This window comes from Shinella sp. CPCC 101442 (assembly GCF_024704725.1).
Taxonomy (GTDB): Bacteria; Pseudomonadota; Alphaproteobacteria; order Rhizobiales; family Rhizobiaceae; genus Shinella.
This window is the reverse complement of the sequence record NZ_JALIQS010000001.1, coordinates 857,284-914,329: the sequence shown is the minus strand read 5'-3', so window position 1 is coordinate 914,329 and position 57,046 is coordinate 857,284. Positions and strand designations below refer to the sequence as shown.

General features: G+C 62.0%; 53 protein-coding genes (2 of these 53 running past the window's edge). 29 read left to right on the top strand and 24 right to left on the bottom strand.

The annotated features are described in order from the left end of the window. Window positions 1-733: the 5' portion of a LacI family DNA-binding transcriptional regulator gene (locus tag MUO32_RS04165; RefSeq protein ID WP_257946959.1), read on the bottom strand. The gene continues 317 nt to the left of window position 1, outside the view; 733 of the gene's 1,050 nt are visible here — the first part of the coding sequence; it begins with the start codon at window positions 731-733; the stop codon falls past the left edge of the window. Between the two features lie 103 nt (window positions 734-836). Between MUO32_RS04165 and MUO32_RS04160 the strand changes: the two genes are divergently transcribed. Then, window positions 837-1,673: a phytanoyl-CoA dioxygenase family protein gene (locus MUO32_RS04160; protein WP_257946958.1), complete on the top strand. Its 837-nt coding sequence runs from the start codon at window positions 837-839 to the stop codon at window positions 1,671-1,673. Window positions 1,674-1,783: 110 nt separating this feature from the next. Here the strand turns inward: MUO32_RS04160 and MUO32_RS04155 are convergent, their stop codons facing one another. From MUO32_RS04155 to MUO32_RS04125, 7 genes are all read right to left on the bottom strand, one after another. Beyond that, the gene (locus MUO32_RS04155; protein WP_257946957.1) at window positions 1,784-2,587 is read right to left on the bottom strand and encodes an SDR family NAD(P)-dependent oxidoreductase; all 804 of its coding nucleotides are present in this window, start codon (window positions 2,585-2,587) and stop codon (window positions 1,784-1,786) included. Window positions 2,588-2,599: 12 nt separating this feature from the next. After that, window positions 2,600-3,460, bottom strand: a complete 861-nt coding sequence (locus MUO32_RS04150; protein ID WP_257946956.1) for an NAD(P)-dependent oxidoreductase — start codon at window positions 3,458-3,460, stop codon at window positions 2,600-2,602. Continuing rightward, window positions 3,457-4,554, bottom strand: a complete 1,098-nt coding sequence (locus MUO32_RS04145) for a Gfo/Idh/MocA family protein (protein ID WP_257946955.1) — start codon at window positions 4,552-4,554, stop codon at window positions 3,457-3,459. Before MUO32_RS04145 ends, MUO32_RS04150 begins: the two co-directional genes overlap by 4 nt. Before the next feature lie 22 nt (window positions 4,555-4,576). Then, complete coding sequence (locus MUO32_RS04140; RefSeq protein ID WP_257946954.1) at window positions 4,577-5,488, bottom strand: carbohydrate ABC transporter permease; 912 nt, start codon at window positions 5,486-5,488, stop codon at window positions 4,577-4,579. A gap of 2 nt (window positions 5,489-5,490) precedes the next feature. Beyond that, on the bottom strand, window positions 5,491-6,396 hold the full coding sequence (locus MUO32_RS04135) for a carbohydrate ABC transporter permease (protein WP_257946953.1): 906 nt from the start codon (window positions 6,394-6,396) through the stop codon (window positions 5,491-5,493). An 11-nt stretch (window positions 6,397-6,407) separates the two neighbouring features. After that, complete coding sequence (locus tag MUO32_RS04130; RefSeq protein ID WP_257946952.1) at window positions 6,408-7,331, bottom strand: sugar phosphate isomerase/epimerase; 924 nt, start codon at window positions 7,329-7,331, stop codon at window positions 6,408-6,410. A 110-nt stretch (window positions 7,332-7,441) separates the two neighbouring features. After that, window positions 7,442-8,806 carry an ABC transporter substrate-binding protein gene (locus tag MUO32_RS04125; RefSeq protein ID WP_257946951.1) on the bottom strand — a complete coding sequence of 455 codons (1,365 nt, stop codon included), beginning with the start codon at window positions 8,804-8,806 and terminating at the stop codon, window positions 7,442-7,444. A gap of 273 nt (window positions 8,807-9,079) precedes the next feature. Here MUO32_RS04125 and MUO32_RS04120 point away from each other — a divergent pair, with 273 nt between their 5' ends. The 3 genes from MUO32_RS04120 to MUO32_RS04110 all read left to right on the top strand — a co-directional run bounded on the left by MUO32_RS04120 (window position 9,080) and on the right by MUO32_RS04110 (window position 11,543). Continuing rightward, window positions 9,080-9,721, top strand: a complete 642-nt coding sequence (locus MUO32_RS04120) for a cysteine hydrolase family protein (protein WP_257946950.1) — start codon at window positions 9,080-9,082, stop codon at window positions 9,719-9,721. A gap of 16 nt (window positions 9,722-9,737) precedes the next feature. Next, window positions 9,738-10,280, top strand: a complete 543-nt coding sequence (locus tag MUO32_RS04115) for a MarR family winged helix-turn-helix transcriptional regulator (RefSeq protein ID WP_257946949.1) — start codon at window positions 9,738-9,740, stop codon at window positions 10,278-10,280. Between the two features lie 72 nt (window positions 10,281-10,352). Further along, window positions 10,353-11,543: an amidohydrolase family protein gene (locus MUO32_RS04110; protein WP_257946948.1), complete on the top strand. Its 1,191-nt coding sequence runs from the start codon at window positions 10,353-10,355 to the stop codon at window positions 11,541-11,543. An 80-nt stretch (window positions 11,544-11,623) separates the two neighbouring features. Here the strand turns inward: MUO32_RS04110 and MUO32_RS04105 are convergent, their stop codons facing one another. Together MUO32_RS04105 and MUO32_RS04100 are read right to left on the bottom strand one after the other, a co-directional pair. Then, the gene (locus MUO32_RS04105; protein WP_257946947.1) at window positions 11,624-12,220 is read right to left on the bottom strand and encodes an amino acid synthesis family protein; all 597 of its coding nucleotides are present in this window, start codon (window positions 12,218-12,220) and stop codon (window positions 11,624-11,626) included. Next, window positions 12,217-12,801, bottom strand: coding sequence for an amino acid synthesis family protein (locus MUO32_RS04100; protein WP_257946946.1), 585 nt, complete (start codon window positions 12,799-12,801; stop codon window positions 12,217-12,219). Before MUO32_RS04100 ends, MUO32_RS04105 begins: the two co-directional genes overlap by 4 nt. Window positions 12,802-13,075: 274 nt before the next feature. Here MUO32_RS04100 and MUO32_RS04095 point away from each other — a divergent pair, with 274 nt between their 5' ends. From MUO32_RS04095 to MUO32_RS04055, 9 genes are all read left to right on the top strand, one after another. Further along, the gene (locus tag MUO32_RS04095; RefSeq protein ID WP_257946945.1) at window positions 13,076-14,077 is read left to right on the top strand and encodes a BMP family protein; all 1,002 of its coding nucleotides are present in this window, start codon (window positions 13,076-13,078) and stop codon (window positions 14,075-14,077) included. A 134-nt stretch (window positions 14,078-14,211) separates the two neighbouring features. Next, window positions 14,212-15,741 (top strand): ABC transporter ATP-binding protein, encoded by a 1,530-nt coding sequence (locus MUO32_RS04090; RefSeq protein ID WP_257946944.1) that lies wholly within the window; start codon window positions 14,212-14,214, stop codon window positions 15,739-15,741. Next, a complete protein-coding gene (locus tag MUO32_RS04085) occupies window positions 15,738-16,793 on the top strand; it encodes an ABC transporter permease (protein ID WP_257946943.1) in 1,056 nt (351 codons plus the stop codon). Before MUO32_RS04090 ends, MUO32_RS04085 begins: the two co-directional genes overlap by 4 nt. Continuing rightward, a complete protein-coding gene (locus MUO32_RS04080) occupies window positions 16,781-17,776 on the top strand; it encodes an ABC transporter permease (RefSeq protein ID WP_257946942.1) in 996 nt (331 codons plus the stop codon). The genes MUO32_RS04085 and MUO32_RS04080 overlap by 13 nt, the downstream gene beginning before the upstream one ends. Window positions 17,777-17,802: 26 nt before the next feature. Further along, window positions 17,803-18,822, top strand: coding sequence for a nucleoside hydrolase (locus tag MUO32_RS04075; RefSeq protein WP_257946941.1), 1,020 nt, complete (start codon window positions 17,803-17,805; stop codon window positions 18,820-18,822). A 12-nt stretch (window positions 18,823-18,834) separates the two neighbouring features. Further along, complete coding sequence (locus MUO32_RS04070; protein WP_257946940.1) at window positions 18,835-19,758, top strand: nucleoside hydrolase; 924 nt, start codon at window positions 18,835-18,837, stop codon at window positions 19,756-19,758. A 33-nt stretch (window positions 19,759-19,791) separates the two neighbouring features. Further along, a complete protein-coding gene (locus MUO32_RS04065) occupies window positions 19,792-20,880 on the top strand; it encodes an ABC transporter ATP-binding protein (protein WP_257946939.1) in 1,089 nt (362 codons plus the stop codon). Between the two features lie 105 nt (window positions 20,881-20,985). Next, entirely contained in the window at window positions 20,986-22,173 is a 1,188-nt protein-coding gene (lhgO, locus tag MUO32_RS04060; protein ID WP_257947167.1) for an L-2-hydroxyglutarate oxidase, read from the top strand. Between the two features lie 184 nt (window positions 22,174-22,357). Next, the gene (locus tag MUO32_RS04055; protein ID WP_257946938.1) at window positions 22,358-23,026 is read left to right on the top strand and encodes an XRE family transcriptional regulator; all 669 of its coding nucleotides are present in this window, start codon (window positions 22,358-22,360) and stop codon (window positions 23,024-23,026) included. Between the two features lie 35 nt (window positions 23,027-23,061). On the opposite strand, the gene MUO32_RS04050 is transcribed toward MUO32_RS04055, so the two are convergent. Genes MUO32_RS04050 through MUO32_RS04035 form a run of 4 tightly spaced genes read right to left on the bottom strand, consistent with a single transcriptional unit; the run spans window position 23,062 to window position 28,113 of the window. Further along, window positions 23,062-23,634, bottom strand: a complete 573-nt coding sequence (locus MUO32_RS04050) for a sarcosine oxidase subunit gamma family protein (protein ID WP_257946937.1) — start codon at window positions 23,632-23,634, stop codon at window positions 23,062-23,064. Beyond that, window positions 23,627-26,584: a sarcosine oxidase subunit alpha family protein gene (locus MUO32_RS04045; RefSeq protein ID WP_257946936.1), complete on the bottom strand. Its 2,958-nt coding sequence runs from the start codon at window positions 26,582-26,584 to the stop codon at window positions 23,627-23,629. Before MUO32_RS04045 ends, MUO32_RS04050 begins: the two co-directional genes overlap by 8 nt. Further along, window positions 26,581-26,853 carry a sarcosine oxidase subunit delta gene (locus MUO32_RS04040; protein ID WP_257946935.1) on the bottom strand — a complete coding sequence of 91 codons (273 nt, stop codon included), beginning with the start codon at window positions 26,851-26,853 and terminating at the stop codon, window positions 26,581-26,583. The genes MUO32_RS04045 and MUO32_RS04040 overlap by 4 nt, the downstream gene beginning before the upstream one ends. 9 nt (window positions 26,854-26,862) lie before the next feature. Continuing rightward, window positions 26,863-28,113, bottom strand: coding sequence for a sarcosine oxidase subunit beta family protein (locus MUO32_RS04035; protein WP_257947166.1), 1,251 nt, complete (start codon window positions 28,111-28,113; stop codon window positions 26,863-26,865). Window positions 28,114-28,203: 90 nt separating this feature from the next. Here MUO32_RS04035 and MUO32_RS04030 point away from each other — a divergent pair, with 90 nt between their 5' ends. The 15 genes from MUO32_RS04030 to MUO32_RS03955 all read left to right on the top strand — a co-directional run bounded on the left by MUO32_RS04030 (window position 28,204) and on the right by MUO32_RS03955 (window position 42,144). After that, window positions 28,204-29,193 (top strand): GlxA family transcriptional regulator, encoded by a 990-nt coding sequence (locus MUO32_RS04030; RefSeq protein ID WP_257946934.1) that lies wholly within the window; start codon window positions 28,204-28,206, stop codon window positions 29,191-29,193. Between the two features lie 82 nt (window positions 29,194-29,275). Next, on the top strand, window positions 29,276-30,181 hold the full coding sequence (locus MUO32_RS04025) for a glutamine amidotransferase family protein (RefSeq protein WP_257946933.1): 906 nt from the start codon (window positions 29,276-29,278) through the stop codon (window positions 30,179-30,181). 38 nt (window positions 30,182-30,219) lie between these two features. Beyond that, window positions 30,220-30,906: a GXGXG domain-containing protein gene (locus MUO32_RS04020; RefSeq protein WP_069063795.1), complete on the top strand. Its 687-nt coding sequence runs from the start codon at window positions 30,220-30,222 to the stop codon at window positions 30,904-30,906. 15 nt (window positions 30,907-30,921) lie between these two features. Then, complete coding sequence (locus MUO32_RS04015) at window positions 30,922-32,250, top strand: FMN-binding glutamate synthase family protein (RefSeq protein WP_257946932.1); 1,329 nt, start codon at window positions 30,922-30,924, stop codon at window positions 32,248-32,250. Between the two features lie 92 nt (window positions 32,251-32,342). Beyond that, a complete protein-coding gene (glnT, locus tag MUO32_RS04010) occupies window positions 32,343-33,650 on the top strand; it encodes a type III glutamate--ammonia ligase (protein ID WP_257946931.1) in 1,308 nt (435 codons plus the stop codon). A gap of 59 nt (window positions 33,651-33,709) precedes the next feature. Beyond that, window positions 33,710-34,594 (top strand): formyltetrahydrofolate deformylase, encoded by an 885-nt coding sequence (gene purU / locus MUO32_RS04005; protein WP_257946930.1) that lies wholly within the window; start codon window positions 33,710-33,712, stop codon window positions 34,592-34,594. A gap of 3 nt (window positions 34,595-34,597) precedes the next feature. Next, window positions 34,598-35,503, top strand: a complete 906-nt coding sequence (gene folD, locus MUO32_RS04000; RefSeq protein WP_257946929.1) for a bifunctional methylenetetrahydrofolate dehydrogenase/methenyltetrahydrofolate cyclohydrolase FolD — start codon at window positions 34,598-34,600, stop codon at window positions 35,501-35,503. Window positions 35,504-35,613: 110 nt separating this feature from the next. Beyond that, the gene (locus tag MUO32_RS03995; protein ID WP_257946928.1) at window positions 35,614-36,747 is read left to right on the top strand and encodes an aminomethyltransferase family protein; all 1,134 of its coding nucleotides are present in this window, start codon (window positions 35,614-35,616) and stop codon (window positions 36,745-36,747) included. 10 nt (window positions 36,748-36,757) lie between these two features. Then, window positions 36,758-37,363 (top strand): dimethylamine monooxygenase subunit DmmA family protein, encoded by a 606-nt coding sequence (locus tag MUO32_RS03990; protein ID WP_257946927.1) that lies wholly within the window; start codon window positions 36,758-36,760, stop codon window positions 37,361-37,363. A gap of 14 nt (window positions 37,364-37,377) precedes the next feature. Then, complete coding sequence (locus MUO32_RS03985) at window positions 37,378-38,325, top strand: PDR/VanB family oxidoreductase (RefSeq protein ID WP_202402675.1); 948 nt, start codon at window positions 37,378-37,380, stop codon at window positions 38,323-38,325. Window positions 38,326-38,343: 18 nt separating this feature from the next. Beyond that, on the top strand, window positions 38,344-39,384 hold the full coding sequence (locus tag MUO32_RS03980; protein WP_257946926.1) for a DUF3445 domain-containing protein: 1,041 nt from the start codon (window positions 38,344-38,346) through the stop codon (window positions 39,382-39,384). A gap of 45 nt (window positions 39,385-39,429) precedes the next feature. After that, complete coding sequence (locus tag MUO32_RS03975) at window positions 39,430-40,767, top strand: NAD(P)-binding domain-containing protein (RefSeq protein WP_257946925.1); 1,338 nt, start codon at window positions 39,430-39,432, stop codon at window positions 40,765-40,767. 120 nt (window positions 40,768-40,887) lie between these two features. Continuing rightward, complete coding sequence (locus tag MUO32_RS29275) at window positions 40,888-41,487, top strand: PAS domain-containing protein (RefSeq protein WP_308311245.1); 600 nt, start codon at window positions 40,888-40,890, stop codon at window positions 41,485-41,487. Between the two features lie 107 nt (window positions 41,488-41,594). Continuing rightward, window positions 41,595-41,861, top strand: a complete 267-nt coding sequence (locus tag MUO32_RS03960) for a type II toxin-antitoxin system ParD family antitoxin (RefSeq protein WP_257946924.1) — start codon at window positions 41,595-41,597, stop codon at window positions 41,859-41,861. After that, a complete protein-coding gene (locus MUO32_RS03955) occupies window positions 41,854-42,144 on the top strand; it encodes a type II toxin-antitoxin system RelE/ParE family toxin (RefSeq protein WP_257946923.1) in 291 nt (96 codons plus the stop codon). The genes MUO32_RS03960 and MUO32_RS03955 overlap by 8 nt, the downstream gene beginning before the upstream one ends. A 3-nt stretch (window positions 42,145-42,147) precedes the next feature. On the opposite strand, the gene MUO32_RS03950 is transcribed toward MUO32_RS03955, so the two are convergent. Continuing rightward, window positions 42,148-44,517 (bottom strand): DUF1989 domain-containing protein, encoded by a 2,370-nt coding sequence (locus MUO32_RS03950; protein WP_374708585.1) that lies wholly within the window; start codon window positions 44,515-44,517, stop codon window positions 42,148-42,150. Between the two features lie 294 nt (window positions 44,518-44,811). On the opposite strand from MUO32_RS03950, the gene MUO32_RS03945 reads away from it, so the two are divergent. Continuing rightward, window positions 44,812-46,596: an APC family permease gene (locus MUO32_RS03945; RefSeq protein WP_257946922.1), complete on the top strand. Its 1,785-nt coding sequence runs from the start codon at window positions 44,812-44,814 to the stop codon at window positions 46,594-46,596. Window positions 46,597-46,734: 138 nt separating this feature from the next. Here the strand turns inward: MUO32_RS03945 and purU (MUO32_RS03940) are convergent, their stop codons facing one another. The 9 genes from purU (MUO32_RS03940) to MUO32_RS03900 all read right to left on the bottom strand — a co-directional run. Beyond that, window positions 46,735-47,619, bottom strand: coding sequence for a formyltetrahydrofolate deformylase (gene purU / locus MUO32_RS03940; RefSeq protein WP_257946921.1), 885 nt, complete (start codon window positions 47,617-47,619; stop codon window positions 46,735-46,737). Between the two features lie 208 nt (window positions 47,620-47,827). Continuing rightward, window positions 47,828-49,042 carry a PLP-dependent aspartate aminotransferase family protein gene (locus tag MUO32_RS03935; protein ID WP_257946920.1) on the bottom strand — a complete coding sequence of 405 codons (1,215 nt, stop codon included), beginning with the start codon at window positions 49,040-49,042 and terminating at the stop codon, window positions 47,828-47,830. Window positions 49,043-49,261: 219 nt separating this feature from the next. Then, on the bottom strand, window positions 49,262-49,729 hold the full coding sequence (locus tag MUO32_RS03930) for a hypothetical protein (RefSeq protein WP_257946919.1): 468 nt from the start codon (window positions 49,727-49,729) through the stop codon (window positions 49,262-49,264). After that, entirely contained in the window at window positions 49,722-52,664 is a 2,943-nt protein-coding gene (locus tag MUO32_RS03925) for a sarcosine oxidase subunit alpha family protein (RefSeq protein WP_257946918.1), read from the bottom strand. Before MUO32_RS03925 ends, MUO32_RS03930 begins: the two co-directional genes overlap by 8 nt. Continuing rightward, window positions 52,661-52,957: a sarcosine oxidase subunit delta gene (locus MUO32_RS03920; RefSeq protein WP_257946917.1), complete on the bottom strand. Its 297-nt coding sequence runs from the start codon at window positions 52,955-52,957 to the stop codon at window positions 52,661-52,663. Before MUO32_RS03920 ends, MUO32_RS03925 begins: the two co-directional genes overlap by 4 nt. Window positions 52,958-52,978: 21 nt before the next feature. After that, window positions 52,979-54,229 (bottom strand): sarcosine oxidase subunit beta family protein, encoded by a 1,251-nt coding sequence (locus MUO32_RS03915; protein WP_257946916.1) that lies wholly within the window; start codon window positions 54,227-54,229, stop codon window positions 52,979-52,981. A gap of 91 nt (window positions 54,230-54,320) precedes the next feature. Beyond that, a complete protein-coding gene (locus MUO32_RS03910) occupies window positions 54,321-55,199 on the bottom strand; it encodes an ABC transporter permease (RefSeq protein WP_257946915.1) in 879 nt (292 codons plus the stop codon). A gap of 12 nt (window positions 55,200-55,211) precedes the next feature. Further along, window positions 55,212-56,162: an ABC transporter permease gene (locus tag MUO32_RS03905; protein WP_257946914.1), complete on the bottom strand. Its 951-nt coding sequence runs from the start codon at window positions 56,160-56,162 to the stop codon at window positions 55,212-55,214. An 89-nt stretch (window positions 56,163-56,251) separates the two neighbouring features. Continuing rightward, on the bottom strand, window positions 56,252-57,046 hold the 3' portion of the coding sequence (locus tag MUO32_RS03900; protein WP_257946913.1) for a peptide ABC transporter substrate-binding protein. The gene runs 867 nt beyond the window's last position; 795 of the gene's 1,662 nt are visible here — the last part of the coding sequence; the start codon falls outside the window, past its right edge — the gene reads right to left on this strand; it ends in the stop codon at window positions 56,252-56,254.

Here is a 57,046-nt window from a genome sequence, read left to right as displayed (position 1 = left end):
GCTTTTGCGTTGCCTCGAAGCCGGATGTCGGCGTCCAGTTTCCTTCGACCACCAGGCTGTCGTCATAGGAGATGCCAGCCTCCGCCAGCGCCTGCCTGTATCCGGCCAACCGGTCCTGAGCCGCTTCCATGAAGCTCTCGCCAACGATCATGCCGATGCACCTGTGGCCTTTCCGGACAAGGGAAGCGGTCGCCGTGCGTCCGCCTGTCGTTTCATCCGGGACCGCCGAGGGAAATCGATTGTCGCTCGTATAGCAATTCAGCAGCACCAGGGGGACCGGAAGCTGATCCAGGACCGGATCGAGCGAGACGCGGCGGGTGAAGATCGACATGTAGACGATGCCCTGGGCACCGGCCTGGAGAAGCCGCGCGACCGCCTTTCGTTCATGCTCCGCCCTGCCCTGGGTTTGCGCGACAAGGATGGTCACGTCGTCTTCCCAGGATGCATGTCGGGCACCTTCGATCGCGTTGACCGCCTCCGGCGTCGTCGCAAGCTGGTCCACGATGAAACCGATGCAGCTTCCCCGCAGCTCCTCGAGCCCCGCACGGCGGACAGGGCTTGACAGGCCGTAAGCCAGCGACCGCGCGGCCTCCAGCACCCGTTCACGCAACTCCGCCGAGATTTTGATGTCGGTGACGTTGTTCAGAACGACGGAGACCGTCGCCTGCGAACAGCCGGCCGCCTTGGCGACATCCATCATCGTCACGCGTTTGGCGATTTTCCGGCTGTTCATGCATCCCCCTGTCGATCTCCTTTACCGCAACTAATAAACTTCGGCCATTGACTAATAATTATTAGTAGCGATAGGCTGATGTCATATCGGGAGGACCAAGCAGATGAACACGCGACCGACATTCGACTACGATATCGCTGCGCAGATGACGCAACTCGCCGAAGACGGCATCATCGGGCTGAAAGGTGCCTTCAGCCCTGAGTGGGCCGACGGGATGCGGGAGGACATGATGACGGCCTTCTGGTCGGCGATCCAAAGACCCGGCGGCGCCGTCGGGCGCGGCCCGCGCCGCTGGTATGTCGAAATCCACCCGCAAGCCTTTCGCGGTTTCGCCGATCTCGTCACCCATCCCTGGGTGGTGGATGTCTGCACCAACAGGCTCGGGCCAGACTACCAGATCGTGGAAATCGGTCTCGACGTGCCCTTCCAGGGCGCGAAGTACCAGCCCTGGCACCGCGACTTCCCCTCCCCCGTCGATACCTACCGCGACCGGAAAATCACCTCGCTTGCCTTCAACCTGACTGGCGTCGATGTCACCGAAGACATGGGGCCTTTCGAGGTGGCGCCCGGAACGCAATATGACGACGGCCGCAGCTGGAAGCACGAGATGTTTCCCGACAAGGCGCTCTGGGGCCGGTTCCAGGAGCGCGCCACACGCAAGTATCCGCAGCGCGGTGACATTTCCTGCCGGTCCGCGCTGACGGTACATCGTGGCACGGAGCATCAATCGCCCATCGCTCGGCCTGTCCTGGTGCTCGGCGTCGATGCGCCGGGTGCCGGACATGCCGAACTGCACGATATGATGGTGACCCGGGACTGGTATGATGCCTTGCCGGAGATCGGCAGGAAGCATCTCGTCTGCCGCGTGGTCGACGAGCTGGTGCCGATCACGCAGAAACACGACATCGAGGGATTGGTCATGGGTGCGGAGCCGACCTGAGCGCTGTCAGGCGCTGGAGATCATCGGCCCTTGGCAAAAAAGGAAGGACGCGGTCGCCTTGTCGTCGGCATCGCGCTTTCCTGCCCGAGGACGAGGATCGCAACAAGCCATCACACGAAGCGTGGGTAGCGGTCGCTGTCGGGTGCATTTGCCCAGCTCTGCAGCGTCTGGCCACCATCGATCAGCCAATCGACACCCGTCACATGCTTCGCGTCGTCGGATGCGAGAAAGGCGACAGCGGCTGCGACATCTTCCGGCTGGCCGATCCGGCGCAACGGAATTCGCTGGGCGAAGCGTTCGATGCCGGCCGAGTAGGCGGCCTCGTCTCCGGCCGGAACGCCAAGGCGTGTTTCGATGACACCCGGGCAGACGGCATTGATCCGGATGCCGTAGGGGGCAGCATCAAGCGCCGCTATGCGGGTAATACCAACGACCCCGTGTTTGGTCGCGGCATAGCCCACCCCGCCGGACAGGACGTCCCAACCTGCCATCGACGAGCCCATATTGACGATGGCGCCCTGCCGCTTCCCTTCGATCATGGCGGCGAGGGTCGCGCGAAGAACGTAAAAGATGCCGTTGAGGTTGATGCCGACGATCTTCTGCCACTCCGAAATCGGGAGCTCGTGGACCGGCGCCACGGTGCCGGAGATACCGGCATTGTTGAACAGGACGTCGATCCCGCCGAAATGACCGGCAACGGCCTTCACCATGGCTTCGACCGCGACCGGGTCGGCCACATCGACAGCGAACGCCTTTGCACGATCGCCGAATTCACGGGCAAGTTCCTCGGCCTTCGCCCCGTCGAGATCGGCGATCGCTACACGAGCGCCTTCCGAAACGAAACGTCGCACGGCGGCGGAGCCGATAACGCCGGCAGCCCCGGTCACCAGCACGATCTTGTTTTCGAAACGCATCTTCTGTCCTTCTCAATTTCCTGCCGGTGGCAGCGGATAGTCGCGCCAGGAATAACGCGGAACGAAACCGAGCGCATCTCGCGCCCTGCTCGTATCGATGAATGAAGCATGACCTTCAAGTGGCCGACCGAGGGGAGCGCCGGGATAGGCCGTCGCCGCGAGTTCGGCCGAGGGCCTTTCCATATAGCTGTCGGCAGCACTCAGAAACGCGCGGAGATGCCCCTCGATCGGCCGTTCCACGGCAGCCAGGAAAGCGGCAGCGGCGTCGCGCGCGTCGAGGTAGGCCCAGAGGTCGCGGGCCGCTTCGGCCTGTGCTCGACGCGGGCCGATCTGGGCATGGAAGGTTTCCGGCGTCTGGATCCAGGGCATGCGCAGGCTGATGGCTGAAAAGACGCCGCGCCGGACCGAGGCATCGACCATCTCCTCTCCCAGCCATTTGGTGATGGCGTAGACATCCTGCGCGCCGACAGGATGGCCCTCGTCGACCGGCAGATAAGGCGGCACCAACGGGTTTTCGAAGAAGGGATAACCGAGCACGCTGAAGGAGGAGGCATAGACAAACCGCCGGATACCGGCGATGCGGGCAGCCTCGGTGGCCGCATACATGGCGCTCATGTTGATCCGAAAGATGTCGGCCGCGGCGCGACCCGTCGGCCGCGGGATCGCCGCGATATGCACCAGAACATCCTTGCCCGCGGCCAGTTCGGCAACAACGCCGAGATCCCCTGCATCCGCCGTGACATGGCCCCAACCGGAACCCGGCGGCGGAGCCGTCATGTCGAGGCCGGTCACGGCGTGCCCCGCGTCCGAGAGAGCCGCAGCAACGTGGCGGCCCAGGAGGCCGCTGGATCCGGTGACGAGAACCCGGCTCATGCCTGCTCCCCCGACTTGACGGGCAATGCCCTGATGATGCGTTCAGCAAGTTCCAGATCGTCCAGACCGCCCTGGAGGGGCGTCATGGGCACGGCTTTTCCGTCCACGCAGGCAATGAAATGCTGCCACTGCCGACGGAAAGCCGTTTCGGGCGTGCCCGGCAAGACGCGCTCGCTTGGCCCGTCGCCAGCCGCTTCCCGCAGGCGCACGGTCGCAGCCGTGTTGCGGACATAGGGGTTCTGGAAGTCGATCCGCACTTCGTCTTTCTCGCCATGGACGGTCATCCACTCGTCCCACCATTCATATTGCGCGCCGAAGGCCACTTCCAGCAGGGCGGGAACGCGATCGGGAAAACCGAGCACGGCCATGATATGGGTCGGTCCCACAGCCTGAGCATAGTCGACACGCTCCGCAACCCCGAAAGCGCCGCGCAGCACCGCAAGATCGTGGCTGCCGAGCATCAGCAGGGTCATGTAGAGATCGACATAACCGGCGTGATCCTGTCCGAGCCCTGCTGCCACCCGTTTGGCGACGTCGACCTGGGTAGCCTTGATCAGCTCCATATCGACATCCTTGCCGCGCACCTGCGTATAGAGCTGCTGGTAGCGATCGAACCGGCCGGCGAAGTCGTGGACGTGGATCATTTTCGGCCGACCGATGCCGCCGATCTTCTCCAGCCCCAGCCGGTAGCCCGGATCGTACAGTTTCATGTAGCCGACAAGGCCGACCAGACCGCTCTCCTCCGCCGCCTTCACGAGCGGCCGCGCTTCCTGCGCCGTAAAGGCCAACGGCTTCTCGACGATGAAATGTTTGCCGGCCTTGATGGCGGCTTCGACGACGGGGCCGTGATCGAAGGTGCAGATGACGACCGCATCGACGGAGGGATCGTCGAGCAGTGCCTGATACTCCCTGTAGCGGGCGGACACGCCGTATTGTGAACCCAGCGTATCCAGAACCGTCGGGGACAGGTCGCAGAGCGCAGCAAGCCGCAATTCCGGCAGTTCATGGATGATCGGCAGATGCATCAGCTGTGCGATCTCGCCGCAACCGATGACACCGACGCCGATCGGCGTTTTGGAGTGGGAAACTGTCATTGTGAACTCCTTGTCATTCCGGTCAGGATTTGACCGCGCCGGCCGTCAACCCGGCGATAAACTGTTTCTGCATGAGCACGAACACGATGATGACGGGCAGCGTCGTCATCGCCAGAGCCGCGAAATAGAGGTTCCACATCGAGCCGTACTGCTGGAAGAAGGCGACGAGACCGAGTGGTATCGTCTGGAGCGCCGGATCGCGCAGCAGAAGGAAGGCGAGGAAGAAGTCGTTCCAGATCTCGATGAAGCCGAAGATCGTCACCAGAGCGAGGCCGGGGCGGATCAGCGGTAGCATGACCCGCCCGAGGATCTGCAACCGGCTGGCTCCATCTATGCGGGCAGCGTCTTCCAGCTCGGCGGGCAAGGACAGGAAGAAGCTGCGCAGGATGAAAATCGAAAGCGGAAGGTTCGAGGCCGCATGGATCAAGGCGATGCCGATGCGGCTGTTGACCAGCCCCAGATCGCGCGCCGTCATGAAAAGCGGGATCGCCATGACCTGCGGCGGTATCAGCATGGCCGCGACGATCAGGGCAAGAATGATATTGCGGCCACGGAACTTGAGCCGCGAGAGAGAATAGGCGGCGGGTGTTGCGACCACCAGCAGAAGCGCAAGCGCCGTTGCCGTAACGATGACGCTGTTGAGAATGCGCGCGCCCATGCCCGAGACCCGCCATGCCTCGGCATAATTCTGCCAGACGAAGCCGGACGGCAGGCCCCAGACATTGGCGATGACCTCTTCCTTGGTCTTCAACGAACCTGAAAGCACCCAGAAGAGCGGATACAGCGTTTCGACGAGCACGATCGCCAGCAGGCCATAGACAAGCGCGAGTTCGCCGACCGAACGACCGGCAAGCAACCCCTTCCACCAGCGGCGGCTTGCGAACGAGGGCTGGCTGCGCGGATCGGCATGGCGAACGGAGGTGTTTTTCTCCATGACTACATCTCCACCTTGCTGCGTCGCATGATGCCGAGCAGAGCGACGCAGGACAGCGCCACGATCAGGAACAGCGCGTAGCCCATGGCGCTGGCATAGCCCATGTTGCCGTCCTGGAACGCGGTCTTGACCATGTAGGTCATGACGACTTCGGTGGCGTGGTTCGGTCCGCCTTGCGTCAGCACCTGCACGATATCGAAGTTGCGCACGAAAGCTCCGGAAAGCCCCAGAATGACGTTGATCAGGATGACGGGCATCATCAGCGGCAGGGTGACATGCCGGAAGCGCCGCACCGCACCGGCGCCATCGATGCGCGCGGCTTCGTAAAGCTCATCCGGTATGGTCTGAAGGCCGGCAAGATAGATGACGGCATGGAAACCGAGCCACTTCCAGACATCGACGGCGATGATCGAGTAGAGCGCGATATCGGCATCGCCGAGCCACGACATCTTCAGCCCGGAAAGGCCGAGGCCATCAAGCGCGGCGTTGAGCAGGCCGAAGACCGGATTGTAGATCCACGACCACAGGAGACCGGTGGCAGCGAAGGAGAGCGTGACCGGAATGAAGACGGCGGCGCGGATCGGACCACGCATGAAAATCGCCCTGTCCAGCAAAATCGCCAGGCCAAGACCAAGCACATTCTTGAAGAGCAGGATGAGAACCACGAAAATCAGGTTGTTTTCGAGCGCGCCGAGAAACAGCCTGTCGCCCAGAAGCTTCATGTAGTTGGCGGCGCCGACGAAGACCGGCGCCGAAAACCCGTCCCACCGCGTCAGGCTGATCCAAAGCCCGCGGACGAACGGCCACAGGAAGAAAAGCGCGAAAAGGACGGCGGCAGGCGCGAGCATGAAAGCCGCGACCGTCGCATCGTCGTCCCGCCGGATCGTCCTCGTTATCCGCGTGAACATACCCGGCTCCTTCAACGCTTGTTGGGGGTCAGCACAAGCCCAAGCGTTTCGGTGAGATAGGCGACGCTCTCCCTTGCACTCTGCTCGGCGGTCTTCTGCGACGCGTCGAGCTCGACGATCGCAAGGCCGTCGTAGTCGGCATCCAGGAGAACATCGACGAGCCCCGGCATGTCGACGACGCCTGCCCCGAGTTCGCTGAACGCGGCATAGCGCTCCGGACCGACGAGGCTGTCATCCACCCGCGTATCCTTGAGATGCATGTAGCGGACGGCGGACATATAGGTTTTGAGGGCGTCCACCGGATCGGAATGGGTCTGCGCCAGATGTGCGGGATCGATGCAAAGACCGGCATGGCGCGTATCGAGTTCATCCATCATGCGATCGAGCTGTTCGCGCCGTTCGATGAAGGTGTCGAGATGCGGATGATACACGGTGGCGATGCCAAGATCCGCGGTCCGGCGGCCGATGTCTTCCAGCGCGCGGCAGAATGCCTTGTAGTCGTCGGCCGTGTGCTTGTTGCCCGAAGCCTCGGAAGGGCCGCCGCCGAGCACCAGGATCGGCGCGCCAAAACCCTTGAGGATGCGGGCAAGAGAAATGAGGCAGGCGCGTTCGTGTTCCCAGAGCACCGGGTTCACGAAGGTCGCATTCACATAGAGCGAGGAAAGGCGGATGCCCAGATCGCTTTGCGCTTCGGAAAGCAGGGCATAGCGCCGCAGAATATCCGTATCCGTCGTAACACCCGGCGGCGGCAGGTCGCCCAGTTGCATGTATTTGCGGGCGAACTGGTCGGACAGGCTGGTGAAGGCGAGAATTTCAAACCAGCCGAAACCTTCTCCGGCCAGGAAATCGAGCGCCGGGCGCAGCGGCTGGCCGGTCAGGTCCCAGCTGTTGAGGTGATAGCCGATGGAGAAGCGTTGGCGGGAGGAACGGGTCATGGCTTTGTCTTTCAAACGTGCACGTCATCAAGCGCTGCCTGAAGCGCACAGCAATTATCGATGGTGTTGCCGGCGGCGCGTACATTGGCGCGCCGCCGTGCCGCGTCCGATCAATCTTTCGGCGGCCAGTTGCCGTCGTCGACGAGCGATTTGAACGTGGCCTGAACGCTCTGGGCGGCCTCCTCGGGCGTCGCGGTGCCACCCACGACCCCGGCAATGCCGGATGCAACGGCGGTCGTCACTTCACTCGGCCAGATCCAGTCCAGGAACTTGATCGTGTTGGGGAACGCCGTGGCGCGCAGATCCTTGGCGTATTGTTCGTCGACGCCATCGACACCCTTGATGGATGTCGCGATCGGCTGCTCCGCGTCAAGGTAGATCCTGGCCACCTCGGGCTTCGTCAGATAGGCGACGAAATCGAGCGCCGGCTTGACCTTCTCTTCCGGAATGGAGGCGGAAAGGCACATGCCGTTGTCGGCGCCGCCGCCGTGCCGGGCTTCACCGGGCGTTCCAGCCATTTTCGGGAACGGGAAGACGCCCCAGGCGAACCCCTTCACGTTTTCCTTGAGCGAAGGAACCTCCCACGTGCCACCGTAGTACATCGCACTCTTGCCGCTGGAGAAAGCGGCGCGCATGCCCTCCATATCGACAGAAAGCGAGTCCTTGGAAAGGATGCCGTCGTCGACCCATTGCTTGATCAGGCGGAAAGCTTCGACGCTTGCGGCATTGTCGAACCCTTCCTTGCTTTCGAGCTGTGCCTGGGTGACCCCGACGGGATCGCCGGCCGCCTGCGAGAAGGTCTCGAAATACCACATCGGCCACATGACGCTGTTGGCGCCCTGATGCAGCAACGGAATGACGCCGGCTTCCTGCAGCTTGGGCACGGCCGCCTTGAGGTCTTCATAGGTGGGTGGCGTCGGAATGCCGAGCTTCTTGAAGAGATCGACGTTGTAGAAAATCGTCGAGGTCGACAGCGAGGTGATCGGCACGCCATAGACCTTGCCGTTCACGTTGAAGGCGCCAAGACTGGCCGGATCGACGTTTTCGGCAAAAGGCTTGATTTCGTCCGTGATCGGGCGCAGCAGGCCGCGCCGAACGTAGGCGCCATTGACCCAATAGGCCGAGCAGGCGATCAGGTCCATTTCCTGGCCGGCGAGCTTGGCGGTCATCAGGCGCTGAAGAGAGCCCGACTGGGGGCCCTGCGCATCCCACTCGACAGCGGCGACGTCGGGATGTTCCTTCAGGAAGCCGGCGACGATTTCCTCGCGGATTTTCGTCTGGACCTCGGGCGTCTCGCGCGGCGCAAGAACATCGAGCGACGAGCCACCGAAGATTTTCAGGGTAACACCCTCCGCACTCGCGGAAACCGGCATGAACGCCGCCGAGAGGCTGAGCACCGTCGCCAGGACGCGAAACGTGGATTGGCGGCGAAGATTTGCGGGAATACGGGCATGAACTGGTTGAGAAAACGGCATAGCGAACCCCTTATTGCTACGCTCGGCGCAAGCGCGCCGTCGACCATATCGTTGATGGTCATACGAGTAAGAATGAGCTTTCCGTTCTTGTCAAGCGCTCTTGTGCATCGTCTCTCTCGTCGTGAAAATGCATATAAATCCTCGATAATCGGCACATAGAGGCCGCTTTCCGCAAAAACCTCAAAGAAAACCCTTGACTTTGCGGCGCGCGCCTTGATTGTTTGATTATCAAATAAAAGCCGTTCGAACGGTGAACCAAAGGGAACCAGAACAATGTCGCTCGATGTCTTTTCCGCACACCGCAACGAACAGGACGTGCGCCTCGATGCGAAACGGACGGCGATCATCGTGGTCGACATGATCAACGAGTTCTGCAAGCCCGGCGGAAAAATGGTCCTGCCGGGATATGAAACCCTGGTCGGGCCGCAACGCGCCATCATCGAGGCGGCACGCGCGAGCAATGCGCCGGTGATCTGGATCCATGACGCCCACCGTCCCGGTATGCGGCACGAGCGGGAATGGGCAAAGCGCACGCCGCATTGCCTGGAGAACACCTGGGCCGTCGAGATCATCGATGATCTCGACGCGCGCCCGGACGAGATCCATGTGACAAAGCGCCGTTACTCGTCCTTCTTCCAGACAGACCTGGACCTCGTGCTCAAGGACATGAAGATCGATCAGCTCGTCGTGTTCGGTGTCGTCACCAACATCTGTGTCCGCTCGACGGTGCATGATGCATTCTTCAACGGCTATGAGGTTGTCGTTCCCGCCGATGCATGCGCGGCAACCGGCCCGCGCGAGCAGGAAAGCTCGCTCTACGATATCGGAACCCACTTCGGCATCGTCTCGGACTCAAAGGCTGTTGTTGCAGCCCTGAGCGAAGGCGTTACCATCGCCAACCAGGTTGCAGCGTAAACATGTGGGGCAGGACTTGAACATTATCGAAACGATCGAAGACGACGCGCTGGTGGAGGTGAACGGCAGTCAGGAAGCGGAGCCGCCGGAACTTGGCCGGGAGGAAATACTGGCCTATGTCGCCCGCACCGGCTACGCGCTGGAGCACCATCCGGCGCATATCATCCGGCGAGCGCATCAGCGTGCGACCGCATGCTTTCAGGAAGTCATCCCGGTCAGCGACGTAACCCCGACGCAGCTCGCGGCGCTGGTGACGCTGCTGAAGGCCGGCGAGCTCTCGCAGAACCATCTCGGACGCATCAGCCAGATGGACCCGTCGACCATCAGCCTGGTGGTCAAGGCCTTGCTGAAGCGCGGCCTCATCGCGCGCAAACGCTCCGAAACCGACCAGCGCATGACAATGATCACGCTGACGAACCGTGGCGTGCACTACACCCTGCCTTTGCTGGATTCCAGCATGCAGGTGGCCCGCACGCTTCTGGAGCCGTTGAGCCCCGCCGAACAGGCAACGCTCCTCGATCTGCTCAACCGCGTCAGCGGCCCGGAAACCACGGACTAAGCCCGACGCAGCCTGCATGCGCATGGTTGCGGCCTGGAATCTGACAATACAGACAGACTTTAAGGACAAACCATGTCAAATGCCGCCGACCACACCGACCGCCTCCTGATCCGAAACCTGGGCGCGGTGCTCACGGGCGAACTTACCGCTCCCCTGGCGGATGCCGACGCAATCCTCATCGAGGGTGGAAAGATCGCCGCGGTGGGGAAAGAGGCCGATATCGGCTCCCACGGCGTGAAGCGCGTCATCGATGCCAAGGGCTCCGCGATCATGCCGGGCATGATCGACAATCACTCTCATCCGGTCATGGGCGACTGGACGCCGCGCCAGAACCAGCTGGGCTGGATCGATTCCACCCTGCACGGCGGCGTGACCACGCTGGTTTCCGCCGGCGAGGTACATCTTCCCGGCCGCCCCCGCGACGTGATCGGCGTCAAGGCGCTGGCGATCACCGCGCAGCGCGCCTTTTCGAATTTTTCTCCGACAGGCATGAAGGTTCTGGCCGGCGCCCTCATCCTCGAACATGGTCTCGAGGAGAAGGATTTCAGCGAACTGGCCGACGCGGGCGTCACGCTCGTCGGTGAAGTCGGCCTCGGCACCGTGAAGGATGGCCCGACGGGCCGGCGGATGATCGACTGGGCGCGCAAATACGGCATGACGTCGATGACCCATACGGGCGGCCATTCCATTCCGGGCTCGTCGCGCATCGGCGCTGAGGTCGTGCTGGAAGTGGACGCCGACGTCGCGGCCCACATGAATGGCGGACCGACCTCCCTCCCCTTTTCGGAACTCGAGCTGATCTGCCGGGAGAGCAAGCGGGGGCTCGAAATCATCCATAACGGCAACATGAAGGCCGGGCTGTTCGTGCTTGACGTCATCAAGGATGTCGGCGCTCTCGATCGTCTCGTGCTGGGCACGGACGGGCCGGCAGGATCGGGCGTGCAGCCGCTTGGAATGCTGCGCCTCGTCACCATGCTGGCTTCGCTCGGCGGCGTGTCCCCCGAGGTGGCCGTGTGCTTTGCGACCGGTAACGTAGCGACGTTGCGCGGCCTCAACGACCGTGGCCGTATCGCGCCCGGCCTGGCGGCAGATCTCGTCTTCATCGATCAGGCCATGGGCGGCGCCGGCGATGGCGTGCTCGACAGCATGGCGCTCGGCAACCTGCCCGGCATCGGCATGATCCTGGTCGATGGCGTCCAGCGGACGGCGCGCAGCCGCAACACCCCGCCCTCCATTCTCGTGCCCGAGACCCTCGCAGCGTAATCACGAACCTCGTCCTCCCGAACGAAAAAGGCCCGCTGGAAAGCGGGCCTTTTTCGTTTCGGTTGAGCCGGCGAAGATGCTCAGATCAAGCCGTCCTTGCCGACAATCTTGTCCACCGTCAAACCGCCCACCCGCGGGAGCGGACGGCCGGAATCGGTGACGGCAATCGCAACGGCGATCTCGTTTGCGCGCGGCGCATCCGCGACGCGAACCTCCATGCCGTCGAAATGGGTTCTGACCCGTGCGGCATCCTTGTGGCCGAGCGGAATGTCGAACGGTGCACCGGGCGCACCGCGCTTCTTCGACGACGGTATGAGGGCAGCGCCGCCGCCCAGAACATCGCGAAACGGCGCGCCGAGTTCGGGATGAAGGAGCGCCGCGGCGTGCTCAAGCTCTCCATCCTCCCCCACCAGGGCAGCCTTGCCGAAGCTCTCCACCGCGCCGGCCGGCACGCCGAGGGCGGCAACCGCCCGTTCAGGCAGGATGCGCCCCAGCGCGCGGCCGATTGCCATCAGAGGTGTCAGGTCCTCGACATACCGTCCCGAGAACGGGTTTTTGATCACAGCGACGGAGGCGGCGCGGCGCACCGGCTTGTCCAGAACCTTTCCACCCTCGATGAAGGTTTCCTCGACAACGGTGACGATGCGGCGGACGCCCGTATCCTCGATACCGCTCATCGCAGGCCGTCCTCGCCCTTGATGTCACTCGCCTTCAGGCCGCCCACACGGGCGTGAATGCGCGGGCCTGTCGTCATTGCGAGCACGACGACCATCTCGTTGGCGCGCGGCGCGTCGTTGATGCCGACCTCGATCGCATCGAAGTGGCTGCGGACATAGGATGCGTTGACGTGGGTGATGGGGATATCGAGGTGAGTGCCCAGTCCGCCGACTTTCTTCGTGGAAGGTACGATGGCCTTCGCATCGCCCAACATCTCTCGCATCGCATACCCGCCCGGATTGTGCCAGAGCGCGGCGTGCTCAAGCTCGCCGGCCGCGCCGACAATCGCCCCTTTTCCATATCCCTCCACTACGGCTGGATCTCCGCCGAGCGCATCGAGAAGACGCTTGGCCATATCCAGCCCGAGGGGACGGAGCGCATCCATGAAGGGGGCGATGTCTTCGACATACCCGCCGGCAAAGGGGTTCTCGATCACGGCAAGGACGGCCGCCCGCTTCAGCGGGGTTGCGGCTTTCGGTCCCCCCTCGTGGAAAATCTCATCGACCGAAACGACAATCTTGCGTACTTTCACGTCCGCCATCTGAAAACTCCCAAAACTTGTTAGAGTGGAAACAATTCTCTTCGCCCCGGGAAATGTCAAGCCAGCGAAAGGAAAATCGGTGGGTTAGCCCGGAATTCGCTAATTATCGGCCATTACTCATGACATCATCGTCAAAATTGACCATTCAAACTCACAAAAAACGATTGACAAGAAAAAATAGGATGCGCAATCTTTTGTACGACCATCAATGAAATCGACACCCAAGATCGATGCGATGGAAACGCCTTATGGCCACCAGAGGGATTGAACCGCCATGAAGAATTTCACCCAGTTTTTGGCAGCCGGCGTCGTGCTCGCTGCATCCGCAATGCCATCCTTTGCAGCAGACAAGGTCAGCGTCGCAGCCATTTCCGGGTATTTTGCCCAAGGCTTCGGCGTCTCGATCGTCGAAGGCCTCAACAAGGCAAAGGCCGACTTCGGCATCGATCTGAAGCTCGTCGATACCGGCAATCGCGCGCTCGACTACGAAGAGCAGTTCGGCAACCTTGCCAAGAGCGGCGAATACGACCTCATCTTCGTCATGGGTTGGGAACTGGTCGATGCGTTGCAGAAAGTCAGCGCCGCCTATCCGAACCAGCGTTTCGTCTTCATCGACGGTGTGCTCGACAGCGACAAGATCGTCTATGCAAGCTTTGCTGAAGAGCAGGGTTCGTTCATCGCCGGTGCGCTTGCCGCGCTGGTGGAGAATCTTGGACCTGAATTCGACAAGATCGGCGACGGCAAGGCCATCGGCTTCGTCGGCGGCCGCGATATTCCCGTCATCCGCAACTTCCTCGGCGGCTACGAGCAGGGCGCAAAATACGCGGTTCCCGACGTGAAGGTAAATTCCGTCTTCGCCGGCACCTTCGACGATCCCGCCAAGGGTAGCGAGCTCGCCATGGCGCTTTACGGCCAGGGCACCGATATCGTCTACAATGTTGCTGGCCCGACCGGTGAAGGCGTCATGCAGGCAAGTGCCGCCGCCGACAAGTATTCGCTCGGCGTCGATGTCGACATGTGCGCCAGCGCACCGGGCAACGTGCTCGCCAGCATGCTGAAGCGTGGCGATATCGCCGTCTACTCGATCATCAAGGACGAAGTCGAAGGCAAGCCCGCCAAGCCGGGTGTCCGCACCTTCGACCTCGCTTCGGGCGGCGTCGAAGTCAAGCTTTGCGAAGATGTCGCCTCCAAGCTGCCGGCAGAGATTCCGGCGAAGCTCGAAGAGATCCGCAAGGAAGTCGTTGACGGCAAGATCCAGATCGTCAAAGCGAAATAACGCTTGAGCCGGCGGGCGGGAGAGGTAAACCTCACCCTGCCCGCCGTCTTGAAATTTCCCCCTGTTCTGTCCGCTTGGGAAGGCTGTCGATCGGCGTGAGCCCGGCTGCCATCCTTGCTATGATCGCTTGAAACATGACTTTAGCTGTCGACCTCAAAGGCATTACCAAACGCTTCGGCGCCTTCACCGCCAATGCGGGCATCGATCTTGCCGTACGACAAGGCGAGATCCACGCCATCATCGGCGAAAACGGTGCGGGCAAGACGACGCTGATGAATGTCCTGTTCGGCCTTCTCCAGCCGGACGAAGGCACGATTGCCCTCAACGGCAAGGCCATGGCCATCGATAGCCCGGCCGTCGCCATCGACGAGGGTCTCGGCATGGTACACCAGCATTTCAAGCTGGTGCCGTCGCTGACGGTTGCGGAAAATATCTTTCTTGGCATGGAGATCCGCCGGAGGGGACTGATCGACCGTGCCGCGCAGGTGGAGCGCACGAGGGCGCTTTCCCAAAAATTCGGCCTCAAGGTGGATGCCGAGGAACGCGTCGCCGGCCTCTCCGTCGGCATCGAGCAGCGCATCGAAATTCTCAAGGTTCTCGCACGCAACGCGCGCACGATCATTCTGGACGAGCCGACGGCGGTCCTGACGCCCCAGGAAAGCCGCGACCTCTTCCAGACGCTGCGCAGCTTCGTCGACGACGGCATGACCGTCATCTTCATTTCCCATCACCTCGAAGAAGTCATGGCCGTTTCGGACACGATCACCGTCCTGCGGGACGGACGCGTCGTTGCGACCCGGCCCAAGCAGGAGCTCTCCAAACGTGAGCTTGTCCGGCTCATGGTCGGCCGCGACGTCAGCTTCGATCGCCGTCCACGCGAGGTCGCTCAAGGGAAAGCCGTGCTGGAGGTCCAGGATCTCTGGGCGCGCGACGACCGGCGTCTTCCCGCACTGAAATCTGCCAGCTTCTCCGTTCGTGCAGGCGAGATCGTCGGCATTGCCGGTGTCGCAGGAAACGGCCAGACCGAGCTTGCCGAAGTGCTTTCCGGCCTGCGCGAGGCAAGCCACGGACAGGCAAAACTGCATGGCAAGGAGCTTGTCGGCCGTGCACCCGCGGAAATCCGCGCCCTTGGACTTGCGCATGTCCCCGGCGACCGGCTTGCCCGCGGCGTTGATCGCAATGCCTCGCTCTCGACGAACATCCTGATGGGACGCCAGGACAAGGCTCCCTTCGCCAAACACGGTGTCATAAACTGGACCGTCGTGCAGGACGAGATGCGCGCGCTGATCAAACGCTTCGATATTCGTGCGCGCGGTCCGAAGGACGTGGCAAGAAGTCTCTCCGGCGGCAACATCCAGAAGGTCGTGCTGGCGCGCGAATTCACCGCCGGCGGCGACATGCTGCTGATCGACCAGCCGAGCCGTGGCGTGGATATCGGCGCGCAGGAAGCCATCCACGACGAGATCATGCGGCAGCGCGCGGAAGGTCGCGCGATCCTTCTCATCTCCACCCAACTCGATGAACTCAAGGCGCTCGCCGATCGCATCATCGTCATGTTCGAGGGGCGCATCATGGGGATCGTCGAGGGAAATGCCATGGATGAAGATGCGATCGGCCTGATGATGGCCGGCGTAGACCCAGCAGACGTGAAGGAACACGAATGAAAACGGCCCTGTTGCCCGACGGCCTGATCCGAACCCTGACAGGTCAGGCGCTTGCCTTCCTTGTCGCGCTGTCGCTCGGCGCCGTGATCATCCTGCTGATCGACGAAAATCCCGTGACCGTGTTCACGACGCTCATGCGCGGCGCCTTTGGCGATGCCGAAAAGATCGCTGGAACCCTGTTGCAGACGACGCCGATCCTGATCTGCGGCATCGCCGCCTGTATCGGGCTTCGCGGCGGCATGTTCAATGTCGGCATCGAGGGCCAGCTTTTCCTGGGCGGTTTCGCCGCCGCCTGGGTCGGCTTCGCCTTCGCCCTGCCGCCGGTCCTGCATGTCCTCGTGGCAATCGCCTGCGCCGTTCTTGCCGGTGCCGCCTGGGTCGCGATCCCCGCCTTTTTCCGTGTTCGCTACGGAACCAACGAGGTGGTCTCCACCATCCTGGCGAATTACATCGCAACCTTGCTGACCTCCTATTTCACGATCTTTCTCTTCAAGCGTCCGGGCGGTTGGTCCGAAACGCCACCAATCCTTCCGTCAGCCTATTTGCCCGAACTCTTCTCCTTCTCGCGGTTGAACATCGGGCTGCTGATCGGTCTGTTCCTGGCAATCGCCACGGCGGCGTTTTTCCGATGGGCCTCGACCGGCTATGCGGTGACGATGGTCGGATCCGCTCCCAAATTCGCGGAATATGGCGGCATCAATGTTCGCAAGGTGGGTTTTGGCGTTCTGCTCGCGTCCGGTGCGGTCGGTGGCCTTGCCGGCGGCATCGAGACTCTCGGCGTGCACCACCGCTTCATGGAAGGCTTCGCCCCCGGATTCGGTTTCGACGGCCTGATTGCCGCCCTGCTCGCAAACGGCTCGCCGATCGGCACCATCATTACCGCGCTGTTCTTCGGTGCGCTGAGAGCGGGATCGCTGCTGCTCGAGGTCGATACGACGGCGTCACGGGAAATCATCACCGTCATTCAGGCCCTGATCATCCTCGCGGTCTCTGCGGACCTCATGATGCGCCGACGCGGCGATCGCACGGGAGAGCGTCGATGGAAGTTCTAAGCACTATCTTCAACGTCGCGTTGATTGTCGCGACGATCCGCACCACGGCACCGATCCTGCTCGTTGCGCTCGGTGGCTCGTTCACCACCAAGGCCGGTATCTTCAATATCGGGCTTGAAGGACAGATGCTGATCGCCGCCTTCTTCGCGGTGCTTGGCTCCATATGGACCGGCTCCTCCCTCGGCGGGCTGGTGATCGGCGTGGCGGCGGCGCTTGTCTTCGCCCTCGTCTTCGCCGTCTTGGTGATCAGCTTCCGCGCCAATGAAGTGGTCGTCGGCCTGGCCCTCAACATTCTCGCCGGCGGCATGACCGTTTCGCTGATGAAAGCCATCTTCGGCACGCGCGGCTCGATCGTCGGGCGCGGCATCGTCGGCTTGCCCAAGGTGCATATTCCCGGTGCCCGCGACCTCCTCGGGCCCTATGCCCAGCTGATCTCCGGCTATACGCCGCTGATCTATGTCGCGTTCATCGCGGTGCCCCTGCTGGTCCTGATTTATGGTCGTACACGGCTCGGCCTTTATATCCGCGTCGTCGGCGAGAAGCCGGAGGCGGCGGAAGCGCTCGGGATTTCGATCGTCAAGGTCCGCTATATCGCAGCCTTGCTTTGTGGCCTGCTGGCGGGCCTGGCGGGCGCGCATATGTCGCTCGGCTACATCACGATGTTCACGGAAAACATGTCCTCCGGTCGCGGGTTCATGGCCGTCGCGATCCTGATTTTCTCGGGTGGCGATCCCTGGCGCGTGCTGGCCGGCTGCCTGCTGTTCGGCTTTGCCGACTCCCTGTCCCTACGGCTGCAGACGTTCGGTTTTCCGTCCTATCTTGTGCTTGCCGTACCCTATGCGGTGGCCCTGACGGCGCTGTTCGCGCTGTCCTGGAAAGCCCGCCCGAAGTTTATCCGCGAAACCATCGAAACGATGCAGCGGGCACTTTCCATCCACCCGGCGAAATCTGAAACGCCGGACGCTCCATCCAACCGTTCCTGATCTTTTTCACCTATCGAAGGCTTGTCATGCAACGCATCATCCTCGACGTTGACTCCGCCGGAGACGACATTCTCGCCGTCCTCTTCGCCGCCGCCCATCCCGACATCAAGCTGGAGGGCATCACGACGGTCACCGGCGCCGCCGGCCCGATCACGCAGGTCACCAACGTCGTCCTCAATACGCTGTCGCTGGCCGGGCGTGACGACATTCCCGTCCATGCCGGCGCATGGCGGCCGATCGTCGGAAATTCCAAGGCGGACATGGAGGCTCCAGTCCACTTCGAAAAGCGGCTGATTGCACGGTTCGGCGATCGCCTGAAGACCTTCAACCCCCCTGCCCCCGCGCCGAAGCGCAAAGCGACGCCGGGGCATGCCGTCGATTTCATTATCGAAACCGCCAAGGCGCATCCCGGCGAACTGACCCTCGTCACGACGGGACCGACGACCAATGCGGCGATGGCCATTCTCCAGGAACCGGCGCTGCCGTCGCTGCTCAAGAACATGCTGGTTCTCGGTGGTAACTTCTCGACACCCGGCAACATAACGCCGCTCTCGGAATACAACATCTGGGCTGACCCGGAAGCCGCCCGCATCGTTCTGAATGCCGACTGCCCGAAAATCCTCGTGCCACTCGACATCTGCGAAGACAATCGCGTTGCCGACAGCATGCTGACCCGCGACGACCTTGCCGACATGGCAACCGGTGCGAAGGACAATGCGGTCATCGACATGATCGGCGAGGTGTTCCCGATCTATATCGACATCTGGCGCGAGTTCTTCGGGCTCGTCGGTTTCCCGATGGATGACGTGATCACGGTCGCGCTTGCTTTCGCTCCGGATCTCGTGACCACCACAGCACCGCTGTTTGCCGATGTCGTCATCGAGAAGGGTATCGCACGCGGCCAGACCGTTGCCTATCGCGGCCATCAGATCCTCCCGGGCGGAGACGGCCCGAAGACGACACGCATCGCCACCGACCTCGATGGCCGACGCTTCCTCGACATGTTCAAGACGACGATGGCGCGCTACGAGCGCCCTGCTGCCTGAAGGATCAGACCCATGGCCACACCTATCCTCTATGACTGCGATCCCGGGCACGACGACGCCATCGCGCTCGTCATGGCGCACCGCTCGCCGGCAATCGAACTGGTGGGCGTTACGACCACCTGCGGGAATGCGGAACTCGAACGCACAACGGCGAACGCCATCCGTGTTCTCGATTTCCTCGGCGCCACGAATGTGCCGGTTGCGGCCGGCTGCGCCCGCCCGCTCGTCCGCCCGCTGGTTCTCGGCACCGCCGATGGTCCGAGTGGCATGGACGGCTCGCCCTATCTGCCGGAGCCGAAGCGCGGCCCCATCGCCCAGCACGCGGTCGATTTTCTTGCCGAGAAACTAGCCGCGGCTGATGAGCCCATGACGGTCGTCGCCACCGGCCCGCTCACCAATATCGGCCTGCTCGTCTTGAAGCACCCGGAAGTCCTCTCCAAGATCAAGGAGCTGATCTGGATGGGCGGCGTTTTCTATCGCAAGAGCGAGATCATCACGCCGACGGAGTTCAACGCTTTCTGCGACCCTGAATCGCTGAAGATCGTGCTCGAAAGCGGCGTGCCGATCACGATGGTCGGCCTGGATGTGACCATGCAGGTGCTGATCGAGGCCGAGCAATATGAAGAGCTTGGCAAGATCGACACACAGCTCGGCAATCTCGTTATGGACTGGCTGCGCTTCTACGAAAAGCTCCACCGCAACTCGATGGGCGTCGGCGGCGCGATGCACGACCCGCTGGCACTGGCGCTGGTGATCGATCCCACGCTGGTTCGCACCCGGCCGGTCCATATCGGCGTCGACCTCGGCGGCACCTATGCTTTCGGGGCGACGGTTGCCGACTTCTGGAAGGAGCGCGGCGAGCCCGACAACGCCCGCATTGCCTATGAAGTGGATGCAGACCGCTTCTTCAAGCTGATGTTCGATCTGCTGAGGTAACGACTGCACGGGCATCGAGCTGGAGAAAACCGCATGTCAGGTCTCGAACTGAAGAATATCCGCAAGTCCTACGGCGCCGTCGATGTCATTCATGGCATCGATCTGGAAATCAGGAAGGGTGAGTTCGTCGTTTTCGTCGGCCCGTCCGGCTGCGGGAAATCGACCCTGCTGCGCATGATCGCCGGTCTCGAGGAAATCAGCGATGGCGACATGTTCATCGAGGGCGAACGCGTCAACGACGTGCCACCCTCGAAGCGCGGCATCGCCATGGTCTTCCAGTCCTACGCGCTCTATCCCCACATGACCGTCTACGACAACATGGCTTTCGGCATGCGGATCGCCGGTGAGAGCAAGGAGGAGATCGACCGCCGGGTGCGCTCGGCCGCCGATATCCTCCAACTCACCCAGTATCTCGACCGCCTGCCCAAGGCGCTCTCGGGCGGCCAGCGCCAGCGCGTTGCGATCGGCCGTGCCATCTGCCGCGATCCCAAGGTCTTCCTGTTCGATGAACCTTTGTCGAACCTCGACGCGGCGCTGCGTGTCGCCACCCGCATCGAGATCGCCAAGCTCAACGAGCAGATGGCCGACACGACCATGATTTACGTGACGCACGATCAGGTGGAGGCGATGACGCTTGCCGACCGCATCGTCGTGCTTTCGGCCGGCCATATCGAGCAGGTCGGCCCGCCGCTCGAACTTTACGAGCGCCCGGCCAATCTCTTCGTCGCCCGTTTCATCGGCTCACCGTCCATGAACGTCATTCCGGCGAAGATCATCGCCGCAGGCGAGCAGACGACGGTCGAGCTTGTCGGCGGAAAGCGCGATACGCTCGCCATCGCCACGAAGGCGGACGAAGCGGGAAAGACCGCGAGTTTTGGCGTGCGGCCGGAGGATCTGCGGATCGCGGAAGGCGACGACTTCCTCTTCGAAGGCATTGTCTCCATCATCGAGGCGCTCGGCGAGGTCACGCTCCTCTATATCGAAGGCCTCGTCGCCAACGAACCGATCATCGCCAAGGTGCCGGGCATTCTCGATGTTGCACGCGGCGCAAAGGTTCGCTTTACTGCCGATAAATCCAAGCTTCATCTTTTCGACGAAGCCGGCAAAAGCTATCGCTCGTGATCATCCGGTCTTTGAAGCTCGGACCGACCACCATCGTCCACGCTCGATTGACTTTGCCGCTGACGCCGACAAGTCAAAACTGGACATTCAAGAGCCCTTGATATGATCTTCGACTATTGCGTCATCGGTGGCGGTATCGTCGGCCTGGCAACCGCCATGCGACTTCTCGAATCAAGGCCGGGCATCAGTCTGGTCCTGCTGGAGAAGGAAAATGAGCTCGCGCAGCACCAGACCGGCCATAACAGCGGGGTCATCCATGCTGGAATATACTACCCGCCGGGCAGTCTGAAGGCGGAGCTTTGCCGCAAGGGTGCTGCGGCGACCAAGGCATTCTGCGCGGAGAATGACATCCGCTTCGACGTGTGCGGCAAGCTGCTGGTGGCGACATCCGATTCTGAAACGGCACGGATGGAGGCGCTATATGAGCGCTCGAGGCAGAACGGAATCGAGGTCGTCAGGCTCGGCGCCGGCGAACTGAGGGAACAGGAACCGAACATCAGCGGCCTCGGCGCACTGCTCGTTCCCTCGACCGGAATCGTCGATTATTCCGAGATCTGCCGAGCCATGGGCCGGCGTATCGCAATGCTCGGTGGTGAAATCCAGCTGTCGACGCGCGTATCCGGCATCCACGAACGCGTGGACGCCGTCGACATCGACGCCGACGGCAAAAGCTGGCAGGCGAAGAAGCTGATCGTGTGCGGTGGCCTGCAATCCGATCGGCTGGCACGGCTCGCAGGCCTGAGCATTGACCATCGCATCGTTCCCTTCCGGGGAGAGTACTACCGTCTCCCGGCTGAAAAGAGCGCCATTGTCCGCCATCTCATCTATCCGATCCCTGACCCCGCGCTGCCCTTCCTCGGCATACATCTCACCCGCATGATCGATGGCGGCGTAACGGTCGGCCCCAATGCGGTCATCGGCTTTGCCCGCGAAGGCTATCCGCGCCTCTCCGTCAATCTCTCCGACACGGCCGACATCGTGCTTTTCCCGGGATTCTGGAAAACCGCCTTCGCACATCGTAAATCGGCGATGAAGGAATTCCGCAACTCCTTCTGGAAACCGGGTTATCTTGAGGAATGCCGGAAATACTGCCCTAGCCTCGCCCTGGAGGATCTTCTGCCCTGTGACGCGGGCATTCGCGCGCAAGCGGTGCGTAACGATGGCACGCTGATTCACGATTTCCTTTTTGCCGAAACCGATCGCATGCTGCATGTCTGCAATGCACCGTCTCCTGCAGCCACGTCAGCGATCCCTATCGCAGAAATGATCATCGCCCAAATGGAAGGGGCGTGAGCCGAAGTTCACCCTGAGAATGCCGCTACCTTGCCACCGTCGATGCGGACCGGCTCGCCTCGCATCTGCAAAGTCTCGGAAGGGCCTAAGACACCGCCTTGATGCGGCGTTTCCACTCAGCCGAAAAATTTCCTCCGAATAACGAGATGTTTCCTGTAAGGAACATAATTCGCAGGAGATTACGATGACCGATAAGCACGAGAAGGACGGGCAGAAGCTGGCCCTGTTGTCCCAGGATCCGCACCGGGTTCGCGAGCCCCGCGAAAACAATCTGGAAATGGCGATCGGGCACGAGGTTCGAACCTATCGCAAAGCGCTCGGCATCACCGTCACCGACCTCGCAACCGCGACGGGCATTTCCGTGGGCATGCTGTCGAAGATCGAGAACGGCAACATCTCACCCTCGCTGACCACGCTGCAAGCCCTGACCAGAGCGCTCGGCGTGCCGCTCACGGCGTTCTTTCGCCGGTTCGAGGAGCCACACAATGCGACATTCGTCAAAGCGGGGGAAGGCGTGAATATCGAGCGGCGCGGCACGCGCGCTGGGCATCAGTACAGCCTGCTCGGTCACATCGCCAACAACACCAGCGGCGTCACGGTGGAACCCTATCTCATAACGCTGACGACCGAGTCCGACGTCTTTCCGACGTTCCAGCATGAAGGCATGGAGTTCCTGCATATGCTGGAAGGCGAAGTGGTCTACCGACACGGCGATCAACTCTACACGATGCAACCGGGTGACAGCCTGTTCTTCGATGCCGATTCACCGCACGGACCGCAGGAACTGGTTCATCTGCCGGCTCGTTACCTGTCAATCATCAGCTACCCGCAAAAGCGGAACCAAACCGTCTGATTTTGCCTTGCGGAAATTCAAAGCCTGGCGACCGCCTATTGCGTCGCTCTTGCGTCCACGCCGAATTCAAGGCTCATCTGGATCAGCTCATCCCACAGGCTTTCGGCAAAGCCACGCAACACCAGTAGCTCAAAACTTTCCGCGCCTGTTCGGGTGATCAGCGCCGAGATGTGGCCGATCAGCGTCATGGCGGACCGGCCGACGGGGAAGCTGGCTCTGTCGAGATCGACGGCCGTGCCCTTGGCAAGGACGGTTTCGACCGCCCGTCCGCTGATGCCGATCCGGATACGGCCGTGGCCCTGGTCGGAAATGGAGGCCATGCCGTCCAGCAGCGGCGTCTTGCCGAAAATTTCCGCAGCGGAAAGGGCCGCGTCGCCGATGACGAACCATTGTCCGGGGCCATAGGGACGCACCGCATGAGGGCTGCCATCGCCGATCCGTGGGATCAGGTCTTGCAGATGGTCGCTGTCGCGCGCGGCGAGAACCTGCAGCACATGGCCTTCCGGCAGGGCGGTGAGTGTGATCCGTGCACCGGTTGACGGGGCACCGAACGAGCCGGCCTTGGCACCGGCAAGGGCTGGTCGGTGAAGGAGCGCAAAATCAGCCATGGAGCTTTCCGTTTTCCGGGTCGAAGAAGACCGGGCTGCACAGCACGGCCTTGGTGTATTCGTTTTTCAGGTCGTTCCAGACGGTGACATGCTCGCCGTGGCGCTTCGGGCCATGCTTGACGAGGGCGAGGCCGATGGTCGAGCCGAGGTTCGGCGAGTAGCAGCTGGAGGAGACATAGCCATGGTCGTTTTCGAGCGACGGAACAGCACCCTCCGAGAGGATATGCGAGCCGGTCTTGAAGGTCGTCGCCGGATCGAGCGGCTTGACGCCGACCAGCGAAAGCCGGTCCTCCGCCATCAGGCCTTCGCGCGAGAGCATCGCCTTGCCGATGAAGTCCGGCTTGGTCGTGGAGACCATCTTGGCGAAGCCGAGATCCGACGGGATGACCGTGCCGTTGATCTCGGAATGGGTGACATGACCCTTCTCGATGCGCATGACACCCAGCGCCTCGACACCGTAAGGGCAGATGCCATGCGGCTTGCCGGCGTCCATGATCGCATCGGCGATCGCTTCGCCGTAGCCGGCAGGGACTGCCAGTTCATAGGCCAGTTCGCCGGAAAACGAGATGCGGAACAACCGGCCGGTCAGCATGCCGCCGCAGAGCGACACTTCCTTGGCGCTGAGGAACGGGAAGGCCGCGTCGGAAATGTCCTCATCCACCAGCGTTTGCAGGATCGTGCGCGATTTCGGACCGGCAACGGCAATCTGCGCCCATTGATCGGTCGAGGAGGCGAACTGCACGTCGAGATCGGGCCAGAGCGCCTGAGCGCAGAATTCCAGATGGTTCATCACGCCTGCGGCGTAAGCCGTGGTCGTCGTCATGAAGAAATGGGTTTCGCCAAGGCGGCTCGTCGTACCGTCGTCGTAGATCATGCCGTCTTCGCGCAGCATCAGGCCGTACCGCGCCTTGCCGATGGGGAGCTTCAGGAAGGCGTTGCAGTAGACCCGGTTGAGGAACTCGGCGGCGTCCCGGCCAAAAATCTCGATCTTGCCGAGCGTGGAGACATCGCAGATGCCGGCGTTCTTGCGGACATTGAGCACTTCGCGATCGACGCTTTCGCGCCAGGTCGTTTCGCCCGCCTTCGGGAACCAGGACGAGCGATACCAGAGGCCTGTTTCGACGAAGACCGCCCCGTTCTTCCTCGCCCAGTCATGCAGCGGCGATTTGCGCACCGGCTGGAAATGCTTGCCCTTGGAGGCGCCGGTCAGCGCGCCGAAGGAGAGCGGCGTATAGAACGGGCGGAATGTCGTGGTGCCGACGTCGGCCGGCGAGACCTTTCGCGCTTCGGCGAGAATGCCGATGGCGTTGATGTTCGACAGCTTGCCCTGGTCGGTTGCCATGCCATTGGTGGTGTAGCGTTTGGCAAGCTCGACATGGCCATAACCTTCGCTGACCGCGAGGCCGAGGTCCTTGAGGTGCACGTCGTTCTGGTAGTCGACGAAGGCCTTGCCTTTCGATCCGTGGACCCGCCAGAGCGGCTTGGAGACGATTGTCGTATCGGCCTTTTCGGCGAATGCGGCGCTGGCCTTCGAAAAGCCGAGCGCTAGCAAAGTGGACGCAGCCTTTCCGGCGCCGTCTGCAAGGCAGGCTTCAATGCTGCCGATGCTTGCGGCGGCACCCACAACGGTCAGCCCTTCCTGGGCTTGCGGAGCAAGGAATGCGGCCTTTGCATCGGACCAGACCGGCTTTGCGCCGCGATGGCAGGCGAGATGGATGATCGGGCTCCAGCCGCCGGCCATGCCGAGTGCATCCGCCGCGATGGTTTCCGTGCGGCCGTTGTTCAGCACGGTCACGCCCTTGAGGCTCCGGCCGCCCTTGGCATCGACGACCACGGCGCCGGGCAGGATGCGTGCCTTGCCGGACCATGTGCGCGCGGCATCCGGGCGGCTGTCGACGATGGCCGCGACATCAAGGCCGGCGGCTTCGAGATCGGCGGCGGCCGCGTAGCCGGAGGCGTCGTTGGTGAAGATGACCGTGCTCTTTCCGGGCGCGATGGCCTGCCGGTTGAGATAGGAGCGCATGGCGCCAGCCATCATCACGCCGGGAATGTCATTGCCGCCGAAAACCAGCGGACGCTCCTCTGCGCCGGAAGCGAGGATCGCCTGTTTGGCGGCGATGCGCCAGATGCGCTCGACCGGCCGGTTCGGGTCTATCGTGGCCGTGTTCTTCTGCACGCTTTCGACGGCGCCAAACACATTGCCGTCGTACCAGCCGAAGACGGTTGTCCGGGAGAAGATGCGGACATTCGGCATATCCGCCAGCTCGGCCAGCGTCTGGGCCAGCAGGTCGCTCGCGGATTTTCCACTGACTGGTGCCGTTTCTGACAGCAATGAACCGCCGGGTTCAAAACCTTCATCGGCAAGAATGACGCGGGCACCGGCGCGGCCGGCGGTCAGGGCGGCGGCGAGGCCGGCGGGCCCTGCGCCGATGACCAGCAGGTCGCAATGCGCCCAACATTTTTCGTAGCTATCGGGATCGGGTTCATAGGTGGCGCGGCCGAGGCCTGCGGCCTTGCGGATGATCGGCTCGTAGACCTTTTCCCAGAAGGCGGCCGGCCACATGAAGGTCTTGTAGTAGAAGCCGGCGCCGAGGAAGGGCGAGAGCAGGCTGTTAATAGCGCCGAGGTCGAAATCGACCGAGGGCCAGCGGTTCTGGCTCTTGGCGGTCAGGCCGCTGTAGAGCTCGACCAGCGTGGCGCGGGTATTGGCCTCGGTGCGTCCGCCTTCGCCGATCGTCACCAGGGCATTGGGTTCGGCGGCACCCGCCGTCAGGATACCGCGCGGGCGATGATACTTGAAGCTGCGGCCGACGAGCTGGCGGCCGTTTGCCAGAAGCGCAGAAGCCAGCGTGTCGCCGGCAAAACCCTGCATCGGTTTGCCGTCGAAGGTGAAATCGAGCGGCTTGGCGCGATCGATGCGGCCACCCCGGGAAAGACGATAGGACGTCATGCGGTCGCTCCCTCGGCGCTGGCATCCGATACGGCATGGATTGTGTGGGTCATCGTATCGCGCTCGACCACCAGCCAGCGGCGGCAGCCGGATGTGTGGTGCCAATGTTCCTTATGGCGTCCCCGCGGATTGTCGCGCAGGTAGACGTAAGCGTGCCAGGCGTCCTCACCGGCATCCGGCGCCGGGCGGGTGATGCCGGCATCGCCGCGAACGGTGAATTCTTCCTTGGGGCGCGGCCCGCAATGGGGGCAGGCGATCAGGCTGGCCATGAAATGTCCTCAGTGCAGGTTGGGTTGCGAGCCGACGCCCTTTTCATCGATCATCCGGCCGCGCGCGAAGCGGTCGAGCCTGAAGGCGCGGCCGGTCTCGTGCGGTTCGTTCCTGGCGATCAGATGGGCGTAGCAGAAGCCGGAGGCGGGCGTGGCCTTGAAGCCGCCGTAACACCAGCCGGCGTTCAGGTAGAGATTGTCGATGTGGGTGCGGTCGATGATCGGCGAACCGTCCATGCTCATGTCCATCACCCCGCCCCAGGAGCGCAGCACCCGGACACGCGACAGCGCCGGGATCATCGCGACGCCGGCCTCGGCGACATGCTCGACCGTCGCGAGATTGCCGCGCTGCGCATAGGAATTATAGCCGTCGATATCGCCGCCGAAGACGAGGCCGCCCTTGTCCGACTGGGAGACGTAGAAATGACCGGCGCCGAAGGTGACGACATTGTCGATGAACGGCTTCAGCCCTTCGGAAACGAAAGCCTGCAACACATGGCTTTCGATCGGTAGCTTCAGGTCGACCATGTCGGCAACCACGGTGGAATTGCCGGCCGCCGCCAAGGCCAGCTTGCCGCAGCCGATAAAGCCCTGGCTGGTCTCGACGCCGGTGACACGGCCGTTTTCGCGGCGGATGCCGGTGACCTCGCAATTCTGGATGATATCGACCCCGCGCATATCCGCGCCACGGGCATAGCCCCAGGCAACGGCGTCATGGCGCACGGTGCCGCCGCGCTTCTGCATCAGCGCGCCCTGGATCGGGAAACGGGCATTGTCGAAATCAAGGAAGGGCAGCATCTGGCGCACGGCGTGGCGGTCGAGCAGGTCGGCATCGACCCCGTGCAGCCGCATGGCGTTGCCGCGCCGCGTATAGGCGTCGCGCTGGGCGTCGGAATGATAGAGGTTGAGCACGCCGCGCTGGGAGACCATGGCGTTGAAGTTGAAATCCTGCTCCAGCCCCTCCCAGAGCTTCATCGACAGCTCGTAGAACGGATTGTTGCCCAGCAGCAGGTAATTGGAGCGGATGATCGTGGTGTTGCGGCCGACATTGCCGGAGCCGATATAGCCCTTTTCCAGCACCGCCACATTGGTGACGCCGAATTCCTTGGCGAGGTAGTAGGCCGTGGCCAGACCATGCCCGCCGCCGCCGATGATGACCACGTCATAGTGGTTCTTCGGCACCGGACTGCGCCACGCCGGCGCCCAGCCCTTGTTGCCACGCAGGGCGTTCAGGAAAACGGAAAAGGCAGAGTAGCGCATGGCAATCGAATCCCGATGGAGCATGCCGATCATGACAGGATTGCGTTTCGGCACTTGCAGAAAAGAGACGCTTTGAGCCATGATTGAGCCATGGCCTCAGATGACCTGAAAAACGTCCAGAAGATCGGCTTTATCCTAATCCCGGGATTTGCGCTGATGTCCTATGCCTCGGCAGTGGAGCCGCTGCGGGCCGCCAACCTTTTGGCCGGCCGGGATATTTATGCGCTTTCGGCGCATGTCGTCGAAGGGAATGTCGGGATGACATCATCGGGCATTCCCGTTCCCGCCATGCCGCTGCCGGGCCGCGGTGCCGGTTTCCACACCGTCTTCGTCTGCGCCGGCGGCACACCGGTTGACTGGAACGTGCCGGCCGTCCTGGCGTGCCTGCGCCAGCTTGCCCGCGACGGCGTGCGCATCGGCGGCATTTCCGGTGGTCCCTATCTCATGGCGGCGGCGGGATTGCTGGAGGATCGCGACTTCACCATACACTGGGAACATGCCCCGGCCCTGGTGGAGGCCTTTCCGCGTCTTGCACCCCGTCAGGCGCGCTATGTCCTCGATGGCAACCGCATCACCTGTGGCGGCGGCGTGGCCCCGCTCGACATGATGCACGCGCTGATCTCGGAGCGCATGGGCTCGGATTTTGCCCGCCGGGTGAGCGACTGGTACCTGCATACCCAGGTCGAAAGCTCCGGGGCACCCCAGCGGGCTTCGCTGGCGGAGCGTTACGGGGTCAACCATCCGGGCCTGCTGATGGTGCTGGAAAAAATGGAAGCAACGATCGAGGCGCCACTCGACCGGCAGGCCATGGCCAAGCTGGCCGGCATTTCGCCACGTCACCTCGATCGGCTTTTTTCCAGCCTGATGGGCTCGTCCTTCCTGCTCGAATATCGGAAACTGCGGTTGGATCACGCCCGGCGCCTATTGCAGCAAAGCCCGCTTTCCATCTCCGAAATTGCCTTCGCCACCGGGTTTTCCAGTGCCGGGCATTTCGCACGAACCTACCGCGCGGCCTTCGGCGAGCCGCCGGGCGCACACCGCCAGTCCGCAGTGCCGACAGCACGGATGGAATTGCTTTAAAAGAAAATAACTTTCCTCGTAGTTGAAATCAAAAAACGCACCTGCTATCCATCTTTCATCAACGAAACGAAGGATTGTCCCCATGTGCGGAATTGTCGGATTGTTTTTGAAGGACAGAAGTCTGGAGCCGCAATTGGGTGCCATGCTGTCCGATATGTTGGTCACCATGACCGACCGCGGGCCCGATAGCGCCGGCATCGCCATCTACGGTACGCCTTCAGACGGCCGCGCGAAAATCACCGTGCAATCGGCCGACCCTAAACAGGATTTTGCCGGGCTTGAAGCGGCGTTGAAGCCAGCCGATTCGAGCGTTGCCGTGGAGCTGAAAAGCACCCACGCGGTCATCGAAGCCAGTGCCGACAAGGCTCAGGCGGTGCGCGACCTGCTGGTCCAGGAGCGGCCGGAGATTCGTGTCATGGGCTCCGGCGACAGCGTCGAGATCTACAAGGAAGTCGGGCTGCCGAAGGACGTGGTCTCCCGCTTCGGCATTCGCCAGATGGCGGGCACGCACGGTATCGGCCATACCCGCATGGCTACGGAATCGGCCGTCACCACGCTTGGTGCCCATCCGTTCTCGACCGGCGCCGACCAGTGCCTGGTGCACAACGGTTCGCTTTCCAACCACAACAACCTGCGCCGTGAGCTGGTGCGCGAAGGCATGACCTTCGAGACGCAGAACGATACCGAAGTCGCCGCCGCCTATCTGTCGGCCGAGATGGCCAAGGGCAAGGATCTGGGCCAAGCGCTGACCAGCGCGCTCGACGATCTCGACGGCTTCTTCACCTTCGTCGTCGGCACGAAATCCGGCTTCGGCGTGGTGCGCGATCCCATTGCCTGCAAGCCGGCCGTGATGGCCGAAACGGATCAGTACATCGCCTTCGGCTCGGAGTACCGCGCGCTCGTCAACCTGCCAGGCATCGAAAATGCCCGCGTCTGGGAGCCGGAGCCGGCCACCGTGTATTTCTGGGATCATGAGAAGGCGGCCTAACCGTGGATGTCAGCGTCAAACGAGAAAGTCTGGAAGCGATGCGCGTATTCGACCTTGCCACAACGCCGTTGCGCGAACTGAACAGCGCGCTTCACGCCATCGCCCCCGGCACCAATGATACGAATTTCGAGGTCGTCAATCCGCGCGGCAGCCATGCCGTTGCCGTCGGCATCGATCAGCCGGTCACCGTCGAGGTGCGCGGCAGCGTCGGCTATTATTGCGCCGGCATGAACGATGGCGGCACCGTGACGGTCCATGGTTCCGCCGGGCCTGGTGTCGCGGAGAACATGATGTCAGGCACGGTTGTCATCGAGGGTGATGCCAGCCAGTATGCCGGGGCCACGGGCCGCGGCGGCCTCCTGGTCATCAAGGGCAATGCTGCCTCGCGCTGCGGCATCTCGATGAAGGGCATCGATATCGTCGTCCAGGGCAATATCGGTCACATGTCGGCCTTCATGGGCCAGTCGGGTCACCTGGTGGTGCTTGGCAACGCCGGCGATGCGCTCGGCGATTCCCTCTACGAGGCCAAGCTGTTCGTGCGCGGCGAGGTCAAGAGCCTTGGCGCCGACTGCATCCAAAAGGAAATGAAGCCAAAACATCTGAAGCTGCTTGCCGAGCTTCTGGAAAGAGCCGGCATTACGGGTGTCTCTCCGGAAGAATTCAAGCGCTACGGTTCGGCCCGCACGCTCTACAACTTCAACATCGATAACGCTGATGCGTACTAAGGCAGGGACCCGTTCATGAGCTATCACAACCCCTATACCCCGCCGCGCAAGTCAGCGACCTTCGACGATTATACGCTGGCGGAAATCCGGCGTGCGGCGGCGACCGGTATCTATGATATCAGAGGCGCTGGCACCAAGCGCAAGGTTCCGCATTTCGACGACCTGTTGTTCCTCGGTGCGTCGATCTCGCGTTATCCGCTCGAAGGCTACCGCGAGAAATGCGACACATCCGTCGTGCTCGGTGCGCGCCACGCCAAGAAGCCGATCATCCTGAAGACGCCGATCACCATTGCCGGCATGAGTTTCGGTGCGCTTTCGGGCAATGCCAAGGAAGCGCTCGGTCGAGGCGCCACAATCGCTGGCACATCGACCACCACCGGTGACGGCGGCATGACGGATGAGGAGCGCGGCCACAGCCAGACGCTGGTCTATCAGTATCTGCCGTCACGCTACGGCATGAACCCGCGCGACCTGCGCCGCGCCGATGCCATCGAGATTGTTGTCGGCCAGGGCGCCAAGCCCGGCGGCGGCGGCATGCTGCTCGGCCAGAAGATTTCCGACCGCGTCGCCAACATGCGCAATCTGCCGAAGGGCATCGACCAGCGCTCGGCCTGCCGTCATCCGGACTGGACCGGCCCGGACGACCTCGAAATCAAGATCATGGAACTGCGCGAAATCACCGATTGGGAAAAGCCGATCTATGTGAAGGTCGGCGGCGCGCGTCCCTATTACGATACGGCGCTGGCGGTGAAGGCCGGTGCCGACGTCGTGGTGCTCGACGGCATGCAGGGTGGCACGGCGGCGACGCAGGATGTTTTCATCGAGAATGTCGGCATGCCGACGCTGGCCTGTATCCGCCCCGCCGTCCAGGCGCTGCAGGATCTTGGTATGCACCGCAAGGTGCAACTGATCATCTCCGGTGGCATCCGTTCCGGCGCCGATGTAGCGAAGGCTTTGGCGCTGGGTGCCGACGCGGTTGCCATCGGCACGGCAGCCCTGGTCGCTATCGGCGACAACGATCCGCACTGGGAAGAGGAATACCAGAAGCTCGGAACGACGGCCGGCGCCTATGACGACTGGCATGAAGGCAAGGATCCGGCCGGCATCACCACGCAGGATCCGGAGCTTTCCAAGCGTCTCGATCCGGTTGCTGCCGGACGGCGTCTCGCAAACTATCTCAAGGTGATGACGCTCGAGGCCCAGACCATCGCGCGCGCCTGCGGCAAGAACCATCTGCACAATCTGGAACCGGAAGACCTCGTCGCGCTGACGATTGAGGCATCCGCCATGGCGCAGGTGCCGCTTGCGGGCACCAGCTGGATCCCAGGCAAGGGAGGCTTCTGACCCTTAAAAAAACTTCGGCCGTCGTCTGATCTCCCAAGCCAGCGGCGGCCATTTTCTTGAAAAAGTGTCTGAATAATCCAAAGGGGAACACAGTGACACTCGATCTTGCTACCTTTGCCATGGACCGTGGCATCAAATATTTCATGATCAGTTTTACCGACCTGTTCGGCGGCCAGCGGGCAAAGCTTGTTCCGGCCGAAGCAATTGCCGATATGCAGAAGGACGGCGCGGGTTTTGCGGGCTTTGCCACCTGGCTCGATCTGACGCCCGCCCATCCCGATCTCTTTGCGCTTCCGGATGCGTCTTCTGCCATCCAGCTTCCGTGGAAGAAGGATGTTGCCTGGGTCGCTGCCGATTGCGTGATGGACGACCAGCCGGTCGACCAGGCGCCGCGCGTCATGCTGAAGCGATTGATCGCCGAAGCCGCCAAGGAAGGCCTTCGCGTCAAGACTGGCGTCGAGCCGGAATTCTTCCTGATCTCGCCGGATGGCGGCAAGATTTCCGACGAATTCGATACGGCTGAAAAGCCCTGCTACGACCAGCAAGCCGTCATGCGCCGTTACGACGTAATCGCCGAGATTTGCGATTACATGCTTGAACTGGGTTGGAAGCCCTACCAGAACGACCACGAGGACGCGAATGGCCAGTTCGAGATGAACTGGGAATATGACGACGCGCTGCAGACGGCCGACAAACATTCCTTCTTCAAGTTCATGGTGAAGACGGTCGCCGAGAAACACGGCCTTCGCGCCACCTTCATGCCCAAGCCCTTCAAGGGCCTGACCGGTAACGGCTGCCACGCCCATATCTCCGTCTGGGATCTGGAAGGCAAAACCAATGCCTTCGCCGACAAGGCCATGCCGTTTGGTCTTTCGGCCAAGGGAAAGACCTTCCTCGGCGGCATCATGCAGCATGCGTCGGCGCTTGCCGCGGTGACCAATCCGACGGTCAACTCCTACAAGCGCATCAACGCGCCGCGTACCATTTCCGGTGCGACCTGGGCGCCGAATACGGTGACATGGACCGGCAACAACCGCACGCACATGGTCCGCGTTCCGGGTCCGGGTCGGTTCGAGCTGCGCCTACCGGATGGTGCCGTCAATCCGTATCTGCTGCAGGCCATCATCATCGCGGCCGGCCTGAATGGTATCCGGAAGAACGCTGATCCCGGCCGCCACTACGACATCGACATGTACAAGGAAGGCCATACCGTCACCGACGCGCCGCGCCTGCCCTTGAACCTGCTCGATGCGCTCAGGGAATACGACAAGGACGAGGAGCTGAAGGCCACGCTCGGCAAGGGCTTCTCCAGCGCCTACCTGAAGCTCAAGCATCAGGAATGGAATGCCTACGCGTCGCATTTCACGGATTGGGAGCGGCAGACGACGCTCGATATCTGAGGCTTGGCGCTTCGGAAAAGAGACGCCACTTCGGCAATCGTTTGACCGGGAAAGAACCGATGAAAAGCCACGTCCTGACCGTATCCTGCCAATCGACCCGCGGCATCGTCGCCGCGATCACCGGCTACCTCGCCGAGAAGGGGTGTTACATCTCGGATTCGTCGCAGTTCGACGACCTAGAAACCGGCCTGTTCTTCATGCGCCTCACCTTTCTCAGTCAGGAAGGTGTGTCGGAGGAGGACATCAAGGCCGGCTTCGCCCCGGTCGCGAAAAAGTTCGCGATGACCCACCGCTTCAACGACAGCGATGAGCGCATGAAGGTGCTGCTGATGGTGTCGCGCTTCGGTCATTGCCTGAACGACCTGCTCTACCGCTGGAAGATCGGCGCGCTGCCGATCGACATCGTCGGCGTCGTGTCGAACCACTTCGACTACCAGAAGGTCATCGTCAACCACGACATCCCCTTCCACCACATCAAGGTGACGAAGGAGAACAAGCCGCAGGCCGAAGCGCGCCTGATGGAGGTGGTGGAACAGTCCGGCGCCGAACTGATCGTGCTCGCCCGCTACATGCAGGTTCTGTCGGATGCGGTGTGCAAGAAGATGTCGGGCCGGATCATCAACATCCATCATTCCTTCCTGCCGTCGTTCAAGGGGGCCAACCCGTACAAGCAGGCCTTCGAGCGCGGCGTGAAGCTGATCGGGGCGACGGCGCACTATGTGACGGAGGATCTCGACGAGGGTCCGATCATCGAGCAGGACGTGGCGCGCATCACGCATGCGCAATCGGCGGAGGATTATGTGTCGATCGGCCGGGACGTGGAGAGCCAGGTTCTCGCCCGCGCCGTACACGCCCACATCCACCACCGCACCTTCATGAACGGCAACAAGACGATCGTCTTCCCGCCGAGCCCCGGCAGCTACGCGTCAGAGCGTATGGGTTGAACCATGGGGAGTGCGACGCGCATTGACGGGAAGAAAGTTGCAGCGTCGGTGACCGAGGCCGTGAAGGCTGCGACCTCGGCGCTTGAAGAGGAAACCGGGGTGAAGACCGGACTTTCGGTCGTCATCGTTGGCGATGATCCGGCAAGCCACACCTATGTCGGTGCCAAGGGTCGTCTGGCCAAGGAATGTGGCTTCAACTCCACCCAGCACACGCTGCCGGAGGAGACAACGCAAGGGGACCTCGCAAGCCTGGTGGCGTCGCTGAACGCGGATCCCGCCGTGCATGGCATCCTGGTGCAACTGCCCCTGCCGAAGCACCTCGACGCCGAGCCGATCATCCAGTCGATCAGGCCGGAGAAGGACGTCGACGGCCTGCATGTGGTTAATGCCGGCAAGCTTGCGACCGGCGATCTGGCAACCGGCCTGATTTCCTGCACGCCGGCGGGCGCCATGCGCCTCGTCCGCTCCATCCATGGCGAGGACCTGGCGGGTCTGACAGCCGTCGTCATCGGCCGCTCCAACCTCTTCGGCAAACCGATGGGGCAATTGCTGCTCCATGCCAATGCGACGGTGACGATCGCGCATTCGCGCACGAAGGACCTGGCGGACGTCTGCCGTCACGCGGATATCCTCGTCGCCGCCGTCGGCCGTGCGGACATGGTGAAAGCCGATTGGGTGAAGCCGGGTGCCACCGTCATCGACGTCGGCATCAACCGCATCGATGCGCCGGAGGGCGGCGAGGGCAGGAGCCGTCTGGTGGGCGATGTCGCCTATGACGAGGTTTCAGAGGTTGCCGGTGCGATCACCCCGGTTCCGGGCGGTGTCGGGCCGATGACCATCGCCATGCTGATGGCCAACACTGTGATCGCCGCCTACCGCGCGTCTGGCCGTGAGCCGCCGCGTTTCTAGACTGATGCCAAAGAACAATGGAGATACCAGTTTTAACACTCTTGCGAGTTTGAGCAGCGGCGATATACTCAGGAAATAAATATTCCGCAAAAGAAAATGGGAACGAGAATATGAGTCTTAGCTGGCGTTTTTCCGCCCTTGCAGACAGGCATCGGGCACTCGGATCGAACCTCGAAGACTGGAGCGGCATGGGAACCGCCTGGACCTACGACAAGGACATCTACGAAGAGCACATCGCGGTGCGCACCAAGGCCGGCATCATGGATGTCTCGGGCCTGAAAAAAGTCCATCTCGTCGGCCCACACGCGATTGCCATTCTGGAATACATCACCACCCGCGACATGACGAAGGTCTATCCCGGCAAGTCGGTCTATGCCTGCATGCTTAACGAGCGCGGCCATTTCACCGACGATTGCATCGTCTACCGCACCGGTCCCAATTCCTGGATGCTGGTGCACGGCTCGGGTTCCGGCTTCGAGGAAATCGTCAAGCAGGCACAGGGCCGCAATTGCGCGGTGCTGTTCGACGACGACCTGCACGACCTGTCGCTCCAGGGGCCGCTCGCCGTCGATTATCTCGAAAAATACGTGCCGGGCATCCGCGACCTCAAATATTTCCACCACATGCAGACGACTTTGTTCGGCGCACCGGTGATGATCTCGCGCACCGGCTATACCGGCGAGCGCGGCTATGAAATCTTCGTGCGCGGCCAGGATGCCGGCATGGTCTGGGACCGGATCGTCGACGAAGGCAAGGCGATGGGCATCATTCCCGTCTGCTTCAGCGTTCTCGACATGCTGCGCGTCGAAAGCTACCTGCTGTTCTACCCCTACGACAATTCGCAGATGTATCCCTTCGCCAACGAGCAGCCCGGCGATAGCCTGTGGGAGCTCGGCCTCGATTTCACCGTCAGCCCCGGCAAGACCGGCTTCTGCGGTGCCGAGGAACATGCCCGTCTCAAGGGCAAGGAGCGCTTCAAGATCTTCGGCCTGCTGGTCGAGGCCGATGGTCCGACCGATCTCGGCGACGAGGTCTGGGCCGGCGACAAGAAGGTCGGCGTCATCACGTGCCCATCCTATTCCAAGCTCACCAACCGCTCCATGGCGATCATGCGCGTCGAGGTTCCCTATGCCGTGCAGGGCACCAAGCTCGAAGTGAAGGGCAAGACCGTCAACGCGCCGGCCATCGCCCACACCATCACCTTCGACGATCCGAAGAAGACGAAACGGACGGCGCAAGGCTGAGGATATCGGCATGCTCGTACAAGGGATCAAAAGCAGGCCGGAATATAAGGGGCTCGATATTGATCCCCATGCCAAGCGCCACCTCTTCGTCCTCGAGGGCGAAGGGGCTCAGGCCCTGATGGATCAAGTCGGGGCGAAGGGCCCCGACTTCCTGGCAAAGTCGGAAATCCTCTATCTGGCGGCGGGTGCGGCCCCCAAAGCCTATGACGTCGCGCTTTCGGCGCTCGCGCCCGATGTCTTCTGGCAGGCGCCGACGCTTCAGCCGCTGCTCTTTCGCCTGCGCGCCTGTCTTGAGCAGGCCCGGATGGGAACGCGGCTCTCCATTGCCGGCACCGAGGGCTTCATCGGCCAGATCATGCAGGTGGCGATCGAATACGGCATCGACTACCATTCGATCCACACCGAACATCGCGGTTCGACGGCACGCCGCGTGCAATGCGTGCACTGCAAGGGCATCACTGACAATGTGACGACCAGCCCCTTTGCCTGCAGCCATTGCGGTCTGCCGCTTCTGGTGCGCGACCATTACTCCAGACGGCTTGGCGCCTTCCAGGGCGTCAACATCGATGCAGAAGAACCGGGCACGGCCCCAGAACCTGAGGAGATGTTCCCGTGAGCCTCAACACAGACATGCCTGTGCGGGTCGCCGCGGTGACGCAGGTGACCGATCTGGTCAAGCGCTTCCGCTTCGAGCGGCTGGACGGCCATCCCATGCCGTTCTTCTCCGGCGGCGCCCATGTCGTCGTCTCGATGAACGACAACGGCCTCCTGCGCCGCAACCCCTATTCGCTGATGTCCAATCCCGACGACAACAGCGCCTATGAAATCAGCGTGCTCCGGGTTCCCAATTCCCGCGGCGGGTCGATCTTCATGCACGAACAGGTGCGGCCGGGCGATCAATTGACCGTCAGCCAGCCGGTCAACCTCTTCGCGCCGGACCATCGCGGACGCAAGCACATCCTCATTGCCGGCGGCATCGGCATCACGCCGTTCATCGCCATGATGGAGCAGTTCAGCCGCGACAACATTGCGTTTGAACTGCACTACGCCATCCGCTCACGCTCGCACGGCGCCTACTGGCAGCAACTGCTCGATCGCTACGGCCCGCGGCGCATCAAGATCTATGTCGACGAGGAAAAGACATTCATCCCCGTCGCCGAGATCGCCGACAACCAGCCGCTCGGCACGCATCTCTATGTCTGCGGCCCGGCGGGTATGATCGACGGCGTGCTGATGACCGGGCTGAAAGCCGGCTGGCCGAAGGAGAACCTGCATTCGGAACGGTTCCTCGCGCCGCCCGCCGGCCTGCCGTTCCAGGTCTTCCTCGAGAGGTCCAATATCCACATGACCGTCGGTGAGCACCAGAGCATTCTGGAAGCGGCCGAGGCCCATGGCTGCGATGCGCCCTACATGTGTCGCGGCGGCGCCTGCGGCCAGTGCGAGACGGAGGTGCTCTCCTGTGACGGCACATTGCAGCACAACGACATCTACCTGTCGGACGAGGAAAAGGCGTCCGGCAAGAAGGTCATGATCTGCGTCTCGCGGTTCAAGGGCCAGCAACTCGTTCTTCAATTGTAGCTTAAGGGGACCGGACAGATGACCATCACGTTCAGGAGCGAAACGTTCCGCGACGACTTCACCTTCCGCAACAGCCTCTACAACATCAAACGCTTTCCCTTCCCCTTCGATCGCGACGAATACATGTATTCGGTCAATATGGAGCCGCATATCCGGGGCAAGGCGGACAGCGTTTTTGAAAACCTGATCGATGTCGACGAGCACTATGTCGCCGAGATGCAGGACCGGGCGATGGTGCTGAAGGACGATCCGCTGCGCTGCCAGGCGCTGCCGCATATGATGGCGGCGCAATGGGACGTGCTGGAGCTCATCATGGAGCATCAGGCACAGGATTACCCGGAGCATTTCACGCTGACGAAGGACGGTGACCGCTGGCGCTGGATCAACCGGCCGATGGGCATTGACGACACCTTCACCTTCGGCGATCCGGCAACGCTTCCCCATCCGCCGATGGAATACATCACTCGCCAGGCCCAGGGCGATTTCTGCATCGTTGACCAGCGCGACAACAATCTCTGGATGGATGCCGGTATGGTGACCACTCAGGCCGACTGGTCGCTGGATTTCGACATCGGCATGAACTTCATGGAATGGCATGGTCCCGTACCGCTTGCCCACCAGATCGGCGTGTTCGACCGGGCGCTGAAATTCCTGCTCAACCTGCAACAGGGCAAGCCGACCCGCCGCCTCAACTGGACGATGACGGTCAATCCGCGGCTCGATACCTCGCCGGAAAACTATCACAAATGGGGGCCGGACCGCACGACGGTGACGCCGGAGAATGTCGGCGACAAGATGCACCTGCGCGTCGAGTTGCAGAGCCTCTGGCGCCTGCCGCGCTCCAACGCCATCCTCTTCGTCATCCGCTGCTACCTGATCAGCCTGAACGAACTGGTGACCGTGCCCAAATGGGGCCGCCGCCTGCCGCGCGTGCTGAAAAGCCTGCCGCCGGAGATCGCCGACTACAAGGGTCTGACCCGCAACCGGCCGATCATGATCGACTGGCTGGCGAAATACGACGATGGGGCGCCGACAAGTGCAGGCATCCATCCGGATTGAAGGTCTTCATAAAGCTTACAACGATATAAAAGGGAACAGACACATATGACCAGAGTAGCGGTGATCGGCGCAGGGCCATCGGGCCTTGCTCAATTGAGAGCCTTCCAGTCCGCCGCCCAGAAGGGTGCGGAAATCCCCGAAGTGGTCTGCTTCGAAAAACAGGCCGACTGGGGCGGGTTGTGGAACTACACCTGGCGCACCGGGCTCGATGAATATGGCGAGCCGGTCCATGGCAGCATGTACCGCTATCTCTGGTCTAACGGACCCAAGGAATGCCTGGAGTTTGCCGACTATTCCTTCGAGGAACATTTCGGCAAGCCGATCGGCTCCTATCCGCCCCGCGCGGTGCTGTGGGACTACATCAAGGGGCGCGTCGAAAAGGCCGACGTGCGCAAATGGGTGCGCTTCTCGACCCCGGTTCGCATGGTGCGGTTCGACGAGGCGACGAAGAAGTTCACGGTGACGGCGCACAACCGCGTCGAGGACCGGATGTATGACGAGGAATTCGACTATGTCGTCGTCGCCTCCGGCCATTTCTCTACACCGAACGTGCCCTATTTCGAAGGCGTGAAGACTTTTGGCGGCCGCGTGCTGCATGCCCATGATTTCCGCGATGCCCTGGAATTCAAGGACAAGGATGTGCTGATCGTCGGCCGCAGCTATTCCGCCGAGGACATCGGTTCGCAGTGCTGGAAATATGGCGCGAAATCGGTGACGACGAGCTACCGCTCCAAACCGATGGGCTTCAAATGGCCGGAGCGCTTCGAGGAGCGGCCGCTGTTGCAGAAACTCGTCAACAAGACGGCCCATTTCGCCGATGGATCGACCAAGGAGGTCGATGCCCTGATCCTCTGCACCGGCTACCTCCATCATTTCCCGTTCCTGCCGGACGACCTGCGCCTGAAGACCGCCAACCGCCTGTGGTCCGACAATCTCTACAAGGGCGTGGTTTACGAGGACAATCCGCAACTGATGTACATCGGCATGCAGGACCAGTTCTATACCTTCAACATGTTCGACGCCCAGGCCTGGTATGCCCGCGACGTCATCATGGGCCGCATCGGCCTGCCCTCGAAGGTGGAGATGAAGGCGCATTTCGACACATGGCGTGCCCGCGAGGAAACGCTTGAGGATGCCGAGCAGATGATCTGGTTCCAGGGCGATTACGTCATCGAGCTTCTGGAGGACACGGACTATCCGAAGTTCGACGTCGAGGGCACCAACAAGACCTTCATGGAATGGGAGCACCACAAGGCCGAGAACATCATGGGCTTCCGCGACAACGCCTACAAGTCGCTGATGACCGGCACCCTCGCACCCAAGCATCATACGCCGTGGCTTGAGGCTATGGACGATACGCTCGAGGTCTATCTGAAGAACTGATCCGTTCGATGACGGCGCGGCCGAAGGCCAATGGTCTTCGGCTCGCAATCTGAACAGCGGACTGTCTTTCACGGCCACCGCCAACCTTCCTGTCCACACTCCAGCAACCGCCAGGTTCCCATGGATTTTCTGAGCAGCGTTCTCGGTCGCATGAATGGTTTTCTGTACCGGTGCCGGGCAGACGAGCATTATACGATGCTGGAAATGACCGACGGCATCCAGCGGATCTTTGGCTATCCGACTGACGAGATCGTCGGCAACCGTGTGCGCACCTTTACTTCCATCATGTGCGAGGAGGACGTCCCGGCCATGGACGCGGCGGTCGGCAAGGCGCTGGAAAACCACACCGACTGGACGCTCGAATACCGCATCCGCCACAACAAGGGTCACTATCTCTGGGTCACCGAAACCGGTGGCGGCGTCTGGGGCACCAACGGCGAGTTGCTCTATCTCGAAGGCAGCATCGTCAACATCGAATCCTTCTACCAGCGCATCGACGAGCAGACCGCCGACATGCGCGCCACAGCCTCGCGCACTGCCGAAATCCTGCATTCTCTGCGCTCGCTGAAACTGCTCGCCGTCAATGCCGGCATCGAGGCAGCTCGCGCCGGCACGGCCGGTGCCGGCTTCGCCGTCCTCGCCTCGGAAATGCGTGCCCTTGCCAATGATTCCGAGGCTGTCGCACGGCAGATTGCGACAACGCAGGGCAAATCGGGCTGAAGGCCGTCCGCTCCTGAGAGCAACGTTTCGACGGACTGCGTGGCTCATACTAAGCGTTTTTGTGATTTGTTCTTATCCATGATAGGATGCCCCAAAGGAGTATCCACATGGCGACCATGACCATATCCCTGCCCGACCCCATGAAAGAATGGATCGAAGCCCAGATCAGCAAGGGCGAGTACGCGAGTACCAGCGATTATGTGCGCGATCTCGTGCGCCGCGATCGTTCCCGCAGAGATCAGGAACTGACCATCGACGACTTGCGCCAGATCGTTCTGGAATCCCGGTCGAGCGGGCCCGGCAAGCAAAGCATCGACGAGATCTTCGAAAATGCGGAGCGCCTTGCCAGAGCAAGAGGCGTTGTGCGTGACTAGCTACACGCTGACGGAGCGTGCCGAAGATGACTTGCTCTCCCTGTTTCTCGATGGCATCGAGATGTTCGGCCTCACCCAGGCCCGTCGCTACAAGGATGAACTGGTACGCTGTTTTCAGTTGATAGCGTCGCGTCCACAGATGGGCAGGCTCGTCCCATCGATCGGCGAGCGTGTGCGGCGGCACACGCATCAGAGCCACATCATTCTCTACGAGGCGGCGGCAGATACCGTCCTCATCCTCGCAGTCGTTCCCGCGAGGAGCGTGCGCCTTCTGAAACTCTAGACGCTACGATCGCGGCTTGAGCTTCTGCGGATCGTAATGGGCAAACGGCACGATCTTCGCCGGGAGCCGCTTCTGCTGGCCGTCCAGTTTGCCGATCTCGACGTCGGTGCCGATTTCCGAATGGAGCACATCCATCCGCGCCAGCGCGATCGTCTTCTTCAGAAGCGGTGAACGCGTCGAACTGGTAACCACGCCCACCTGTGCCCGACCGATATGCACCGTGTCGCCGTGGCCGACGGCGTCGTTGGCGTCGATATCGAGGCCGACCAGCTTGTAGCGCGGGTTCTCCTTGCGCTTGATCAGCGCCTCGCGGCCGATGAAATCCTCGGTCTTCGACTTCAGCGGCACGGTGAAGCCGATGCCGGCCTCGAAGGGGTCGGTCTGGTCGGAGAAGTCATAGTGGGCGAACACCAGCCCGGCCTCGATGCGCACCATGTCGAGCGCTTCCAGTCCCATCGGCCTCAGCCCGCGCTTCTGGCCAGCCTCCCAGACCGCATCGAACACGGCAAGGGCATCCTTCGGATGACAGAAGATTTCGTAACCGAGCTCGCCCGTATAGCCGGTGCGCGAAACGACGACCGGCGCGCCTTCGAAATGACCGATGCGGCCGACCGCGAAGCGGAACCATTCGAGCTCGCCGATCGACGGCTGCGCCGGTGCCGTCCAGATGATCTCCTTGATGATCTCGCGGCTCTTCGGCCCCTGGACGGCGAGGTTGTGCATCTGGTCGGTGGAGGAGCGCACCCAGGCCTTGTAGCCCATTTTCTCCGCTTGCTCGCGCAGCCAGATGCCGCTGACGTCATCGCCGCCGATCCAGCGGAAATTGTTCTGGCCGAGCCGGAACACCGTGCCGTCGTCGATCATACCGCCGTTCTCGTAGCACATGGCCGTGTAGACCACCTGTCCGGGCGACAGCTTACGGATATCGCGGGTGACGCAATATTGCAGCAGCGCCTCCGCGTCCGGTCCCGTCACCTCGAATTTCCTGAGCGGCGATAGGTCCATCACCACGGCATTTTCGCGGCAGGCCCAGTATTCCTCGATCGCCCCTTCATTGTTGAAGCGGTTCGGCAACCAGTAGCCGCGATATTCCACATGGTTGCGGGTCAGGCCTGAGAAGCGGGGATGGAAGGCGGTTTCCTGGGTCATTTCGGGCTCTGCATCGGGGGTCATTCGGATGGCGACGGCGCGCGAGAATGTCTCCTTGTCCGAATAGGTGCGGACATGGATGTCGGTCGGATCCCAGCCATTCGCCGCATCGATATCATCAGGACAGGACGAGGAGACGCAGACGAGATCGGTCAGCGCCCGCATCAGCACATAGTCGCCCGGCCGCGACCAGGGCTCGTCGAGATAGAGCTGGTTATGATGGTCGACATTGGTGTTGTAGAAGTAGTTGAGCGCTTCCCAGCCCTTGCGCGGCGCAATGCCATAGGGCGCCAGCGCATGGTTGAAGTTATCCGTGCAGTTGACATGCCCCGGATAACCCATGTCGTCGTAGTAGCGCGAGTTGCAGGCAGTGGCGAAGGCATCGTGGCGCCCGACCGTATCCTGCACGATCTCCACCAGCGGCTCGAAATCCCGGTCGAATGCCTTCGATGGCAGGCCGGGCATCGGGTAGCTACGTCCGAGAAGCGTGCGCGTCACCGTCGCATCGAGCGCGAGATCCAGCCCCTTGTCGACCTTGCGGGCCGAAAAAGCCTGGAAATCCGTGCACTGCCGGCCTGAAACATCGATGATCTGGATGAACTCGCCGGCCCGCACGAAATAGGCCGAAGCGCGCGCTGCCTGAATGCGCAGATCCTGTATCGGATCGGCCATCGGCTCGGGCAGCATTTGCTCGTAAGCGCGTTCAATCGTCGAGCGGATGACGCGTAGCTCGAGCGCAGTCGCGGTGTTCTGTGCTTCCGCGTCCATCGGTGGCGCCGGAGCTGCGACGATCAGCAGGCCGTCCAGTGCGATCGCCAATTCGGCCGAGGCACCTGGCGAGGAGCTTTCCCCGAACAGGACCAGCGCCTGCGCGCCCGCAGGGTCGACATTGCGCCGTTTCAATGCGGCAAGCGTCCGCCGCGCACTGTCCTCATCCCGCCCGAGAATTTCCTGAAGACCATCAGCGGATCGCGAAAACGCGATGCCGAGGCCCGCTGCGTTGAACCGGCCGCCGGCATCGACGAAGCTCACTTCACAGAGTTGTCCGCCTTCGACGTCCTTGATGACGACCCGGTCGCCAGCTGTGACCTTGACCACCGTCGTACCACGTCCCTTGACACGGTAGCGCTCGACGCCGGCCGGCAGCGCCGGCATGCCCGGCCGCAGAATGGTGCTCGGTCTTGGCGGCATCAGGATGCCTGCAAATCGTCCGGACGTGTCCATCTCAGCTCCCACCCAATGCACGGTCGTTTCGTTGCCCTGGAGGGGCCGCTTTATGCACCGGCAATATGGCAAAACTATCCTACGGGAGGCCCCGAAAAGTAAAGAGAGACTTGACCCAGAAGAAAAAAAATTCACTATGAGAATAAGTTGCGGTCGCGAAATTGCAAACGGGAACAGGTGGTGACACTGCGAAAACGCAGGCGCCATCCAGCGAAGACACCGCAGCGAGAACCATCATTCATGGGGACGCGCGCAAACGCGCTTCACGGCAAAAACTGGTCGAGGAGACTGTTTATGGCATCTATCGTTGAGACCGAGGGATCGGCTGCCTCGGGCACGGGGTTGATTCGTGCGCTGGACTGGAAAGGGGCATTCTGGGTCGCCGCCGGCGTGCCCCCGCTCGTGCTGTTTTCCATCGGCGGCATTGCAGGCACGACGGGCAAGCTCGCCTTCGTAGTCTGGATCATTTCCATGGTGATGGGCTTCCTGCAATCCTTCACCTACGCCGAAATCGCCGGCATGTTCGGCAACAAATCGGGTGGCGCCTCGATCTATGGCGCCACCGCCTGGCTGCGTTATTCGAAATTCATCGCGCCGCTCTCGGTGTGGTGCAACTGGTTCGCCTGGTCGCCGGTGCTGTCGCTCGGCTGCGCCATCGCGGCGGGCTATATCCTCAATGCGCTGTTCCCCATTCCCGGCGCCACGTCCCCGGCCGTCGTGGAATGGGTCACCGCCAATATGGCAACGTTGACGGCGGAAAGCCCGCGCGTCGTCGAATGGCTTGCCGCCAATGCCGGCAAGACACCGCAGGATGCCATCTCGGCCCTGCTGTCGACCGATGCCGTTGCGGCGCTGACACCGGCGATCCGCAACTGGTCGCTGCTCACCTTCGACATTCCGTTCCTTGCCACGGCAAACCTCAACGCCACCTTCGTCATCGGCGGCATCCTGATGCTGGTCATCTTCGCGATCCAGCATCGCGGCATCCAGGGAACGGCAAACGTCCAGAAATGGCTCGCCCTCATCGTCCTGCTGCCGCTCCTGGTCATCGGCCTGTACCCGATCTTCTCCGGCCAGATCGACAGCGCCAACGTCACCAACCTCGTTCCGCCGACGGCCGGTTATTCCGGCATCGACGGTGTGTGGAGCAATGGCGGCTGGACGCTGTTCCTCGGCGGTCTCTATATCGCCGCCTGGTCGACTTACGGCTTTGAAACCGCCGTCTGCTACACCCGCGAACTGAAGAACCCGAAAACCGATACGTTCAAGGCGATCTTCTATTCCGGCCTTCTCTGCTGCCTGTTCTTCTTCCTCATTCCCTTCACCTTCCAGGGCGTTCTCGGCCATGCGGGCATGCTCGCCCCCGGCATCGTCGATGGCACAGGTGTCGCGGAAGCGCTGGCCAGCCTCGTCCATGGCGGCCAGATCGTCACGCAGATCCTCGTTCTCCTGATGATCATGGCGCTGTTCCTCGCCATCATGACCGCAATGGCCGGATCGTCGCGCACCCTCTATCAGGGCTCGAAGGATGGCTGGCTGCCGAAGTATCTCGACCACGTCAACGAACACGGCGCGCCAACCCGCGCCATGTGGACCGACTTCGCCTTCAACCTCATCCTGCTCGCCATCGCCTCCGACGTGGCCGGTTACTTCTTCGTGCTGGCCGTCTCCAATGTCGGTTACATCATCTTCAACTTCCTCAACCTCAATGCCGGCTGGATCCACCGCATGGATTCCGGCCATATCCCGCGTCCCTGGAAAGCACCGACCTGGCTGATCGGCCTCAACACCGTTCTCGCCTTCGTCAACGCGCTGTTCCTCGGCGCCGGCGCAAAGGTCTGGGGTTACTCCAACGCGCTCTGGGTCGGCTTCATCTTCGCCGCCCTGATCCTGCCGGTCTTCGCCTATCGCCACTATGTGCGTGACGGCGGAAAGTTCCCGGCCGGCGCCATGGAAGACCTCGGTCTCGTCGGCCAGGATCTGGGCGTCAAGAAAGCCGGCCTCCTGCCCTATGCAGCGCTCGCCGCCGGCCTCGCCGTCGTCCTCGCCGCCAACGCCTACTTCCAGCTCCCGGCCTGACCGGATAGCTGACAAACAAGACGGAGCCGCGCATCGCGAGATTGCGCGGCTCCACCTGCTTTCCGGGGACGGTTCGTAGACAGGCCGTTTTGCGCGTCGAGTTCGGCACCGGCAGGCGGCTGCCTCACCGGATGCCGGTCATCCCATGCGCTCGGACGCGTAGCTGCCGGGGCTCGGCGGGAAGACGATGGTCTTGTTGCCGTTCATGAAGGTGCGGTGGTGGATATGCGCATGCACGGCGCGCGCCAGAACCTGGCTCTCCACATCGCGGCCGATCGAGACATAGTCCTCCGCCGACTGCGCATGCGTGATGCGCGCCACGTCCTGCTCGATGATCGGACCCTCGTCGAGGTCTTCGGTGACATAGTGCGCCGTCGCACCGATCAGCTTCACGCCACGCTCGAAGGCCTGCTTGTACGGGTTGGCACCCTTGAACGACGGCAGGAACGAGTGGTGGATGTTGATGATCCGCCCCGACATCTTCTTGCACACCGCATCCGACAGAACCTGCATGTAGCGGGCGAGCACGATCAGTTCGGCGCCGGACTGTTCCACCACCTCCATCAGGCGCGCTTCGGCCTGCGGCTTGTTCTCCTTCGTCACCTTGATGTGGTGGAAGGGGATGTCGTGGTTGACGATGACCTTCTGGTAGTCGAAGTGGTTCGACACGACGCCGACGATGTCGATCGGCAGCGCGCCGATCTTCCAGCGGTAGAGCAGGTCGTTCAGGCAATGGCCGAAGCGCGACACCATCAGCAGCACCTTCATCTTCGTTCCGTCTTCGTGGATCGCCCAGTCCATGTGGAAAGGAGCGGCAACGGGCTTGAAGCCTTTCTGCAAGCTCTGGAGATCGGCACCCTCTTCGCTGTTGAAGCTGACGCGCATGAAGAAGCGGCCCGTCACCGTGTCGTCGAACTGCATGGAATCGGTAATGTTGCAGCCTGAATTGGCCAGATAACCCGAAATCGCAGCGACGATTCCGCGCGCAGTGGGGCTGGTAACAGTCAAGATGTAGTGGCTCATCGTTGCTTCCTTGGAGTAGTGCTACGGCGCTTCATCAAAGTTTGAAACGGAACACGCAGCCGAAGATCAGACATGGAAAATCAGCCGGGAGCGGCAGCAATGACTGCCGCTCCCGCCGAAAGGCCCACCCGCCAGCGGGGCTTCCGGGCTCCGACGGAGCGCGATGGTGGTGGATATCGGAAACGAGGGCACCGATATCCACGTGCTTTCAGAGCGCGCGTGCGAGATCGGCGCAAATGTCCGCGCCGTTTTCGACGCCAACCGACAGACGGAAGATGCCGTCGCCGACATAGTCGTTCCAGCGCGCCAGGGCATCGCCTTCGAAGAGATAGGTCGAGCGCAGGATCTGTTCGGACGGGATCCAGCAGACGAGCGAGCGATGGTGACCCAGCGACACGGCATAGTGCACGATCTTGAGTTCCTCGATCATTCGGGCAGCGATTGCATCGCCGCCTTCGTGCGTCTGGAACGACATCATGCCCGAGAAATTCTTCATCTGACGCTTGGCAAGATCGTGCTGCGGATGGGATTCGAGGCCCGGATAGAAGACGCGCTTGACGGCCGGATGCCCTTCGAGGAACCGGCCTACTTCCAGCGCGCTCTTTTCATGCGCCGCCATGCGCATTGGCAGCGTCGCAGCACCGCGCAGGATGAGCCAGGCGTTGAACGGCGACAGGATGCCGCCGTAGTGCACGGTCGCTTCCATCGACATCTTGTCCATGTCGTCCTTGCGGCCGAGCACCGCCCCGCCCATGGCATCGCCATGACCATTGATGTACTTCGTCAGCGAATGGACGACGAAATCGCAGCCCAGTTCCAGCGGACGCATGCCGATGGGCGAGCAGAAGGTGGCATCCACGGCAACGTCGCGTACACCCTTGCTGTGGGCGAGCGCGGCAACAGCTTCGACATCCGCGAGCTTCATGGTCGGATTGGCCGGCGTCTCCAGCCAGACCATCTTCGTGTTCGGGCGGATGGCGTCCTCGACGGCCTGAAGGTCCGCCGTATCGACAAAAGTGACCTCTACACCGAAGCGTGGCAGCGTGTTGCGCGCAAATTCCGCCGTGCCGACATAGGTAACTTCCGGGAAGATCAGATGATCGCCGGACGACAGCCGCGACATGATCAGGGCGTGGGCCGCAGCAATGCCGGAGGCAAAGACACGGCACGTTTCAGCGCCGTCGAGTGCTGCGAGCTTTTCCTCGAGCTGCTGCACGGTCGGGCTCGAAACACGGCCGTAGACATGGCCGTTGTACCCGCCCAGCTCGAGAGCGGAGAAGGATGCGACGGCAGTAGGAGCAAAAGTTGCCGACATCACCAGATTGGGTGAAGAAGACCGCGTTGCAGGATCGATGTATTCGCCGGCATGGACCGCGATGGTCTCGATGCTGGCTTTGTTCTCATCGTTGAAGGAACCAGACATAGTAACTCCTGTTGATGGCGCTGATGGTCATTCCAGTTTTCGTTCCGGTCTGGGAGGACCGTTTTCGTCCTGCACGCAACCACGTCGTGCGATCTGGTCTGGAGCCATCTGCTCGCGGTTTGAAACAAAGAAAATTCATTGTCCTGCGTGCGTGCAGGCATTGAGCACAGGGCGCAACCGCCCTGCCCTTTCGTGGCGGGGCGCCGCCTCGGCTTGATGCTAGCCGAAGATACGCATCGCGCTTTCGATGTCATCCCAGATCGACTGCACGAAACTGCGCGGCGCGATGATGGAGAATCCATCCGGTGTCCGCTTCACATTGACCGACAGGTGGCCGAGCCGCGTCTGGATGGCCCCGCGCCGCGCAAAGTCTTCGGCCGCCAGGTTCGCACCGGACAGGGACGACAGGACGACTTCGCTCTTTTCGCCCTTCAGGTGCAGAAGCACGCTGCCATGGGACTGGTCCGTCAGCGTGACCGATGGGTCAGTCGTCGCGGGGACGTCGCCGACGACATAAAACTGGCCCGGCGCAATCGGCCGGCAATCCAGGCCGATGAAGGCCGGCGATGCTGTAGCCGACTGACTGACATGCGTTATGCGCGCCCGTGGCTCCCAGCCCAGTGTCAGGCCATGGATGCTGGCCAACTTCCCCGAAGGCAGCGGATCCGTTCGTTCTAGCTTAAGCATTCTTGCCCCCATTGGCTTCGGCGAGGTGGTCGGTACTGCAGATCACGGCCTCGACGTCCGTTCCCAGAAGGGCGTTCCACACGCGGACCTTTTCGCCGATACGGTTGCGGCCACCCTTGACCAGCGCGAGGCCGATATAGCCCTTCACGACCGGCGACCAGACGGACGACGTGACATAGCCCTGGTCGTTTTCGAGCGACACCTGATCGCCGATCTTCAGGACATGTGCGCCTGCGGTGAACCGGTCTTCCGCTTTCAGCGCGCGAACGCCGACCAACTGCTCTCGGTTTTCGCGCACGAGACCTTCACGGCCGAACATGTGCTTGCCGACGAAATCATCCTTGCGACGGGAAACCATCCTGTCGAAGCCGAGATCGGCGACCGTGACCATGCCGTTCATCTCGGCGTGCGTGATGTAACCTTTCTCCAGGCGCATCGTGTTCAGCGCTTCGACGCCATAGGGAATAGCGCCCGCGGCAACGATGGCGTCAGCGACGGACGGTCCATACCCTGCCGGCACCGCGATTTCGAAGGCCAGTTCACCCGAGAACGAAATGCGGAACAGGCGTGCGTTGACCACGCCGGAGCCGAGTGTGACTTCCTTTGCGCTGAGGAACGGGAAGACCTCTTCCGAGATGTCTTCATCCACTAGCGACGCAAGGATTTCGCGCGCGCGGGGGCCAGCGATCGCCATCTGCGCCCACTGGTCGGACACGGACACGAACCGTACGTCGAGGTCCGGCCAGTGCTGCTGATGGCAGAACTCCATATGAGCGAGGACGGGGCCGGCGTAAGCCGTCGTCGTCGTCATGAAGTAGACGTTTTCGCCAAGGCGCGACGTCGTGCCATCGTCGAACGGGATACCGTCCTCGCGCAGCATGAAGCCGTAGCGCGCACGGCCGACCGCGAGCTTTCCGAAGTCGTTGCAGTAGAGAAGGTCGAGGAACTTGGCCGCATCGGGACCGGTGACCTCGATCTTGCCGAGGGTCGATACGTCACAGATGCCGGCGCCGGCGCGCACCGCAAGCACTTCGCGGTTGATCGACGCCATCATGTCGGTGTCGCCAGCCTGCTTGTAGTACATCGGGCGATACCAGAGACCGGCATCGACCATCTCGCCGCCACGGGCGAGCGACCATGCATGCAGGGGGGAGCTACGAACCGGCGCGAAGTGCGTGCCGTAGTGGGTTCCACTGAGGGTTGCGAAGCTGACCGGGGTATAGAACGGCCGGTAGGTCGTGGTGCCGACTTCGGCGATCGAGCAGCCACGGGCACGGGCGATCAACGCGATCGCATTGATGTTGGACAGTTTGCCCTGATCGGTCGCCATGCCGTTCGTGGTGTAGCGCTTGGCCAGTTCCACATGGTCGAAGCCTTCCCGAACGGCAAGGCCGATGTCCTTGTAGTGCACGTCGTTCTGGTAGTCGATGAATGCCTTGCCCTTGACGTCGCCGGGGAGCCAGAGGCCGGACGGATTGCCGGGTGTCTTGTCCGCGAAATCGGCTGCGGGCGTTGCAGCGTCAAAGCCAAGGCGGGTGAGCGCTTCAACAGCCTTGTCTGCGCCGTCGTTGAAAGCCTGCTGGCTGGAATAGGCACCGGCGACGCTACCGGCAGGCGTCAGTGCGCCGTTGGTGTCCGGTGCGAGGAAGGCTTGCAGGTCCTCGTTCCATACCGGTTTCTGCTGCCGCTGGCAGGCGAGATGCACGATCGGCGAGAAGCCGCCGGACATGGCGAGCGCATCGACCGAAAGGGTCTCTTCCTTTGCGCCCGTGCGGACGGTCACCGATTTCAGGGCCTTGCCGCCCTGCGTCGCGATGATCTCGGAACCTGTCAACACACGTGCGCGGCCGGTCCAGCTCGGAGCCGTGGAGCGCGTGTCGATGATGGCCGCGACGGTGATGCCCGAGGCTTCCGCTTCGGCAGCCAAGGCATAGGCGCTGTCGTTGTTCGTGAAGATCGCAATGTTGCGGCCGACGGCGACGCCGAAGCGGTTCAGGTAGCGCCGCATGGCGCTTGCCAGCATCACGCCCGGAACGTCGTTACCCGCAAAAACGAGCGGTCGTTCTTCCGCACCCGTCGCCATGATGACGTGGCCCGCAGCGACACGCCACAGGATTTCGACGGCCCGGTTGGCCTCCGGAGCCGCGACATGCTTCTGCTTGCGTTCGACCAATGCAACGACGTTGTCGTCATACCAGGCGAGCGCCGTCGTGCGCGTCTTGAAGGTCACGTTGGGAAGCCCGCGCAACTCGGCGACGGCATCTTCGACGAAGGCTTGCGCCGACTTGCCGTCGACCACTTCACGCGTATCGACCAGATGCCCACCTGCAATCGCATGCTCGTCCACGATGACGACCTTCGCGCCCGCTCGGCCCGCGGCGAGTGCGGCGGCAAGGCCGGCGGGGCCGGAGCCGGCGACCAGAAGGTCGCAATGCAGCCAGGCCTTGCCATAGGTGTCCGGATCCGCTTCTTCGGCAATCCGGCCGAGGCCGGCCGCCTTGCGGATGAAGGGCTCGTAGACTTTTTCCCAGAAGGACTTCGGCCACATGAAGGTCTTGTAATAGAAGCCGGCACTCAGGAATGGCGAGAGCAGGCTGTTGGCGGCGCCAATGTCGAAGTCCAGCGACGGCCAGCGGTTCTGGCTTGTCGCATGCAGGTCGGGATAGATTTCCTGCATGGTGGCGCGCGTGTTGGGTTCGCGCCGGCCGCCCGTGCCGATTTCCATCAGCGCATTCGGCTCGGCAGCGCCCGCCGTCATCACGCCGCGCGGGCGGTGATACTTGAAGCTGCGCCCCATCAGGCTCACGCCATTGGCAAGCAGGGCGGAGGCGAGCGTATCGCCCGCGAAACCCTCATACTGCTTGCCGTCAAATGTAAAGGAGACCGGGCGCTTGCGGTCGATCAACCCGCCGGTGGACAGACGATACGGTGTCATTTCTGGCTTGTCTTTTCAGTGGGGCTGATCATCGGCGCGATACCTGCTGCGTCGCGCGTGCCGCCGAATTCATGGGTGAAGGTGTTGCGGCTGACCACGATCCAGCGACGGCAGCCATCGGCATGATGCCAGAACTCGTCATGCATGCCGCGCGGGTTGTCACGCAGGTAGACATAGTCCGTCCAGGTTTCGGAATCCGCAGACGGCGACGGGCGCGTGACGGCGCTGCCCAGCGTCGTGAATTCCTCGCGCGGCCGCTTGCCGCAATGCGGGCAGTCGATAAGACTCGCCATGTTCGGTTACTCCACGGAATTTCAGTGACGATTGGGGGTGGGGCCGGAGCCTTCTTCGTCGAGCATGTTGCCACGCGCGAAGCGGTCCAGACGCATCTGGCGCGTCAGGGGATGCGGCGCGTCGTTGGCGATGAGATGCGCATAGCACCAGCCGGACGCCGGCGTCGCCTTGAAGCCGCCGTAACACCAGCCGCAGTTGATGAAGAGGTTTTCCACGGGCGTCTTGTCGATGATTGGTGAACCGTCCATCGACATGTCCATGACGCCGCCCCAGCTGCGCAGGTAGCGCATCCGTGACAGGCGCGGGATCATCGTCTTGCCCGCTTCGGCCACGTGTTCGACCATGGAAAGGTTCCCGCGCTGGGCGTAGGAATTGTACATGTCGATGTCGCCGCCGAAGACGAGGCCGCCCTTGTCCGATTGCGAAATGTAGAAGTGACCCATCGAATAGGTGATGACGCTGTCGATGAACGGCTTGATGCCTTCGGAGACGAAGGCCTGCAGCACGTGCGTCTCGATGGGCAGCTTCAGGCCGGCCATCTCGGCGACGCGGGACGAGTTGCCGGCGGCGGCCATCGCAACCTTGCGCGCGCCGATGAAGCCCCTGGTGGTCTCGACGCCGACGACACGGCCGCCTTCGCGACGGAGACCCGTCACTTCGCAGTTCTGGATGATATCGACGCCGCGGCTATCCGCGCCACGGGCAAACCCCCAGGCGACGGCGTCGTGACGAACCGTGCCGGCGCGGGGCTGGAACAGTCCGCCGACGATGGGGAAACGCGACTGATCCACGTCGAGATATGGCGCGAAGCGGCGCACCGCTTCCTTGTCGAAATATTCGGCGTCCACGCCGTGCAGGCGCATGGCATTGCCGCGCCGCATCGCCGCGTCGCGCTGTCCGTCATTGTGGACGAGGTTCAGAATGCCGCGCTGGGAGATCATGGCATTGTAGTTGAAATCCTGCTCGAGCCCTTCCCAGAGTTTTAGGGACAGTTCGTAGAACGGATTGTTGCCCTCGAGCAGATAGTTCGAGCGAATGATCGTCGTGTTGCGGCCGACATTGCCTGAGCCGATATACGACTTCTCGATCACCGCGACGTTGGTGATGCCGTGGTTCTTGGCCAGATAGTAGGCCGTCGCAAGGCCGTGGCCGCCGCCGCCGATGATGATGACATCGTACTGGGGCTTCGGATCGGGCGCGCGCCACATTTTCTGCCATGCCGTGTTGCCGCGCAGGCCATTGAGAAAGACAGACAGTGCCGAATACTTCATCGGAATCGTTCCGCATTAACAGGAGAGAGTTGGGCGCATCGCAGGAGACCTTCCCCGCGCTTCGCCGAATGATGAGGGCCGCAGCCGCGCGTCAGCCCTTGCGCGTATCGAGTGCGTCGCGCAGGCCATCGCCGATGAAGTTGAAGCCCGTCACCGCCATGGTGATCGCGATGCCCGGAACGATGGCAAGCCACGGCGCCGAGGTCAGGTATTGCTGTGCGCCGTTCAACATGTTGCCGAGCGAAGGCAGCGGCGGCTGGATGCCGTAACCAAGGAAGGAGATGTAGGCTTCCAGCAGGATGGCACGCGCGATGGTGAGCGTCGCGGCCACGATCACAGGGCCCATGGCGTTGGGTAGCAGTTCGCGGAACATGATCCAGCGTCCACGCAGACCCAGCATACGGGCCGCCTGGATGAACTCACGGTCGCGCAGGGACTTGATTTCAGCCTCGATGATGCGGGCAAGCTCCATCCAGCTGGTGACGGCGATGATCAGGGTGATCATGACCGGGCTCGGCTTGATGAAAGCAGCCAGCGCCAGCAACAGAAAGACCGAGGGGAACGAAAGGAACGCATCGGTGATGCGCATCAGGACCGCCCCCACCCAGCGCCCATAGTAGCCGGCCACGACACCGATCGTCGTGCCGATCACGGTGGAGATGATCATCGCGCAAAAGCCGACGAACAGCGAGATCTGGCCGGCATGGAAGAGGCGTGCGGCAAGATCGCGCCCAAGAGGGTCGGTGCCAAAGATATGGCCGCCGGTAAGCGGCGGGGCGAAGCGGGCGCGCAGATCGATATGAAGCTCGTCATAGGCGATCAGATGCGGGCCGATGAAGCATGCTGCGAGCAGAATGAGCAGCATAAGCATGCCGATCACGGCCAGCTTGTTGCGCAGAAACTGGCGCAGGACGCGCGATTGCCGCCAGCTGCCGGAATTGTTGTTGCTGAAGGTCGTCGTCGTTGACATTCAATATACCCTTCAGTTCAGCTGAATACGCGGGTCGATCATGGCGGAGATAATGTCCGCCAAAAGGGAACCGAGCAGCACGAGGATCGCCGAGAACATCAGGATGCCCATGACGACCGGATAGTCGTTGTAGCCGAGGCTATCGAGGAAAAGCCTGCCCATGCCCGGCCAGGTGAAGACGGTTTCGGTCACGAGCGCGCCTCCGATGAGGGCGGGAAGCTGCATTCCGGCAAGCGCAATCATCGGCAGCAGAGCGTTGCCCATCACATGCTTGACGAGGATACGGCGCGGCCGGACGCCCTTGGCGCGCGCGGTTCGGATGAAATCCTGCCCGAGCACTTCCAGCGTGGACGAACGCATGTAGCGCGACCAGATCGCAACGTTGACAAGCGCCAGAACAATGGACGGCATGATGAGATGCACGGTGACATCCCACACGGAGCCGTCGCCCGGCGTCATCATGTTGCCGGCGGGCAGCCATCCCAGCTTGACCGAGAAGACATAGATGGAAATCAGGCCGAACCAGAAGGTCGGGACCGACAATGCGACCATTGCGAGAACCGTTGCGACGTAGTCGAATACGCTGCCGCTGCGCACGGCGCTGTAGACGCCGATGACCGTGCCGATCAGGACGGAAATGATGGTCGAGCCAACCATCAGCAAGAGGGTCGCCGGCAGGACGGAGCTGATTACGGAGAGCACGGGGCGGCCATCACGGAAGGACTTTCCCCAGTCGCCCTGAACGAGCTTCCAGGCCCAATCGACATATTGCACGTACAGCGGGCGGTTGAGGCCCATCTGCTCGGCGATCCTGTCAAGCGCTTCCTTGGTCATGCCTGGCATCAGCGAATACTGTGACAGCGGGCCGCCGGGCGCGAGGTTGAGGACGCAATATCCAATAATGGAAACCAGAACCAACAGGATCAGGCTTTGCCAAAGTCTGCCGAGTATAAAAGCGATCATCACGCCGCATCCGTTATGTGGGACCACAACCCTTTCACGGGTGCCGGTCGGTCATGGGGTGCCGTGACGGCACCCCATTCTTTCGATTGTCAGCCCTTGGCCCAACGCCACTCGCGAATGTTCCAGGTATCGGAGCGCGAGTTGATGTTGTAGCGGATGCCTTCGAGGCCGTTCTTGTAACCGCGCACGGCCTGGTACTGGAACAGCGGCAGGAACGGCAGGTCCTTGCGGATCTCGCTCTGGATTTCGCGGTAGATCGCGAGACGCTCTGCAGCATCGTTCAGCTCTGCGCCCTTGACGAGGAGTTCGTCCACCTTGGGGTTGGCATAGACCCAGGTGTTCTGGCCGACGCCACCCGTTGCCGGCGAAGAGGTCGACTTGTAGTAGTCGGAGCATTCGGGGTCGGCGCCCGTCATGACGTTGAGGCCGACGATGACGCTGTCGAACTCGGACTTCAGCCAGTAGTCGCCCCACATGACAGCAGGCGGCAGGTTCGAGATGGTCATCTCGACACCGATTTCCTTGAAGGTCTGCTGCAGGAACTGCTGCGTCTGTTCACGCAGGTTGTTTCCGGCGGTCGTGGAGTTGGTGAAGGCAAGGCGTACGCCATCCTTCGCACGAACGCCGTCGCCGCCCTTTGCCCAACCGGCCGCATCGAGGATCTCGTTCGCCTTGGCGATATTGAATTCGTGCTTGGGAAGGTCAGGATTGTAGTAGAAGGATTCCTGCGGCATGAAGCTCTCGGTCGGCCGCATCGTGCCGTAGTAGAGAGCGTCGATGATGCCCCCCTTGTCAACGGCGAGATACAGCGCCTCGCGGACCTTGGGGTCCTGGAACTGGGGCTTCTTCATGTTCAGGGAGATGGACTCGACGTAGCCGTTTCC

Bases quoted from the DNA above. Each gene is read 5' to 3' on its own strand.
- MUO32_RS04160 (WP_257946958.1), top strand. From the start codon at position 837: ATGAACACGCGACCGACATTCGACTACGATATCGCTGCGCAGATGACG.
- MUO32_RS04155 (WP_257946957.1), bottom strand. From the start codon at position 2,587: ATGCGTTTCGAAAACAAGATCGTGCTGGTGACCGGGGCTGCCGGCGTT.
- MUO32_RS04150 (WP_257946956.1), bottom strand. From the start codon at position 3,460: ATGAGCCGGGTTCTCGTCACCGGATCCAGCGGCCTCCTGGGCCGCCAC.
- MUO32_RS04145 (WP_257946955.1), bottom strand. From the start codon at position 4,554: ATGACAGTTTCCCACTCCAAAACGCCGATCGGCGTCGGTGTCATCGGT.
- MUO32_RS04140 (WP_257946954.1), bottom strand. From the start codon at position 5,488: ATGGAGAAAAACACCTCCGTTCGCCATGCCGATCCGCGCAGCCAGCCC.
- MUO32_RS04135 (WP_257946953.1), bottom strand. From the start codon at position 6,396: ATGTTCACGCGGATAACGAGGACGATCCGGCGGGACGACGATGCGACG.
- MUO32_RS04130 (WP_257946952.1), bottom strand. From the start codon at position 7,331: ATGACCCGTTCCTCCCGCCAACGCTTCTCCATCGGCTATCACCTCAAC.
- MUO32_RS04125 (WP_257946951.1), bottom strand. From the start codon at position 8,806: ATGCCGTTTTCTCAACCAGTTCATGCCCGTATTCCCGCAAATCTTCGC.
- MUO32_RS04120 (WP_257946950.1), top strand. From the start codon at position 9,080: ATGTCGCTCGATGTCTTTTCCGCACACCGCAACGAACAGGACGTGCGC.
- MUO32_RS04110 (WP_257946948.1), top strand. From the start codon at position 10,353: ATGTCAAATGCCGCCGACCACACCGACCGCCTCCTGATCCGAAACCTG.
- MUO32_RS04105 (WP_257946947.1), bottom strand. From the start codon at position 12,220: ATGAGCGGTATCGAGGATACGGGCGTCCGCCGCATCGTCACCGTTGTC.
- MUO32_RS04100 (WP_257946946.1), bottom strand. From the start codon at position 12,801: ATGGCGGACGTGAAAGTACGCAAGATTGTCGTTTCGGTCGATGAGATT.
- MUO32_RS04095 (WP_257946945.1), top strand. From the start codon at position 13,076: ATGAAGAATTTCACCCAGTTTTTGGCAGCCGGCGTCGTGCTCGCTGCA.
- MUO32_RS04090 (WP_257946944.1), top strand. From the start codon at position 14,212: ATGACTTTAGCTGTCGACCTCAAAGGCATTACCAAACGCTTCGGCGCC.
- MUO32_RS04085 (WP_257946943.1), top strand. From the start codon at position 15,738: ATGAAAACGGCCCTGTTGCCCGACGGCCTGATCCGAACCCTGACAGGT.
- MUO32_RS04080 (WP_257946942.1), top strand. From the start codon at position 16,781: ATGGAAGTTCTAAGCACTATCTTCAACGTCGCGTTGATTGTCGCGACG.
- MUO32_RS04075 (WP_257946941.1), top strand. From the start codon at position 17,803: ATGCAACGCATCATCCTCGACGTTGACTCCGCCGGAGACGACATTCTC.
- MUO32_RS04070 (WP_257946940.1), top strand. From the start codon at position 18,835: ATGGCCACACCTATCCTCTATGACTGCGATCCCGGGCACGACGACGCC.
- MUO32_RS04065 (WP_257946939.1), top strand. From the start codon at position 19,792: ATGTCAGGTCTCGAACTGAAGAATATCCGCAAGTCCTACGGCGCCGTC.
- MUO32_RS04055 (WP_257946938.1), top strand. From the start codon at position 22,358: ATGACCGATAAGCACGAGAAGGACGGGCAGAAGCTGGCCCTGTTGTCC.
- MUO32_RS04050 (WP_257946937.1), bottom strand. From the start codon at position 23,634: ATGGCTGATTTTGCGCTCCTTCACCGACCAGCCCTTGCCGGTGCCAAG.
- MUO32_RS04045 (WP_257946936.1), bottom strand. From the start codon at position 26,584: ATGACGTCCTATCGTCTTTCCCGGGGTGGCCGCATCGATCGCGCCAAG.
- MUO32_RS04040 (WP_257946935.1), bottom strand. From the start codon at position 26,853: ATGGCCAGCCTGATCGCCTGCCCCCATTGCGGGCCGCGCCCCAAGGAA.
- MUO32_RS04035 (WP_257947166.1), bottom strand. From the start codon at position 28,113: ATGCGCTACTCTGCCTTTTCCGTTTTCCTGAACGCCCTGCGTGGCAAC.
- MUO32_RS04030 (WP_257946934.1), top strand. From the start codon at position 28,204: ATGGCCTCAGATGACCTGAAAAACGTCCAGAAGATCGGCTTTATCCTA.
- MUO32_RS04025 (WP_257946933.1), top strand. From the start codon at position 29,276: ATGTGCGGAATTGTCGGATTGTTTTTGAAGGACAGAAGTCTGGAGCCG.
- MUO32_RS04020 (WP_069063795.1), top strand. From the start codon at position 30,220: ATGCGCGTATTCGACCTTGCCACAACGCCGTTGCGCGAACTGAACAGC.
- MUO32_RS04015 (WP_257946932.1), top strand. From the start codon at position 30,922: ATGAGCTATCACAACCCCTATACCCCGCCGCGCAAGTCAGCGACCTTC.
- purU (WP_257946930.1), top strand. From the start codon at position 33,710: ATGAAAAGCCACGTCCTGACCGTATCCTGCCAATCGACCCGCGGCATC.
- folD (WP_257946929.1), top strand. From the start codon at position 34,598: ATGGGGAGTGCGACGCGCATTGACGGGAAGAAAGTTGCAGCGTCGGTG.
- MUO32_RS03995 (WP_257946928.1), top strand. From the start codon at position 35,614: ATGAGTCTTAGCTGGCGTTTTTCCGCCCTTGCAGACAGGCATCGGGCA.
- MUO32_RS03990 (WP_257946927.1), top strand. From the start codon at position 36,758: ATGCTCGTACAAGGGATCAAAAGCAGGCCGGAATATAAGGGGCTCGAT.
- MUO32_RS03985 (WP_202402675.1), top strand. From the start codon at position 37,378: ATGCCTGTGCGGGTCGCCGCGGTGACGCAGGTGACCGATCTGGTCAAG.
- MUO32_RS03980 (WP_257946926.1), top strand. From the start codon at position 38,344: ATGACCATCACGTTCAGGAGCGAAACGTTCCGCGACGACTTCACCTTC.
- MUO32_RS03975 (WP_257946925.1), top strand. From the start codon at position 39,430: ATGACCAGAGTAGCGGTGATCGGCGCAGGGCCATCGGGCCTTGCTCAA.
- MUO32_RS29275 (WP_308311245.1), top strand. From the start codon at position 40,888: ATGGATTTTCTGAGCAGCGTTCTCGGTCGCATGAATGGTTTTCTGTAC.
- MUO32_RS03960 (WP_257946924.1), top strand. From the start codon at position 41,595: ATGGCGACCATGACCATATCCCTGCCCGACCCCATGAAAGAATGGATC.
- MUO32_RS03950 (WP_374708585.1), bottom strand. From the start codon at position 44,517: ATGGACACGTCCGGACGATTTGCAGGCATCCTGATGCCGCCAAGACCG.
- MUO32_RS03945 (WP_257946922.1), top strand. From the start codon at position 44,812: ATGGCATCTATCGTTGAGACCGAGGGATCGGCTGCCTCGGGCACGGGG.
- purU (WP_257946921.1), bottom strand. From the start codon at position 47,619: ATGAGCCACTACATCTTGACTGTTACCAGCCCCACTGCGCGCGGAATC.
- MUO32_RS03935 (WP_257946920.1), bottom strand. From the start codon at position 49,042: ATGTCTGGTTCCTTCAACGATGAGAACAAAGCCAGCATCGAGACCATC.
- MUO32_RS03930 (WP_257946919.1), bottom strand. From the start codon at position 49,729: ATGCTTAAGCTAGAACGAACGGATCCGCTGCCTTCGGGGAAGTTGGCC.
- MUO32_RS03925 (WP_257946918.1), bottom strand. From the start codon at position 52,664: ATGACACCGTATCGTCTGTCCACCGGCGGGTTGATCGACCGCAAGCGC.
- MUO32_RS03920 (WP_257946917.1), bottom strand. From the start codon at position 52,957: ATGGCGAGTCTTATCGACTGCCCGCATTGCGGCAAGCGGCCGCGCGAG.
- MUO32_RS03915 (WP_257946916.1), bottom strand. From the start codon at position 54,229: ATGAAGTATTCGGCACTGTCTGTCTTTCTCAATGGCCTGCGCGGCAAC.
- MUO32_RS03910 (WP_257946915.1), bottom strand. From the start codon at position 55,199: ATGTCAACGACGACGACCTTCAGCAACAACAATTCCGGCAGCTGGCGG.
- MUO32_RS03905 (WP_257946914.1), bottom strand. From the start codon at position 56,162: ATGATCGCTTTTATACTCGGCAGACTTTGGCAAAGCCTGATCCTGTTG.